The sequence below is a fragment of the Halanaerobium sp. ST460_2HS_T2 genome (assembly GCF_003337665.1).
GTDB lineage: Bacteria > Bacillota > Halanaerobiia > Halanaerobiales > Halanaerobiaceae > Halanaerobium > Halanaerobium kushneri.
On sequence record NZ_QPJF01000009.1, the window covers coordinates 57511 to 104628 of the forward strand.

The 47118-nt window shown below is 32.8% G+C and carries 34 protein-coding genes and 1 riboswitch (1 of these 35 only partly in view); of the genes, 26 read left to right on the forward strand and 8 right to left on the reverse strand.

What is annotated here, in order from left to right; all coding sequences use genetic code 11:
- Positions 1 to 889 carry the 5' portion of an RNA polymerase sigma factor RpoD gene (gene rpoD / locus DFR80_RS05940; protein WP_076543349.1) on the reverse strand. Its footprint begins 41 nt before the window's first position, so only the first 889 of its 930 coding nucleotides appear in the window; it begins with the start codon at positions 887 to 889; the stop codon falls past the left edge of the window.
- 83 nt (positions 890 to 972) lie between these two features.
- Positions 973 to 2247 (reverse strand): YihY/virulence factor BrkB family protein, encoded by a 1275-nt coding sequence (locus DFR80_RS05945; protein ID WP_076543350.1) that lies wholly within the window; start codon positions 2245 to 2247, stop codon positions 973 to 975.
- A gap of 166 nt (positions 2248 to 2413) precedes the next feature.
- On the opposite strand from DFR80_RS05945, the gene DFR80_RS05950 reads away from it, so the two are divergent.
- The 3 genes from DFR80_RS05950 (at position 2414) to DFR80_RS05960 (ending at position 7131) form a co-directional block, all read left to right on the forward strand.
- On the forward strand, positions 2414 to 2902 hold the full coding sequence (locus tag DFR80_RS05950; protein ID WP_076543351.1) for a hypothetical protein: 489 nt from the start codon (positions 2414 to 2416) through the stop codon (positions 2900 to 2902).
- A 219-nt stretch (positions 2903 to 3121) separates the two neighbouring features.
- Complete coding sequence (locus DFR80_RS05955) at positions 3122 to 6553, forward strand: pyruvate carboxylase (protein ID WP_076543352.1); 3432 nt, start codon at positions 3122 to 3124, stop codon at positions 6551 to 6553.
- Positions 6554 to 6771: 218 nt separating this feature from the next.
- Positions 6772 to 7131: a DUF4870 domain-containing protein gene (locus DFR80_RS05960; RefSeq protein ID WP_076543353.1), complete on the forward strand. Its 360-nt coding sequence runs from the start codon at positions 6772 to 6774 to the stop codon at positions 7129 to 7131.
- Positions 7132 to 7243: 112 nt separating this feature from the next.
- Here the strand turns inward: DFR80_RS05960 and DFR80_RS05965 are convergent, their stop codons facing one another.
- Complete coding sequence (locus DFR80_RS05965; RefSeq protein ID WP_076543354.1) at positions 7244 to 7489, reverse strand: hypothetical protein; 246 nt, start codon at positions 7487 to 7489, stop codon at positions 7244 to 7246.
- Between the two features lie 41 nt (positions 7490 to 7530).
- Positions 7531 to 7605, reverse strand: a riboswitch (cyclic di-GMP riboswitch).
- 163 nt (positions 7606 to 7768) lie between these two features.
- On the opposite strand from DFR80_RS05965, the gene DFR80_RS05970 reads away from it, so the two are divergent.
- The 3 genes from DFR80_RS05970 to DFR80_RS05980 are packed head-to-tail and all read left to right on the forward strand — an operon-like array spanning position 7769 to position 12211.
- On the forward strand, positions 7769 to 8236 hold the full coding sequence (locus tag DFR80_RS05970; RefSeq protein WP_076543355.1) for a hypothetical protein: 468 nt from the start codon (positions 7769 to 7771) through the stop codon (positions 8234 to 8236).
- A 15-nt stretch (positions 8237 to 8251) separates the two neighbouring features.
- Entirely contained in the window at positions 8252 to 9568 is a 1317-nt protein-coding gene (locus DFR80_RS05975; RefSeq protein WP_076543356.1) for a DNA repair exonuclease, read from the forward strand.
- A complete protein-coding gene (locus DFR80_RS05980; protein WP_076543357.1) occupies positions 9569 to 12211 on the forward strand; it encodes an AAA family ATPase in 2643 nt (880 codons plus the stop codon).
- A 48-nt stretch (positions 12212 to 12259) separates the two neighbouring features.
- Here DFR80_RS05980 and DFR80_RS05985 read toward each other — a convergent pair whose 3' ends face one another.
- Positions 12260 to 13444: a DUF2225 domain-containing protein gene (locus tag DFR80_RS05985; protein ID WP_076543358.1), complete on the reverse strand. Its 1185-nt coding sequence runs from the start codon at positions 13442 to 13444 to the stop codon at positions 12260 to 12262.
- Between the two features lie 246 nt (positions 13445 to 13690).
- Between DFR80_RS05985 and mgtE the strand changes: the two genes are divergently transcribed.
- From mgtE to DFR80_RS06005, 4 genes are all read left to right on the forward strand, one after another.
- On the forward strand, positions 13691 to 15040 hold the full coding sequence (gene mgtE / locus DFR80_RS05990) for a magnesium transporter (protein ID WP_076543359.1): 1350 nt from the start codon (positions 13691 to 13693) through the stop codon (positions 15038 to 15040).
- A gap of 158 nt (positions 15041 to 15198) precedes the next feature.
- Entirely contained in the window at positions 15199 to 16350 is a 1152-nt protein-coding gene (locus DFR80_RS05995) for a ribose-phosphate pyrophosphokinase (protein WP_114489459.1), read from the forward strand.
- Between the two features lie 68 nt (positions 16351 to 16418).
- Positions 16419 to 17366, forward strand: coding sequence for an ADP-ribosylglycohydrolase family protein (locus DFR80_RS06000; protein ID WP_084566028.1), 948 nt, complete (start codon positions 16419 to 16421; stop codon positions 17364 to 17366).
- Positions 17367 to 17587: 221 nt separating this feature from the next.
- Positions 17588 to 19597, forward strand: coding sequence for a diguanylate cyclase domain-containing protein (locus DFR80_RS06005; protein ID WP_114489460.1), 2010 nt, complete (start codon positions 17588 to 17590; stop codon positions 19595 to 19597).
- Here the strand turns inward: DFR80_RS06005 and DFR80_RS06010 are convergent.
- Together DFR80_RS06010 and DFR80_RS06015 are read right to left on the reverse strand one after the other, a co-directional pair.
- Entirely contained in the window at positions 19594 to 20019 is a 426-nt protein-coding gene (locus DFR80_RS06010; protein WP_076543360.1) for a hypothetical protein, read from the reverse strand. The two genes, DFR80_RS06005 and DFR80_RS06010, sit on opposite strands and share 4 nt — an antisense overlap.
- A gap of 75 nt (positions 20020 to 20094) precedes the next feature.
- On the reverse strand, positions 20095 to 21000 hold the full coding sequence (locus tag DFR80_RS06015; protein ID WP_076543361.1) for a transcriptional regulator: 906 nt from the start codon (positions 20998 to 21000) through the stop codon (positions 20095 to 20097).
- A gap of 465 nt (positions 21001 to 21465) precedes the next feature.
- On the opposite strand from DFR80_RS06015, the gene DFR80_RS06020 reads away from it, so the two are divergent.
- The 4 genes from DFR80_RS06020 to DFR80_RS06035 all read left to right on the forward strand — a co-directional run bounded on the left by DFR80_RS06020 (position 21466) and on the right by DFR80_RS06035 (position 26653).
- Complete coding sequence (locus tag DFR80_RS06020) at positions 21466 to 22974, forward strand: alpha-N-arabinofuranosidase (protein ID WP_114489465.1); 1509 nt, start codon at positions 21466 to 21468, stop codon at positions 22972 to 22974.
- A gap of 27 nt (positions 22975 to 23001) precedes the next feature.
- Complete coding sequence (locus DFR80_RS06025) at positions 23002 to 24486, forward strand: alpha-N-arabinofuranosidase (protein ID WP_114489461.1); 1485 nt, start codon at positions 23002 to 23004, stop codon at positions 24484 to 24486.
- A gap of 11 nt (positions 24487 to 24497) precedes the next feature.
- Entirely contained in the window at positions 24498 to 25670 is a 1173-nt protein-coding gene (locus DFR80_RS06030; RefSeq protein WP_114489462.1) for a family 43 glycosylhydrolase, read from the forward strand.
- 116 nt (positions 25671 to 25786) lie between these two features.
- Positions 25787 to 26653: an aldo/keto reductase gene (locus DFR80_RS06035; RefSeq protein ID WP_114489463.1), complete on the forward strand. Its 867-nt coding sequence runs from the start codon at positions 25787 to 25789 to the stop codon at positions 26651 to 26653.
- A 96-nt stretch (positions 26654 to 26749) separates the two neighbouring features.
- Here DFR80_RS06035 and DFR80_RS06040 read toward each other — a convergent pair whose 3' ends face one another.
- On the reverse strand, positions 26750 to 28027 hold the full coding sequence (locus DFR80_RS06040; protein ID WP_084566031.1) for an ATP-binding protein: 1278 nt from the start codon (positions 28025 to 28027) through the stop codon (positions 26750 to 26752).
- A gap of 224 nt (positions 28028 to 28251) precedes the next feature.
- Here DFR80_RS06040 and DFR80_RS06045 point away from each other — a divergent pair, with 224 nt between their 5' ends.
- From DFR80_RS06045 to DFR80_RS06080, 8 genes are all read left to right on the forward strand, one after another.
- Complete coding sequence (locus tag DFR80_RS06045; RefSeq protein WP_114489464.1) at positions 28252 to 30660, forward strand: glycoside hydrolase family 31 protein; 2409 nt, start codon at positions 28252 to 28254, stop codon at positions 30658 to 30660.
- A 25-nt stretch (positions 30661 to 30685) separates the two neighbouring features.
- The gene (locus tag DFR80_RS06050) at positions 30686 to 31960 is read left to right on the forward strand and encodes an extracellular solute-binding protein (RefSeq protein ID WP_076543365.1); all 1275 of its coding nucleotides are present in this window, start codon (positions 30686 to 30688) and stop codon (positions 31958 to 31960) included.
- Positions 31961 to 32031: 71 nt separating this feature from the next.
- Positions 32032 to 32973, forward strand: coding sequence for a carbohydrate ABC transporter permease (locus tag DFR80_RS06055; RefSeq protein WP_076543366.1), 942 nt, complete (start codon positions 32032 to 32034; stop codon positions 32971 to 32973).
- A 14-nt stretch (positions 32974 to 32987) separates the two neighbouring features.
- Positions 32988 to 33863 (forward strand): sugar ABC transporter permease, encoded by an 876-nt coding sequence (locus tag DFR80_RS06060; protein ID WP_076543367.1) that lies wholly within the window; start codon positions 32988 to 32990, stop codon positions 33861 to 33863.
- A 135-nt stretch (positions 33864 to 33998) separates the two neighbouring features.
- On the forward strand, positions 33999 to 35018 hold the full coding sequence (locus DFR80_RS06065) for a LacI family DNA-binding transcriptional regulator (RefSeq protein ID WP_076543368.1): 1020 nt from the start codon (positions 33999 to 34001) through the stop codon (positions 35016 to 35018).
- A 192-nt stretch (positions 35019 to 35210) separates the two neighbouring features.
- Positions 35211 to 36272 carry a lysylphosphatidylglycerol synthase transmembrane domain-containing protein gene (locus DFR80_RS06070; RefSeq protein WP_076543369.1) on the forward strand — a complete coding sequence of 354 codons (1062 nt, stop codon included), beginning with the start codon at positions 35211 to 35213 and terminating at the stop codon, positions 36270 to 36272.
- Positions 36259 to 38478 (forward strand): glycosyltransferase, encoded by a 2220-nt coding sequence (locus tag DFR80_RS06075; RefSeq protein WP_076543370.1) that lies wholly within the window; start codon positions 36259 to 36261, stop codon positions 38476 to 38478. Before DFR80_RS06070 ends, DFR80_RS06075 begins: the two co-directional genes overlap by 14 nt.
- A 62-nt stretch (positions 38479 to 38540) precedes the next feature.
- Positions 38541 to 40727 (forward strand): alpha-galactosidase, encoded by a 2187-nt coding sequence (locus tag DFR80_RS06080; RefSeq protein ID WP_076543371.1) that lies wholly within the window; start codon positions 38541 to 38543, stop codon positions 40725 to 40727.
- A 92-nt stretch (positions 40728 to 40819) separates the two neighbouring features.
- Here the strand turns inward: DFR80_RS06080 and DFR80_RS06085 are convergent, their stop codons facing one another.
- On the reverse strand, positions 40820 to 42409 hold the full coding sequence (locus DFR80_RS06085; RefSeq protein ID WP_076543372.1) for a DEAD/DEAH box helicase: 1590 nt from the start codon (positions 42407 to 42409) through the stop codon (positions 40820 to 40822).
- Between the two features lie 374 nt (positions 42410 to 42783).
- Here DFR80_RS06085 and DFR80_RS06090 point away from each other — a divergent pair, with 374 nt between their 5' ends.
- From DFR80_RS06090 to DFR80_RS06105, 4 genes are all read left to right on the forward strand, one after another.
- Positions 42784 to 43584 carry an alpha/beta hydrolase family protein gene (locus DFR80_RS06090; protein ID WP_076543373.1) on the forward strand — a complete coding sequence of 267 codons (801 nt, stop codon included), beginning with the start codon at positions 42784 to 42786 and terminating at the stop codon, positions 43582 to 43584.
- A 274-nt stretch (positions 43585 to 43858) separates the two neighbouring features.
- The gene (locus DFR80_RS06095) at positions 43859 to 45040 is read left to right on the forward strand and encodes a glycine betaine/L-proline ABC transporter ATP-binding protein (RefSeq protein ID WP_199505788.1); all 1182 of its coding nucleotides are present in this window, start codon (positions 43859 to 43861) and stop codon (positions 45038 to 45040) included.
- 76 nt (positions 45041 to 45116) lie between these two features.
- Entirely contained in the window at positions 45117 to 46055 is a 939-nt protein-coding gene (locus tag DFR80_RS06100; protein ID WP_076543375.1) for an ABC transporter substrate-binding protein, read from the forward strand.
- 76 nt (positions 46056 to 46131) lie between these two features.
- Positions 46132 to 46980: a proline/glycine betaine ABC transporter permease gene (locus tag DFR80_RS06105; protein ID WP_076543376.1), complete on the forward strand. Its 849-nt coding sequence runs from the start codon at positions 46132 to 46134 to the stop codon at positions 46978 to 46980.
- Positions 46981 to 47118: the final 138 nt, after the last annotated feature.

Sequence of the window (47118 nt, forward strand, 5' to 3'; positions counted from 1 at the left end):
GATGTCTTAACTTTCTTAAAGCTTTGGCCTGAATCTGTCTGATTCTTTCGCGGGTAACACCAAACTGACTTCCAACTTCTTTTAAAGTTCTCTGTCGCCCATCCTCAAGTCCAAATCTTAATTTAATAATTCTTTTTTCTCTATCAGTTAGAGTATCCAGAACTGTTTCCAGTTGATCCTTTAAAAGTTCAGAAGAGGCAAGCATTTCAGGAGCCGGAGCATCCTGATCTTCGATAAAATCCTTTAAATGGCTGTCTTTTTCTTCACCAATTGGAGTATCTAAAGAAGTAGGCTGCTGGTTCATGGCCAGTTTCTGAATTTCTAAGACCTTTTCTGGTTCCATATTCATTTCTTCACCAATTTCTTCCAGGGTTGGTTCTCTTTCTAAATCTTTTTTAAGTCTTTTTTCAATTCTTCGTAATTTGTTCATCGTCTCTACCATGTGTACCGGAATTCTAATAGTTCTTGCCTGATCAGCAAGAGCTCGGGTAATAGACTGCCTGATCCACCAGGTGGCATAAGTACTAAATTTATACCCCTTGGTATAATCAAATTTTTCAACTGCTTTCATTAAACCTTTATTACCTTCCTGAATTAAATCCAAAAAAGACATACCCTGTCCTATATATTTTTTAGCAATACTGACAACAAGTCTTAAATTAGCTTCAGTTAGTTTTTCACGAGCTTCCTGGTCACCCTGTTCAATTCTTTTGGCCAGTTCAACTTCTTCTTCCTTGTCAAGCAGATCTACTTTTCCCATTTCTTTTAAATAAACACGTACGGAATCATCAATACCTGCTCCATCAGGTATGGAAAGATCTAGATCATTTTCTTCTTCAGTACTATCATTCTGGTTATCATTATTTTCATTATTAGCTTTTTTAACCATTTAAATTCCTCCTCAATGCATAATGCCTGACACAATCATTAATTGTAGCATAAATTTGATTAGATTTAAAGCTATTGTTCAAATTAATTCAAAAAATCGACAAATTTCATTTTTTTAAAGCTGTTTTTTTCTAAATTCTTTATTTCTTTGTAAAGTTCCTGCATTTCCTCATCTTTAAAAATATTTTTTATTTCAAATTCTTCATCAAAAAAATTGGTCTGATAACTTTCCCAGATAGAAATTTTATCTGCTTCACTTAAAGGTAAATAACTGCCATTTTCAGTTTCAGCAATAATATTTTTTTCTTTCAAATTCTTAAGCTCAGTTTTGATATCCTCGGCTGGAAGATTAATTTTTTTAATCAACTCGGCAAAGGAGAGAGGCTGGTTGTTTTTGCTTTTATAATTTTTAAAAAGTGTCAATAAAATTGCTGTCGGAATTAAATCTCTTAAACCCTGGTTGATTTTTTGTCGGTTAAGCATATATTTAAGTCCTGATCGATGTTGAAAAACATAAGAAATCACAGCTCCTAAAAGTATAATTAGCCAGATTAAATAAAGCCAGAGTAAAAAAATAGGGATAATTGAAAGTGGACCATAAATCTGATTATAGGTTATTAAGTTAGCAGTATAAATATTGTAGAGGTTTTTGGATAAAATAAATAACAGTCCACTAAACAGCCCGGCAAAAACTGCTGCTGTAGGTTTTACCTCAGTATTGGGAACAAAATAATACGCAATAATAAAAATTAAAAAATTAAAAGAAAATAGAATATAGTTAAAAAAATTGCTTTCACTTATCTGTTCTCCGCTCAACCATAGCCCCAAATATTTTTGAGCAAATAAAAGGCTAAGAGTTAGAAATAAAGTGATAGAAAAAGTACCGAGAGTGATAAAAGTCCAGAAAGAAACAAATCTTTTAAACAAATCACGATGTTCTTTTAGATTCCAGATTTTGTTAAAGGTAATTTCGACTCGGGCCAGCATAAACACAATAATAAAAATTAAAGTTACAAAACTTATTATTCCCAGCTGTTCAATATCAACATTAAGAATATATACTTCCAGATAGTTAATTAAATTTTCTCCAGTACCGGCCGCCAGATTGTTTAAAATTAGAGTTTTAATTTCCTCTACAATGGTATCAATTTTGCCAAAAAAATTGAAAAGAGTCATAATATAAAATGAAAATATCAAAAAAGGTACAATAGAAAGAGTGGTGATATATACCATTCCCATTGCGTGCATAAAAATATCATTTTCCCTGGCTTTCTGGTAGACTCTTTTTATAAAAAGTATTATCAGGTCTAAAGAGATCAGCGTTTTAATTTCTTCTAGAAGTTTATTTTTATTATTCATCTGCGCCACCTCTTATGAAAAATTAATTTATCTCTTCTAATTAATATATTCTTTAAATAAAAAAATTCTCCTTCACCGAATTAAAAAATATCGACTTCTAAACTTTGCTGTTTATTTAAATTTTGTTATAATTAAAATATCAAATACATAAATGGGGGTTTTAATAATGGACAAAAGAAAACTTGGTATTTTATTGATAACAGTTGGACTGTTTATTCTGCTTAATACTTTAAATTTAATCAGCGATGATATTTTTCTTTATCTGCTGAGCGCAGGTTTTATTTTTACTTATTTTATGCTGGGGGCCAGAAAACATTATAGAAATATCGGTTTTTTAATTCCAGGTTCAATTTTGCTGGCCATTGCTCTTTTTTCTGATCTAGAGAGATTAGACTTTGTAGATAAACTTGGCGGAGGCTTTTTCTTTATTATGCTTGGATTGGCATTTTTAATTGTTCTAATTCATACCAGCGCTTTTAAAAAGTGGGACTGGCCGATTTATCCGGCAGCAGCTCTGATTGTTTTTGGATTATTTGTAATTTTTGTTGATAATAATGATTTTATTCAGAAAATGGAATATTTAAATTATATAACCCCCCTTGTTCTAATTGGTCTGGGAGTATTTTTTCTTTATCAAAATAAGCAAAATAAATGATAATTCAAAAAATTAATAATATATTCTGTGATTAGATATTATCCAGTAATTGTGGTATACTAAAAAAGAATATAAATAAATATGAGAGTTTTAACAGTTTTCGTGTAGTTTTTGGTGACTGAAAATACTTTATTAATAACTTCTACCTCATTTGGGGTAGAATTTTATTAAATATAAATACTTTAAACTATTAAAGAATTAAAGAAGGGAGATTTGAGAATGTCGAAAAATTTTAAAAGAGTTTTAGTGGCCAATCGGGGAGAAATAGCAATTAGAGTAATTAGAGCCTGTAAGGAGTTGGGCATTAGAACTGTAGCAATTTATTCCGAGGAGGATAGAACCGCCTTATTTAGGACTAAAGCAGATGAAGCTTATCAGATTGGCAATAACAAGGGGCCAATTGAAGCTTATCTTGCTATTGATGAAATTATTGATTTAGCAGTAAAAAAAGATGTGGATGCTATCCATCCTGGTTATGGTTTTTTATCAGAAAACCCAGAATTTGTCCGTCAGTGTGAGGAAGCCGGAATCAAGTTTATTGGACCTGATGCAGAAGTAATGGAGAAGTTAGGAGATAAGATTAAATCTAAAATTCTGGCTCAAAAATTTGATGTACCTACAATTCCGGGTTTGGAAAAACCTATCAAAAAAGAAGAAGAAATTAAGAACTTTGCCAAAAAACATGGTTATCCGCTGATGCTTAAGGCGGCAGCTGGTGGTGGTGGCCGGGGAATGAGAATAGTTCGTTCTGATGAAGAATTGATCTCTCAATTTAGAGATGCAAAAGAAGAAGCTCGTAAAGCTTTTGGTGTAGACGATATTTTTGTAGAACGTTATTTAGAAGATCCAAAACATATTGAGGTACAAATTTTAGGTGATGAACATGGTAATCTTGTACACTTATTTGAAAGAGATTGCTCAATTCAGCGACGTCATCAAAAAATTGTAGAATTTACCCCTGCAGTTGCCCTCAGTGATCAGAAAAGAGAAGAGATTCTGCAGGATGCCCTTAAATTATGTAAGGGAGCAGGTTATAAAAATGCAGGTACAGTAGAATTTTTGGTTGATAAGTACAATAATCACTATTTTATTGAAGTTAATCCAAGAATTCAGGTTGAACATACAGTTAGTGAAATGGTAACTGGAATCGACATTGTTCAGAGTCAGGTTTTAGTTGCTGAGGGATACAGACTTGATTCAGAAGAGATTAATATTCCCTCTCAGGAATCAATTAAGATGAATGGATATTCTATCCAGTGTAGGGTGACAACAGAGGATCCGGCAAATAATTTTATCCCTGATACCGGTCGCCTTGACCATTATCGTACTGGTTCTGGTTATGGTATTAGACTTGATGGGGGTAATGGATATACTGGTGCAGTAATTAATCCTTACTATGATAGTCTGCTGGTTAAAACTATTTCCTGGTCAAGAACCTTTTCGGATGCGATTAGAAAAGCCATGCGTTCAGTTGAAGAAATGAAGGTGCGAGGAGTTAAAACCAATGCTTCCTTTTTAATTAATGTTTTAAATCACGAAGAGTTTAAAAAGGGAACCTGTGATACAGGTTTTATTGCCAATAATCCAGAACTTCTAGATATTAAACCAGGTTCAGATCAGGAACAGAAGATTTTAAGTTATCTGGGTGAAAAAATTGTCAATGAAACTCGGGGAAATAAACCTGATTTTGATGTACCAAAGGTGCCTAAGTTTGAAAAAATAGAGAGCCTTGAGGGTACAAAACAGATTTTAGATCAGGGTGGTCCAGATGCTGTAGTCGAATGGATTAAAGATAAGGAAGAGATTCTTTTAACTGATACAACATATAGAGATGCCCATCAGTCGCTGATGGCGACCAGAATGAGAACTGTGGATATGGAAAAAATTGCAGAAGCAACTTCTCATCTGGCCAAGGATTTATTCTCACTTGAGATGTGGGGAGGCGCAACCTTTGATGTTTCCTACAGATTCTTAAAGGAATCACCCTGGGAGAGAATTGAGCGCCTGCGTGATAAAATACCCAATATTTTATTCCAGATGCTTTTAAGAGGATCCAATGGGGTAGGATATAAAAATTATCCTGACAATGTAATTCGCAGTCTGGTTGCAGAAGCAGCTGAAGCTGGAATTGATGTCTTCAGAATCTTTGACTCTCTAAACTGGCTGCCGGGAATGGAAGTTTCAGTAGATGAGGTTGTCAAACAGGGTAAAATTGCTGAGGTATCGATGTGCTATACAGGTGATATCTTAGACGATAAACGTGAAAAATATGATTTAGATTATTACGTGGAATTAGCAAAGGGAATTGAAGAAATGGGAGCTCATATCCTGGGAATTAAGGATATGGCCGGTTTATTAAAACCTTATGCTGCCTATGAGCTGGTCAAGGCTCTTAAAGCTGAAATCTCAATTCCAATTCATCTGCATACTCACGATACAAGCGGAAATGGTGCGGCTACTTTATTGATGGCTGCTGAGGCTGGTGTTGATATTGTGGATACTGCCTTTAATACTATGGCAGGTTTAACAAGTCAGCCACCTTTAAACTCAATTGTAGCAGCACTTACAAATACCTATCGTGATCCAGAAATGGATATTGAAAATATTCAGAAGATCTCAAATTACTGGGGAGCAGTTAGACCTGTCTATTCCCAGTTTGAATCTGAACTTAAATCTGGAACAGCAGAAATCTATAAATATGAAATTCCTGGAGGTCAGTATTCTAACTTAAAACCACAGGTAGAAAGTGTTGGTCTCGGCCACCGCTTTAAAGAGTTTAAGGAAATGTATCGCAAGGTTAACTTTATGCTCGGTGATATTCCAAAAGTTACACCCTCCTCCAAAGTAGTAGGAGATCTGGCAATATTTATGGTGAAAAATGATCTGACACCTGATAATATCTGTCAGGAAGCTAAAAACATGGCTTTCCCGGATTCAGTCGAAGCTTACTTTAAAGGTATGCTCGGTCAGCCTCCTGGAGGTTTTCCTAAAGAACTCCAACAGCTGGTCTTAAAAGGTGAAGAGTCCATAACTGTTAGACCTGGAACTCTGCTGGAAGATTATGATTTTGAAAAAGCTGAAGCAGAGTTAAAAGAGAAATATGATTTTGAACCGACTCAAAAGGATCTCTTAGCTTATGCTCTTTATCCTAAAGTTTATACAGACTACCTTGACTATCTGGCAGAGTATGGTGATTTAAGCCATATGGGAAGTGATGTTTATTTTCATGCTTTACGTGAGGGAGAAACCAGTGAAATAAAAGTTGAGGAAGGTAAAACTCTGGTGGTTAAACTATTAGAGATTGGAAAGGTGGATGATCAGGGTTACCGCAGATTGGCCTTTGAGGTTAATGGTTTCAGAAGAGAAATTAAAGTTTATGATGAGGCAAGTACTGCTGCCTCTGATGTAAGCTCCAAGCAGATGGCTGATCCTAAAAATGAATTGGAAATTGGAGCCAGTCTTCCCGGTAATATTGTTGAAATCTTAGTTGAAGAAGGGGAAGAAGTTGAGAAAAATCAGAGTCTTGTAATTATGGAAGCCATGAAGATGGAGACTAATATTACTGCTCCAACTAATGGTACTGTGGCTGCAATCCATGCTGCAGCGGGACAGCAGCTTGAATCTGGAGAATTAATTCTGGAATTAGAGTAAACTAAAAGTTATCATCTAAATGGAATATAAAATTAGCGGCCGCCTCTTTTAAGAAATTTGAGGCGGTTTTTTAACCTGCTAAACTGCTTTTTAATTTTTATATTTTGTGTTAAAATATAAATATAAGAAATAATTAAATTTTCTGAATAAAAATTATAGAAAAAAGGGGGATAGAGATTTTATCTAGTATTTTTTGAAAGATAATAATCTCAAATATTATGTATCATAAAAAAACCAGTCTCGGTCTTGATGAAAATGTAGAAGCCATTCTGGCTTATGCCGGTATCTGGGTAACAGGTTTAATCTTTCTATTTATAGAAAAAGACAATAATCATGTTCGTTTTCATGCAATGCAGTCACTGATTACCTTTTTTTCTTTATTTATTGCTTCATCACTGGTGCTTGTAATTCCATTAATTGGAATTCTGATTTCTTCATTAATAACATTTGTGGGTACAATTCTCTGGCTTTTATTAATGTATAAGGCTTATAATGGAGAAATATTTAAACTTCCTTATGTCGGTGATCTGGCTGAGGAATTAACCTTTGGTGAAAGTTTTGAGGACAAGAGTAAATAATTAAGAGAATTATTTACTGATTATAGTATTTATTGATTATAATTTATTAAGTTTAAATAGCCTGCTTCTAAAAAGAGCCTGTAGAATTAAAACTCTACAGGCTAATTAAATTTTATTTAATTTTTTTTAACTGACCTGGAGGTAAATTACTTTCATCTGTATCATTTTCTTTGGGATCTCCAGGTGGTTGAGGATCAATACCATTTCCAATTCCATTATTCCCTTTGTCTTTGGAAGGTGGTTCTGGTTCTTCAGGATCATCAGGAGGATTGACAACAACAGCCAGAGCGGTTAAAGTGATACTAAAGATTAGAACTAAAATCAAAAAAACTGCCAGCACACGATTCCAATTTTTCATGAGCTTACCTCCTTTTAAAAGACCTTACTCCAGGGAGGAGATCTGGCAGCCTGGCGGCCCTGAATGGGTCCATGGCTTTGCGCCGCATTTTTACAAATGCTTAGCTATTTTTGCTTCTCCTTAATTATAAACTAATTATATTCCTAAAATTTGGACAAGTCAATGTAACTGCTTTACATATAAAATAATTTACAGGATTTAATTCTTTTATATAGAATTAATATTAAGAGACTAGTTTTTCTATTATATTCAAAAATATTTAAGAAAAAGGGGAATAAGATGTTAAAACCTTCTAAGAGATTTGTATATTTTACAATTCGTTTTATACTGGTCCATGTTATAACATATGTTTTTATCAGTGTAGTATTTAAAAATCTTCAGAATTATGCCAGTGCTTTTATTACGATGGATGCATTTTCTAATTTTCGTTCACCCGATTCCACAATTGTCAGGCTGGCACCTGTTTTTCAAATTTTTAGAGGAGCTTTTTTTGCTTTTATTTTATACCCTTTTTATAATACTTTAATTAAAAGTGATTATGCCTGGGTGAAAATGTTTTTTTTGATCTGGGGATTTTCTCTAATTGGCTCAGTAGCGCCAATCCCGGGTTCAATAGAAGGAATGATTTATACAAAGATGTCTCTGGTCGAACATTTAATTGGACTGCCGGAAATTACAGTACAGATTTTTGTTTTTAGTTGGTTTTTTGTAAAATGGGAAAACAGAACTGAAAGAGACTACAGCTAAGACTGGAGGAGTGTAATGCCGAAACCAATTAAATTTATACATACAGCAGATGTTCATCTTGGAAAAGAATTAAGCTGTAATGGAATAAATAATTCTAATCATAAAAATTTATTTTCTAATGCCGGCAAAATAGCTTTTGAGAACTTAGTTGAATTGGCCGTTAATGAAGAAGTTGATTTTATTGTAGTTGCTGGTGATCTCTATGATCGGGAGGCACGTTCAGTTAAGGCCAGCCGATTTTTTTTAAATCAGACTCAGTTTTTAAAAGAAAAAGGAATAGATATTTACTTGATTTCTGGTAATCATGATCCCGCTGGTATGGAAAACGAGGTTTTTGAACTTCCAGAAAATGTACATTATTTTTCTAGCGAAGAAGTAGAAGTAAAAGAATATCAAAAAGAAGGAATAACAGCTGCCAGAATTATAGGTCAATCATACAGACAAAAATTTGAGTCAAGAACAATGTACAATTTTTATACTGCTCCTGATAGTTCTATTTTTAATATTGGGCTACTGCACACAGCACTGAGCAAGGATAATAACCACTATGTTCCAGTTAATAAAGGTGAACTACTTACAAAAGATGATATTGATTACTGGGCTCTCGGACATTTACATCAGTATCAAAAAATAAATCAGCAACCTGCCATTTATTTTTCGGGAACTCTGCAGGCTCATAACATCAGCGAGGAAGGTAATAAAGGAGTAATTCTGGTTGAGGTTGATAAAAATTTAAATAGTAAAGAAAAGTTTATTTCGCTGGCGCCTGTTATCTATCTAAAACTTAAAATTAATTTAGAAAAAGAAGGATTAAAAAATATAAGTCAACTTCAAAATTTAATTACTGATGAAATTAACAAAATGAGAGATAAAATAACAAACCAAAACAGAAATAAAAATTTTCAGATTAAAGCAGTTATTATTCGTCTGCTGATTGAAGGGCGGACAGAACTGCATCAGCATGTTGAAAATAACAGAGAAGAGCTCGAAGCAAGTTTAGTCAATTATTTTCGTCAGCAAAATTACAGACATTATCCTGTTGTTTGGATCCATTCTCTTATTTTTAGAACTGCTAAAACATTACCTGATCTGAAAAGTTTAAAAAATAATAACCCACTTTACCAAAATATAAAAGAATTAATTGAGGAAAGCCTTACTGATGCAGAACTTAATCAGGAACTGCTAGCAGAATGGGGACAGATCTGGCAGGGAAATCAGGATAATGAAGATAGAGAAAACTATAAATTTTATCCAGAGAAAAAGCTGCAGCGTGAAATTTTATCCGAAGTAGAAAGAATTATAATTTCAGAGTTAATTGAGGATGGCGATTAAATGTATTATAAGAAAATATATATTAGAGATTTTGGTATTTTTAATAACCAGAATTTAGAGGGGATTTCAAAAAATTTAGTGGTAATTGGCGGTAAAAATAGAGCCGGGAAAAGTACTTTTTTAAAATTACTTCGCTACTTACCTTTTGGTCTGCCAAAAGATAATTCTATTCCTCCAGCAGTAGATAATTATTATATAGAAGCAGAACTAAAAAAAGCAGATAAAAAATTTAGCCTTTTTATAGATGGATATGCAGCTCCGAAAGTTATAGATGATGATCAGCAGGAAAAGAGTGCTTCGGAATTATTTAATAATCTTGATCAGTTGAGTTATCAACATCTTTTTAGTATCAGTTTGAATGAATTACAGGATTTAGCTAAAATTGCCAAAGGAAAAAAGAAAGAAAAACGTCTTTATTCAATTTTGCTTGGAGCAGGATTTTCAGAATTGGTAAAAGTTCCAGAAATTGCGGATAAATATTTTAATTATGCTAAAAGTATAGGCGGTAAATTAGGAGATCCTACTGTAGCATCTTTTAAACCTTATTATAATCAGATTAGAGAAGCAGAAGAAAAAAGGGATCAGGCTCTATTAGAAGTTGATGAGTTTAGACAAAAAAATAAAGATTTAAGTCAGTTTCAGAATAAGTTAAATAGTAAAAGGCGGGAAATAGAAAAACTGGAAAACCATTATATTTTAATAGACTTATTAAAAAATAATTACTCTGAATTGAAAGAAATAGTTAATTTGAGTCAAAAATTGAATAAAGTCATAAACAAAAATTCTCTCCAAACTTCTTCTCAGTTAAATAATTCAGAAATTAATGCAGAAAATACCGGTCTGCAAACAAATCTGGATCAATTTTTAATTTTTATGGAGCATGAAAGTAAAAAAATAAGAAAATTTCAGCAAAAAGAGGAGAGTCTTAAAGAAAGAATAAAAAATTATCTTCTGCAGGAGGATAAAATAGAAAAATCAAAACAGCAATTGCTGTCAGAATTAGAAAATTTAGATACCAGCTGGAATAATGGCCTGCAGCAGCTGGAGAATATTAAAGTTGATTTAATTAAAGAAAAAGATATAAATCAGAAACTCAAAAAATACCGAGATCTTAATTACGATATTGAAAAAATTGAATCAGAACTTAAAAATTTAAGCTATAAACTCGAAGAAAACAGACAGGAACTGGAAGAAATAGATTTCAAAAAACCTTCTTTGATTTTAAAACAGAGCTATTTTGTTCTGGCCCTGTCTTTTTTGACTCTGGGGTCTTCTTTTTGGATAAATATTGAGCAATTAAAATATTTTTCTTTAGTGCTGGCTCTGACAGCCTTTATTTACTACAGCTCAAATTATAGAAGTTCTAAACTGGAAAAACAGAGATTATCGAAGTTAGAAAAAGAAGAACAGTTAAATAAAAACCAGCTGCAGAATAAAGAGCTCGAATTAAAGAAAAAAACTTCTTATTTAGAGCAGGTTAGAGCTGATTTAAATAAATATGCAAAAATTTTAGGGATTTCAGAAGCTGATTATCTGTCTTTTATAGATTCATATTTAAGAGAAGTTCGTGATAAAAAAAGAAGATATAGAGAACTTAAAATAAAAAAAGAAGAAAACCAAACTGAAAAACAGAAATTAAAAATGAATTTGACCGGAATAAAAAATTTAATCAAAGAAAGCTCATCCTACTGCAGTCTGGATTTTAATACTTTTGCTGGAATAGATTTAATAGAAAATTATCAGATTTTATTTAGTGAGTTTGATAAAATTAAGGAATTAAAGGATCTGACTGAAGAATATAGGAAAATTAAATCTCAGCTAAAACATACTCTAAATGCCTCTGATACAGTAAAAACAGCTCTTTTTGAATTAAAACAGGATAGAGATTATTATCAGACATTTATTGGCTTTTATCATAAATTTACATCTCAATCTGCTGTAGAAAAAAAGAAAGAATCATTATCTGTTCAAATAAATAATTTAAAGCAGGAGAAAGAATCACTGGAAGAAAAAATAACTACTGTAAAAAATAGAATTAATGCTTTATCTACTTCCACAAAATTAGAATCGGCTCAGCAAAAAATTGATCTGGCTCAGACCGGGCTGGAAAAACAGGCTCAAAGTTATGCGGTAAATAAAAGTGTTAGTTTTATTCTTAAAAAGTTACGTTCCCGAATGATTGAAAAAGCTGAAACAGAATTGTTAAAGCCTGCTTCTGACATTTTAAGCAGAATTACCAGTCATCATTACTGTGATCTCAAAACAGCTGCGGAGCTTGATCAACAGGATTTCAGGGTTGTTACAGAAAATGGCAGGCAGTTTAATAGTACAAAAGAGTTAAGTCGCGGCAGTCTTGAGCAGCTATTCCTGGCAGTAAGGTTGAGCAGAATAAAAGAAATTAAACCGCCCTTACCACTGGTGCTGGATGATTCCCTTGTTAATTTTGATCAGAATCATTTATATAATACTGCTAAATTACTTGTTGAACTCGCCAGCAGACATCAGATATTTATTTTGACCTGTCATCCACAGTTAATTTCTTTTATTAGTCAACTATCTAATGCTGCTCAATACTGGAAATTAGATTCGGGACAATTCGAAACAGCTTCTCCCAAAAAATTAGCAGCTTATTTAAAAGAGTAATTTTAAGTCGAAAAAACCTGTGGGTAAAATTCTCTTTGTCTTTGATAGTTAATTATTTACTTCTCTAATTTTTAAAAATAGATCTTTGGCTTTGTTTCGGTGTCTGATATTAACTTTATTATCTCTAATCAGTTCATCCAGCAGTGGTAATGCTTTGTGATTCTGGTTGTGCTTGTAGTATAAAACCGAAAGTAATAAACTTAATTTATTAGTTTCTTTTTTAGGATGATTATCTGTTGCTTTAAAATAAAATTCTTCCAGATTATTTAAAGCTTTTAATGATGCTTTTTCTGAAAGTTGATTTTCACCAAGGTCTTCGTAGATCCAGCTTAATTCACGCCAGAGAAAGGCTTTTCTGTCTGCATTAAGGTCTATATAATTATAAAGTTTTAAAGCAAGATAATGGGCATCGAGGACCTGGTTGATACTCCTGGGTTCGGAAAATTCTATTTTAAAATCATTACTTAATGTATTTTTTATCAAATCCTTAAAATTTTCTTTTATAATTTGTTTTTTGCTTTTAGAAATGTTATTAAAATCTTTCCTTCTGGCTGTAAATAAACAATTAGAACAGGAGAGGATACTGTAATTATAAAGATTGAAATCTTTATATAAGGGGCGTAAATCTTCTCGGATTTTTTTAATACGAAGTCGAGAGTTTCTGATTTTCTTAACGGACATTTTCTTAGAACAGACCGGACATTCAATTTCTTTATCATAAAGGTAATATTCATCTTTAGAATCTGTTTTTTTCTCATAAGTTTTGTGTCCCTCTAAATAAAAACCAGATCTATCTTTTATCTCTTTTTTAATTTCCTTTTTTTTATTAATTTTATTTATTGGAGGCAGATTAATTTTATTTTTGTTTTCTAATTTTTCAATATAACTGGAGAGGTTATTGATCATTTTACTGGCAAAAGAAACATTTTTCTGCATAATAAATTTTAAATCAGAAACCTTAAACTCCAGTATTTTTGTATTCAAATATGCTTCTGCTCGAGAACTGTAGTGATCTGCAGTAAAAGCACTTTCACCAACAAAACTGCCGTTTTTTTGACGCTGGATTTCTAATTCCTGATCATTATCCCTGATAAATACTCGAACTAAACCATTTAAAATAAAATAAATTTTATCTGCATTTTGACCATAACTGTAAATATTTTTGCCTGATTTAATCTCAATCATAGTGCTGTGATTTGCTAATAAATCTTTTAGGCTGGTTTTTTCTAACACTGATAAACAATCCTTTCTAAAGTTTAATTATTTGAAAGTCAAAGCAATTATATTATAACACAGATTCCATTATTTTCATAATAACAGTTTAAGATTATGTTTTAAGCTTCTGTTGGAAGATGTTAACTGTTTAAAAATATTTTATTTTCAATTACTTTTATCTATCCATAATTACTGTTATAATTAAAAATAGAATTAAAATTACTGGTTAGAGCTTAATATTATTTTTTTAATAGGGGTGATTTAATGGTAGAAAAAATTGATCACATCAAAGATGAAATTAATAACTATCTAAACAAAGAGGAAAATGTAAAAGAAGATTGGATAGAAGATAATCATCCTATTGATATTGCAGAAGCTCTTTCTGAACTTGAGGCTTCTAAAATAAATAGTTTTACAAAATTGCTGGAAACAGAAGACCTTGCAGATATCTTTGAAGAATCGGAAAAAGATTTGCAGATTGATATTTTGAAATGTAAAAACTCAGAAGAAATTATTGAGATTTTCTCTCATATGGCAGCGGATGATATTACTGATATTTTAGGTTTACTGCCAATACAAAAAAGAAAAGAACTGCTGAGACATATGAAGCAGGATGATGCTCTAGTAGTAAAAAATCTGCTGGGATATGATAGAGAATCTGCTGGTGGTATTATGACCACCGAATATCTTTTACTAAATAAGAATTTAAAAACTATAGAAGCTCTGCAAAAATTAAAGAAAATTGCTCCTGATACAGAAATAATTGATACTATTTTTGTTTCTGATGATAACAAAAAGCTGGTGGGAAGTGTTGATTTAAGAGATATATTGAGTTCCGATGATGAAAAAAAACTGGAAGATTTAATGGATGATAATATCATTAAAGTTTCTGCTGATGTAGACCAGGAAATTGTTGCTCAGCAGGTAGCAAAATATGATCTAACAGTAATCCCTGTAATCAATAAAAGTGGAATCTTAATTGGAATAATTACAGTTGATGATATTATTGATGTAATTGAGGCTGAAAACACTGAGGATTTATATAAAATGCATGGAGTGGATGAAGAGGAAAGCTCAGATGCAACTCTGTTTCAGTCTGTTAAAAGTAGATTGCCCTGGATGTTTATAAATCTGGCAACAGCTTTTTTAGCAACCTTTACAGTTGCTATATTTGAAGATGTTATTTCTCAGGTTGTTGCTCTGGCAGCTGCGATGCCAATAGTTGCAGGTATGGGTGGAAATGCAGGAACTCAGACACTTTCTATAGTTATTAGAGGAATTGCTCTGGGAGAAATTGATTTTAAAGATAACTGGAAACTCTTGCTTAAGGAAGCGATGGTTGGAATTATCAATGGGGCTGCTACCGGTCTGGTTACAGGTTTGATTCTGTATTTAATGTATGGAAATTATTATCTGGGAATAATTATCTTTATGGCTATGATTCTTAATTTATTGATTGCAGGTATGTTTGGTTTCTTAATTCCCCTTTCATTACAGTCACTGGGAATTGATCCGGCACTGGCCTCAGCAATATTCTTGACAACTGTTACTGATGTCTTTGGTTTCTTTGTTTTTCTTGGCCTGGCCAGAACATTTTTAATCTATTTAGTTTAAGTAAAAATTTAAAAAAATGGCAGAATATATCATTGTGAGAATATAATTAATATATAGACTTTCATTAATTAAGAAAGAGAAAAAGGATATTCAAATTAAATCTTGAAATATTATTAGGGGATAAGAAAATAATATATAAATGAGGTGCTAAAACAAAAGTGGAAGAACAAAAAATCACAAAGATACCATTTGGGCAACTGGGAATTATTGTACATGATAGCTGTAAGGGGCTGGGTAAAAAAGTAGATGATTATATTGTTAACCGAAGAAGAGAAGAATTTGCCAGCAGCTGTAGCGAATATCATGTAGATGAAATTAAAGATTCCTACATTATTGATAGTAAAATTGTTCGATTTGCTAATGGAGAAGCAAAAGCACAGCTTAAAGAATCAATTAGAGGAAAAGATATTTATATTTTAGCTGACATTGGCAACTATAATGTGACGTATAATATGTTTGGGATTGAAAATAGGATGAGTCCTGATGATCATTTTCAGGATATTAAGCGACTTATTTCTGCAATTGCAGGTAAAGCCAGAAGAATCCATGTTATTATGCCGCTTTTATATGAAGGGAGACAGGACAAAAGAAATAGTAGAGAGTCTTTAGACTGTGCGATGGCCCTACAGGAGCTAGAAAATTTGGGTGTTGAAAACATTTTCACCTTTGATGCTCATGAGACCAGAGTCCAGAATGCTATTCCTCAGACTGGTTTTGAAAGTTTACATTCTACCTATCAGATTATTAAAGCAATGCATAGGGTTGATGACCAAATTTGTTTTGATAAAGATGAAATGATGGTTATTTCTCCCGATACTGGAGCAATGGATAGAGCAATCTACTATGCAAGTGTACTTGGACTTGATGTAGGTTTATTTTATAAGCGAAGAGATTACAAAAAAATTGTTGATGGTAGAAATCCGATTATTCAACACGAATATATGGGAGCAGAAGTAGCAGGTAAGGATATATTGATTGTAGATGATATGATTGCTTCTGGGGGTTCTGTTTTTGAAATTGCCAGGGAGCTCAAAAAGAAAAATGCACGTAATATATATGTTGCAGTTTCTTTTACTTTCTTTACCAATGGTATAGAAAAAATGAATGAATACTATGAGAAAGGTTATATAACCAAGTTATTTTCAACTAATATGACCTATATTCCACAGAAATTTAAAGATGCAGATTGGTTTGAAGAGGTTGACATGTCTAAATTAATTTCACTGCTAATTGACACAGTAAATTATGATGATTCGGTCAGTCCATTATTAGATGCTACCAATAAAATCAAAAAAATTGTAGGTAAATAAGATTTAAAGAGAATAATCAGCTGATTATTCTCTTTTTTTGAAGGAAAATTAATGGAAGGGTGATTTTAGTGGCTCAGACTCCATCTGATAATCAGAAACTGATGCAAAAAATAGAAATGAAAAGAAAAAATAATGCTGCTGGAGCTTTTTTTGGTCTTATAGTCGGTGATGCCCTGGGAGCTGCAGTAGAATTTAAAAAAAGAGATAGTTTTAAAAAAATTACTGATATGAGGTCTGATGGTCCCCACGGACTTGAGGCAGGATATTGGACAGATGATAGTTCTATGGCTCTCTGTCTGGCAGAAAGTTTGAGTAAAAAAGGGTTTAACCAACAAGATCAGCTGTTGAGGTATTTAGACTGGTATAGAAATGGTTATTTAAGTTCTACCGGAAGTTGTTTTGATATTGGAGCCAATACAGCACATTCTCTGGAATTTTTTGAAGAAAATGAAAAGCTGCCCCCGGTAAAAGATAGAGCGGCAGGTAATGGTTCTTTAATGAGATTAGCTCCTGTTCCAATTTTTTTTCGGGATGATTTTATGGATGCTGTAAAATATTCAGGTGAAAGTTCATTAACAACCCATAATAATCAAATGGCGATTGATAGCTGTCGTTATTTTGGTGGTTTATTACAGCAGTTTATCAATGCTCGAATTGAGATGGATGCATTTAAGGTAAAAGTAATTAAAGATACAGCTGTAGATCTTAATTTAAATGACAGAGTAATTCTGGCAGTTAAGGGAGCTTTCCAAAAAAATAGAAGTGAGATTAAATCTGATGGTTTTGTAATCAATACTCTGGAAGCAAGTATCTGGTCTTTTTTAAAAACTGATTCATTTAAAGAGGCTCTTATTTTGGCTGCTAATTTAGGTGATGATGCAGATACAGTGGCAGCTGTAACCGGTCAGCTGGCTGGAGCTTATTATGGTTATGACTCAATTCCTAAAAAATGGACTGCTAAACTTGCTAAACCTGATTTATTAGAAAAAATTTTTAAAAATTTATATAACCACTAAACTTAAGATTTTAATTTAAAATCAGGAGGCCCCCCTTTTTACGGTTTTAAGCAGATAAGATTATCAATTCTGCTTTATCGGAAAGGGGTTTTTAAATATAAAAGATATTATTTTGATAAAAGAAGGGCAGAGCAAATTTTTGGCGAATATTATAAATATAACAATTTTTATAATAAATATGTAGTATAATTTGATCATAATTTTTATTGAGGTGTTTATAATTGAATTTTTTGAGTCTTTTAGAACTTGGTTTTACATATATTTATTCAGCCGGGTTTATCATCTTTGCCCTGGGAATTTTTTTATTGTATCAGAGAAACCAAAATAGATATTTGTTGTATTTTACAGTCTTTGCGATTTTGAGTTTTCTGGCCAATGCTGTAGATATACTATATTATTATTTTGATTTTGAAATTTTATATACTTTCTATGCAGTTTTTATAATTTTTGAAGCCTATTACCTGTTAAAAGCTGTTCATAGGTATTTTCAGCTGGAGTTAAATTCAGTTTATCTTAAAATTTTAAAATTATTGGTTTTAGTTGTGGTTTTTAGTTCTTTTACTTTTAATCGTTTTATTATTTTTGCACCTGCCCTGATTTATCTAGCTGCTGCTTTTTTTAAAAGTGCAGATGTTTTTTTTAATCAGGCATTTAATAACTATTTTAATTTTTTGGGTTTTAATAGTGTGGCTCTGGGGTTAACTGTGCTTTTTTTGCCCTATCTTCGTTTTAACTCTTATTTTGAAAAATACGGTATTTTTTTCAAGGGACTTTTTTCGCTATTGTTTATGCTGGGAATATTTGCGATCTATTATGAAGATTTGCATTACCGCTTAAAAATTAGAGAAGAGCAGTATCAAAAATTATTCAATCAATCCCCGGCTGGAATGCTTTTACTTAATAAGGACGGAAAAATAATTACTGTTAATGATGCAATCTGCCAGTATACAGGTTACAGCAGAGAAGAATTAGAAGGAGAAATGATGTTTAAGAATTTAGTTCCGATTGAGTATAAAATAAGAGCACAGGAAAATATTCGTGATATATTAAATGGAGAAGACAAAGAGTATATCATGAAAACATATAATAAAAACGGTAGTTTAAGATATTTTTTGATGAAAGAAACTAAATTTGTACAGGCAGATTTTAGTACAGCAATTTTGAGTATGAGAATTGATTATACTGATTATAAAACTAAAGAAGAAGAAATCAAATATTTAAGTTATCACGATAATCTAACAGATTTGTATAATAGGACTTTTCTGGAAGAAGAAATGACAAGATTAAATTCGTCCAGAAAACTACCTGTCTCAATAATTATGATTGATGTCAATGGACTTAAACTCTTTAATGATACTTTCGGTCATCAAAAAGGAGATCAGCTTTTAATTAAAACTGCCAGAATTCTTAAAGAATCAACAAGATCTTCTGATTTAGTTGGGCGCTGGGCCGGAGATGAATTTGTTATTATATTACCGGATACGAGTGAAGCAGATATGAAAAAAATAGTTCAAAGAATCAAGGAAAAATGTAATAAAACAAATAAAGAAGAAATTATGATTTCACTTGCTGTCGGTTCAGCAGTTAAAAATAAAGAGAGTGAAGATTTATTTGAGATCTTTAATCAGGCTGATAAGAAGATGTATCAGGAAAAGATCAGCCAGAGCAAAGAAGCTAAAAAGAAGTTGATTTCTAATATTTTAAGCTCACTTGAAGCAAAAAGTTATGAAGACAGCTTACATCTTCAGCGGATGAAAAAAATAGCAGCTGGTTTTGCAGATTATCTGGAACTAGAAAACACAGAAAAAAGTAAGTTGATTGAACTGGCTGAACTGCATGATATCGGCAAAATTTCAATACCAGAACAAATATTAACTAAAAAAGATAAGTTGAATTCTAAAGAGTGGGAGAAAATAAAAGAACATTCAGAAGTTGGTTATAAAATTGCTGCAGCTTCGAAAGAATTTGCATCACTGGCAAAAGCAATTTTATATCACCATGAAAGATGGGATGGAAATGGCTATCCTGAGGGCTTAGCAAAAGAGGAGATTCCATATTTATCAAGAATAATTTTGATTATAGATGCTTATGATGCTATGTTAAATAAAAATTATTATTCTAGAAAAATGAATAAAAAAGAAGTGATGACAGAGCTGGAAAGAAAAGCAGGCAGTCAGTTTGATCCAACTTTAACTGCCAGATTTATTGAATTTATTACTGCTAAAAATTAAATATTATAGTTTATTTTATCTGCATAAATCTTCCCCAGATAAGGTAAAAGTATAATCTGAGCTCCAATTAATCCGGTGCCCTTTTTGTGTTGATCCATTGCCAGGAGTAAAAGGAAATGTTCTATAAAACCATAACCTATTAAACCTACAATAACTCCTCCTAAATATACAAAAATATTTAAAAAATACCAGAGGTATTCAGGCATGCGATAACGATATTTATTGAACCACATTTTTAAATTATGTATTCCCCAGAAAGCGGAAGTAAAAAAGAAAGAGAAAATAATAGCAGTAAAAGCTATTGCTATTATAGAAAAAGAAAGTAAAAAAGCAGCAATAAGTCCGCAAAGAAATCCAATTAAACCACTTATTGTTGCTTTTCTGCCAAGTTTTATTATAAATTGATCCTGATTATACATCATTATTGAACTACACCCCGTAATATACAATTTTAATATTTGAAGTATGTTTAACTTAATTGTTAGATAGATTTTAATTTAACTGTAAATAAGTCTGACATAAATGCTTTGATTATAATTTCCAAAATTCTCTCCAAAAATGGTTAAACCACCTTTATTTTCAGCTTTTTCCGGTACAGCCAGTTTAAATTTAAAATTACTTTTATGATCAAGCTCAAGGTCATCAATTGTAACTTCCGAAATTTTAGAGCCATCAATAAAAGTTCCATATTTACTTACAGATAGTAATTTTAAAAGGCCGTACTGATTCCAATTAGGATACCACCAGGAAGGTGTAAAAATCCCCTTAGTTTCACCAAAATCTCCCGGACTTGTCCAGCTGCCAAGTTCATGATCATTTAAATAAAAGAATATATCAGAAGGCCAGTCATTACAGACACCTGGCGCCTCAGAACTTATTTCCATTGAAATTTGTATTTCGGTAAGTTTTTGTCCTGGTTTTAAATAATTAGGCAATCGATATTCTATAAAACCTTTAGTAAACCATAAAATTTGACTATTTATTCTTTCTGGATCGGCAAAAAAGCTGGGATCATCAACTTCTCCAATGATGTGGTCTTTATTAGCAAGACCACAGGTAGGATAGACATCATAGTCAGAAAAATGACCAACTGCAATTTCAGACTCATAAAATTTTTCTTTTCTTTTCTTTTTTAAATCAAAAATAAGTTTATCTTCATGTAAATAACAAAGCTTTTGATTACCTCTGGCGGCGGATTCTGTTGAAACCTTGATCAATCCACATTCTTCAAGTTTTTTGACATGAGAGGTAATGGCACCATTTGTTAACTCAAGCTTTTCAGCAAGCTCATTCATATTAAGCCTGTTGTATTCAGACAGCAGTTCTAAAATTTTAATTCTAGATTCAGAACTCAAGGCTTTAAAAGTATTTAACCCGTCTCTTAAATTATCTATTAAAATCAAATTCTTCCCTCCAAACTTTATTTATTTTAGTCAATTATAAAACACTTTTAATGAAAAATCAAATTTAAGTTATTTTTTAAAATTAACAAGGCAAATTATTTTGATTTAAATTTAATTAAAACAAAATATAGTTTAATATTAAACTTTTAAATACTGATATAGCAGTTATTTTGAAGCAATTATAAAAATTATTTGATTATTTAGCAAAAGTGATTTGACATCAATCTAAAGCATATGCTATACTTTTAATGAAAACTAAATAACTAAACTAATCATTCAACTTTTAAACCAATTTTAGAAGCTCATAAAATCTTTATTTGCTTATAATAAGCCGTTTTTTAGAAATGTTCTTTAGTTAATACTAAAACAAAAGCAATTAAGTTAACAATTGGATAGTGAGGGTAATTAATTTTGTAGGAGATGGAGTTTTTGAAAATATATTATTATAAAGAAGGGAAGAAAATTATGACAAAAAAGAAAGCCAATGTTTATTTAGATCGTAACTTTACAGTTAGTGAGGTAGATGAGAGAATTTTTGGTTCCTTTATTGAACATCTGGGTCGTGCAGTTTATACAGGGATTTATCAGCCCGATCATCAAACAGCAGATGAAAATGGTTTTAGAGAAGATGTATTAGAATTAATTAAAGAAATAGATCCTCCAATTATTCGCTATCCTGGTGGGAATTTTGTTTCTGGTTATAACTGGGAGGATGGAGTTGGTCCTGTAGAAGATAGGCCGAATCGGCTTGAACTAGCCTGGAGAACTGTTGAGACAAATGAAGTTGGCACCAATGAGTTTATGCAGTGGGCTGAAAAAGCAGGAACTGATGTTATGATGGCTGTTAACTTAGGAACTAGAGGAATTGATGCTGCCCGCAATTATTTAGAGTACTGTAATCATCCTGGTGGAAGTTATTACAGTGATTTACGCAAAGAACACGGCAGAGAGGAGCCCTATAATATCAAAACCTGGTGTCTTGGAAATGAGATGGATGGTCCCTGGCAGATTGGACATAAAACAGCTGACGAATATGGACGTCTGGCTTTAGAAACAGCAAAGGTTATGAAGGGACTTGATCCCGATATTGAACTTGTTGTTTCTGGAAGCTCAAACCGTCAGATGCCAACTTTTGCTGATTGGGAAGCAACTGTTTTAGAACATACTTATGAACATATTGATTATATTTCTTTACATCAGTATTTCCGTAATGATGAAGATGATATTAAAAACTTCCTGGCTCAGACAGAAAGTCTCGACGATTTTATCCATTCAGTTGTTTCAATATGTGACTATATTAAAGCTAAGAAAAATAGTGATAAAACTGTTAATTTATCATTTGATGAGTGGAATGTTTGGTATCACTCTGATGATGCTGACAAAAAGAGAGAGCCCTGGCAAGTTGCACCTCCACAGTTAGAAGACATTTATAATTTTGAAGATGCACTTGTGGTGGGATTGACCTTAATTACTTTATTAAAACATGCAGATCGGGTTAAAATTGCCAATCAGGCTCAACTTGTAAATGTTATTGCACCAATAATGACTAGTGAAGATGGAGGGAGCTGGAGACAGACTATTTTTTATCCTTATTATCATGCTTCTAAATTTGGTAGAGGTACTGTTTTAGACAGTCGAGTAACTTCTCCCACATATGATAGTAAAGATTTTAAAGATGTTGATCTTTTGGATCAGGTAACAATATTTGATGAAGATAAGGAAGAACTTACTATCTTTGCCGTTAATAGAGATACTGAATCTGCTCTGAAATTAGACACTCAACTAAATGGATTTGAAGATTATCAGGTTGTTGAACATATTGTCCTGGAAAATGAGGATCTTAAGGCTGTTAATACTGAAGAAAATCCAAATAATGTTAAACCTCATAGTAACGGCAGCTCAGAAGTAAAAGGAAACAAACTAACTGCTGAATTACCCAAACTATCCTGGAATGTTATTAGACTGACTAAATAAAAAATTGATGATGTTAGGAGTGTAGTTATGAATAAATTAAATATTAATTTAGATGAAAAGAAAGAAAAAATAAATAAAAATATTTATGGACATTTTGCCGAACATTTAGGCAGATGCATTTATGAGGGTTTCTGGGTTGGAGAAGATTCCGATATTCCCAATCAAAATGGGATTAGAACAGATGTAGTAGAAGCCCTGAAAAATATTGATATTCCTGTTTTAAGATGGCCGGGAGGCTGTTTTGCAGATGAATATCACTGGAAAGACGGTGTTGGCCCCAGAGAAGAAAGGGCAACAATTGTAAATACTCACTGGGGTAATGTAACTGAAAACAATCATTTTGGAACTCACGAATTTATGAAATTATGTGATCTGCTGGGAGCAGAGCCATATATTTCAGGCAATGTTGGCAGTGGAACTATTAGAGAAATGCAGGAATGGATTGATTATATTACTCATGACGGAGAATCTCCAATGTCTGACTGGAGAAAAGAAAATGGCCGCGAAGAGCCCTGGCATTTAAAATATTTTGGAGTTGGAAATGAAAATTGGGGCTGTGGTGGTAATATGAGACCTGAATATTATGCAGATCAGTATCGTAATTATCAGACTTATGTCCGCGACCATGGTGATAATGAAATTTTTAAGATTGCCTGTGGTGCTAATATAGATGATTATAACTGGACGGAAGTCTTAATGGAAAATGCAGCCAGCCAGATGGATGGCTTAAGTCTTCATTATTACACAATTCCTGGTGATTTCTGGGAAGGTAAAGGGTCTGCAACTGACTTTAAAGAAGATGAGTGGTTTATAACTTTAAAGAAAGCTCTCAAAATGGATGAATTGATTTCCAAACATGGTGCAATTATGGATCGTTATGATCCAGAAAAAAGAATCGCAATGATTGTTGATGAGTGGGGAGCCTGGTATGATGTTAAGCCAGGAACAAATCCTGGGTTTTTGTATCAGCAGAATACTTTAAGAGATGCACTGATTGCTGGAGTAACTTTAAATATCTTTAATCAGCATGCTGATCGAGTTAGAATGGCTAATATAGCTCAGACTAATAATGTACTCCAGGCTATGATATTAACTGATAAAGAGGATATGATTTTAACCCCAAGTTATCATGTGTTTGAAATGTATAAAGTACATCAAAATGCAGAGCTTCTTCATTTTGATCTTGAGAGTGAAGCTTATAAATTTGATGATCAAGAAATTCCGGCATTAAATGCATCTGCTTCAGTAAATAAAGAGGGAGAAGTAAATATTACTGTTTGTAATTTAGATCCAAATAAAGAAATAGAATTAAAAACTAACTTATTAGCAGAAAACTTAAATTTGTCTGAAGTAAAGGCTAGAGTTCTAACAGCATCTCAGTTAAATGCTCATAATAGTTTTGATAATCCTGATAATCTTAAGCCTGTAGAATTTAATAAAATAGAATTCGCTGAGGCTCAGCTTAAAGCTAAGCTGCCTGCAGCTTCGGTAACTTTAATTACATTGAGTTAGGTGGGATAAAAATGAATAATTATACTGAAGAAATTACAAAAATTGAAGCAATAGAAATTGTCAGCTCTGATCCAGCTGCAATTGAACTACCAGAAAAGATTAAAATTTTTCTGGATGGTAAATATAGCTACAGGGGTGTTCAGTGGGAGAATATAGATCTGGATGAACTGAAAGCAAAAGGGGAATTGGTAGTTAAAGGTAAACTAAGCGAGATTAATTATCCTGAGCCGTTGGTAGAGAAGAGAGCTGATCCCTATATCTATAAACATAGTGATGGTTATTATTACTTTACAGGTTCTTATCCTGATTACGATCGGATTGTTCTAAGAAGAGCTAAAAATATAAGTGATTTAAAAAACGCAGAAGAATATGTGCTCTGGGAAAAATATGACCAGGGTGAAATGAGTAAACATATCTGGGCACCTGAAATTCATTATATTAATGGCAAATGGTATATTTATTTTGCTGCAGGTAAAAAAGATGATGTCTGGGCTATTCGCCCTTATGTTTTGGAATGTCAGGATGAAAATCCTCTTACTGGCGAATGGATTGAAAAAGGTGAAATTAATATTGAATTTGAAAGTTTCAGTCTTGATGCAACCACCTTTAAACATCAGGGTAAAAGGTATTTAATCTGGGCGCAAAAAGTAGCTGATAATACAATTTCAAATCTCTATATTGCAGAAATGGAAAACCCCTGGACAATTAAGAGCCAGCACTTACTTTCAGAACCAGAATATGACTGGGAAGTAATTGGTTTTGATGTAAATGAAGGTCCGGCTGTAATTAAACGAAATGGGGAAATATTTGTTACATTTTCTGCCAGTGAAACAGGAGCTCCTTATTGTATGGGGCTTTTGAGTGCTGATCAGAACAGTAATCTTCTGGACCGCAGTTCCTGGACTAAAAGTAAAAAGCCTGTTTTAAAAACCAGTGAGGTGACTTCACTTTATGGACCGGGTCATAATTCTTTTACAAAGTCCGAAGATGGGGTTACGGATTTATTGGTCTACCATGCCAGACCATATAAAGAGATTAAAGGAAATCCACTTTATGATCCCAACCGCCATGGAAGAATACAGGAGATTTTCTGGCAGGAGAATGGAAAACCATATTTTGCTTATCCAGGACTTAAAATTAATGATAGGATTGAAGTTGAAGCTAAAATAAAATTAAAAAAATAAGATCAAAATTCGAGGGAGTTTAGCTGTCTATCTGGTGAGCTCCCTTGCTATTTTTTATTAGATATATTATTATTGCATATAGAGAAAACTTCAAATAAATCGAGGAGGTACAAATAATGAAATATCGAAAACTCGGCAAAACTGATTTGAACGTATCAGAAATTACTTTTGGTGGAATAATGTTAATGAATACGCCCCAAAAAGAGGCCGATCAGATAGTTGAAGCTGCTGTTAAAAAAGGTATAAACTTCTTTGATGTAGGTCCAACCTATGGTAATGCACAGAATATTCTGGGTCCTGCCCTTAAACCTTATCGTGATAAAGTCTATCTGGCCAATAAAACAGAACCTGGTCAGACAAAAGAACAGGTAAAAAAAGATATAGAAAAATCGCTAAAATTATTGGAAACAGATTATTTTGACCTCTACCAGCTGCACGAGGTTACAGATGAAGATGCACTAAATAAAGCACTTGGTTCTGGTGGTGCCCTGGAAGCAATTATTGAGGCTAAAGAAGAGGGATTGATAAAACATATTGGATTTTCAGCTCATAAAGAATGGGCTGCTTTAAAATTAATTAAAAGTTTTGATTTTGATACCATAATGTTTCCTGTGAACTGGAACTATTGGTTTAACTTTAATCAGGGACCAGAAGTAATTAAGCAGGCTAGAAAAAAAGGAATGGGAATCATTGCAATTAAAGCTCTAGCTCAAAAACGCTGGCAGGATGGTCGTCAAAAAAATTATAATACCTGGTATAAACCAATTTATGATAATGATCGTCTGGCTGAACTGGCACTTAAGTTTACCCTATCTCAGGATGTAGATACAGCTGTTAGTCCTGGAGATAATCGAATGCTAGATCTGGCATTAAAAATATATCAGGAAAATAATCAGGACTTAAAAATATCTGGAACTGAATTGGAAGAATTAAAAGGATTTTTAGATAGTCACGGTGGTAAATTATATCCAATACCAAAATAAAAATAAGTTAAAATTATCAATACCGTTCTTTTAAAGTTAGATGGTTATAAATCAACTGTCTTAGCTTTAAAGAACGGTATTAAATTTAGATTATTATTATCTTGATTTTTGAAAATGATTTTCTTTTAACAGTTGATCTATAAACTGTCTGGCTGAACGTCCGGAACGACCATTATTCCATCTGCTCCACTGCAGTGCTCTTTTTTCTAATTCATCTTTTTTAAGATTAATATTCTCCTGAGCAGCCAGACCTTTGACTATTTTTAAATACTCATCCTGGGCTGGATTAGAAAACATTAAAGTCAGACCAAATCTTTCCGAAAGCGATAATTTTTCATTTAAAATATCATTTTCATGGATTTCCGATTCTCGATCCTGCCACTTTTCTCTAACCAGATGTCTGCGATTACTTGTGGCATAAAATAGAACATTATCTGGTCGGGATTCAATTCCGCCCTCCATAACTGCTTTTAAATATTTATAATCTGTTTCGAACTCTTCAAAAGAAAGATCATCCATAAAAATTATAAAATAAAGTCCTCGTTCATTTAAGTATTCAAGAATTGAAGGTAATTCTTTAATTTGAGAGCTATTTATTTCTATTAAACGAAGTCCCTGCTGATAAAATTTGTTAACCAGGGCCTTAACAGAAGATGATTTGCCTGTACCACTATCTCCATAGAGCAGTACATTATGAGCCTGAAATCCATTTAAAAAACTTTTAGTGTTTTCTATTAATTTTTGCTGTGTTTTTTGATAAGAAATTAGATTCGCAAAAGTAATTGGATCAGAATTATTGACTCGAGTTAATTTGTTATCCTGCCAGAAAAAAGCTCGGCTTTCATTTAAAATAGAAGCACCATGATTATAATAAAAATTTATTAACGCTTTTAAATTATCATCAATAGAAGCAGAGACAAAGAGTTTTTTAAATAAATTTTCTTTCTCAAGATTTCGATCTGTTTCAGCTAGTTTAAAATTACCTAGATGTTCAAAATCCTCAAAATCAAGGTTAATAAGCAGATCATTAAAAGAAAATGAAAATAAAGTGGTGATAATTTTAATATCATTTTTTGCCAGCAGGTAGAGGCTGGAATCTTGATCTATTGTACCTTTTTCAGCTTTTAAAGAAAAGATATTTTCAGAATCAGTGACAATTTTTTTGAGATAGTTATGCCAGATATCCCCCTGCAGACCTTCTTTGATATTTAACTCAATAAGCTCATAAATTAAATTAGTTAGAGTTTGATCAGAATTATCTAATTGATCTGCAATTTCTTTTAAACTACTAATAATTTTATTTTCTTTAACTTCTCTAAATAGAATTATTTTTTCAGTAGATTTTAAAATATTTAGTAATTGATTATCATGCAAGCTATTTCCCCCCTGTATTATCTTAATATTATTAGTTATTATAACAGATTTGACCTAATTTTTACATGAGAGATAAAAAATTTCTAAAAAATCCTTGCAAAATTTTTTGATATATATTAATATATAAATTGAGAAAAGCACTAAATAATATTTTTTTGTCGAATTGTGCAAACGATTGCGCAATTAATTTATTGTTTGATTTGAAGTTTGAAAGGAGTTTTTTAATGGATAATAGTGAAGCTCTACTGCAGGGTAAAAGCAGAGATGACAGCAGTGATTATAATAAACTGCAGGGTATTTTAAATTATAGGATAAGGAATAACAAAATTATATTTGAGTTTAAACATGCAGAGGCTGTTATAAAATTTTTAAGTGCTGACAGTTTTAGGCTGATTATGGCTCATTCCAATCAATCTATAAATTACCGGAGTACCCCAGCAGTAATTAAACATAATTTAAGCTATGATAATTTTGATATTAAAGAAAAGGATAATCAAATTATTATTGAAACTGAAAAACTTTTGCTTAAAGTAAAAAAAGATAAGTTTTTACTTAAAGTTTATGATAAAAAAGGCAATTTAATCCATCAAGATTATTCTAATCATGCTCTGGGCTGGAAAAAGCAGAAAGTAAGAGCCTGGAAATCTTTTAAAAATAACGAAAGGTTTTATGGTCTGGGTGAGAAAACAGGCTGGCTTGATAAAAAGGGCAGACGTTATGAAATGTGGAATCATGATACTTTTGTGCCCCATGTTGATGATACTGATCCCTTATATCAATCGATTCCCTTTTTGATTTCTTACAGCCCTGAAAATAGTTATGGTATTTATTTTGATAATTCCTATAGAAGCTTTTTTGATCTTGGAAGTGAGGGGCAGGATTATTATTCTTTCTGGGCTGAAGGTGGAGATCTGGATTACTATTTTTTAAATGGTCCCTCCATAAAAGAAGTAATTCAGAAATACTCAAATATAACCGGCAGAATGCCTTTGCCACCCAAATGGTCACTTGGCTATCACCAGTCACGCTATAGCTATTATCCTCAGGCTGAGGTTGAACAGCTGGTAAAGACCTTTAGAGACAAAGAAATTCCCTGTGATGCTTTTCATTTTGATATCCATTATATGGACGAATATAAGATTTACACCTGGGATGAAGATCGTTTTCCTGACCCAGAGGCTATGTTTACTAATATGGCTGACAATGGAATCAAAGGAGTTACAATAATAGACCCGGGGGTAAAAAGAGATCCTGAATATAATCTTTATCAGGAAGGTATGGAAAATGACTATTTCTGTAAATATCTTGATGGTAAGGTTTTTATAGATAAGGTCTGGCCGGGAAAATGTGCTTTTCCAGATTTTACTCAGTCAGAGGTAAGAGACTGGTGGGCCGGTCTGCAGAAAGATTATGTGGAATTAGGAATTAAGGGTATCTGGAATGACATGAATGAGCCAGCTGTCTTTAATAAAACTGATACTATGGATGTAAATGTAATGCATCAGAATGATGGAGATCCTGGAACTCACCGCAGGTTTCATAATCTTTATGGCTTTTTAGAGGATAAGGCTACTTTTGAAGGTTTAAAAGAAAGCCTTGAAAATGAAAGACCATTTGTGCTAACCAGGTCAGGTTTTGCTGGTATTCAGCGTTATTCAGCTGTCTGGACTGGAGATAACCGAAGTTTCTGGGATCATATAAAAATTGCGATGCCAATGCTGATGAATCTGGGCATGTCAGGGGTAAGTTTTTGTGGAACAGATGTTGGAGGTTTTACAGGCAACAGTAATGGGGAACTCTTAACCCGCTGGACTCAGATGGGAGCTTTTGTTCCTTTCTTTAGAAATCATTGTGAGGTTAGAGCAATTTCTCAGGAGCCCTGGTCTTTTGGAGCGAAGCATGAAAAAATAATTAAAAAATATATTGAGCTGAGATATAAATTAATTACTCATCTTTATAATCTTTTCTATCAGGCTTCTCAAACTGGTGTTCCTGTTATGAGACCTCTAATAATGGAATTTCCAGAAGATCAAAAATGTGAAAATTTATCTGATCAGTTTATGATTGGAGAGAGTTTATTGGTAGCTCCAGTATATCAGCCGGATCAGAAAAAAAGAATGCTTTATCTGCCGGAAGGAAAATGGATTGATTTCTGGACAAAGGAAATTTATCAGGGTGGAGACCATATTATAGTTGATGCACCATTAGATACTCTACCACTTTTTGTTAGAGCAGGAAGTATTATTCCGCTTAATAAAAAATTAAACTATGTTGAAGAAGAAAAAATTGAATCACTGAAATTAAATATTTTCTTAACTGAAGATAATAATTTAGGTAATTACAGTCTATACGATGATGATGGTATCTCATATAACTATCAGGATGGTATCTATAATTTGACAGATTTTAATTATCAATATACTGATAATCAGATAATTTTTAATATAGAAAGAACAGAAGAAAACTATCAGCAGGAATTTAAAGATTATAAGTTGATTTTCAATAATTTAAATAAGGATCCTCAAAATATCTATGTTGATGGTAATAATTTAAATGAGTTTATTTACTCTGATAACACACTGGAATTTAAAGTTCCAGTTGTTATAAATAAAATTACCATAGAATTAAGTTAAAACAAATTAAAAGGAGGAATTATTAATGAGAAAGTCAATTATCAAAGTTTCAATTTTAGTTTTAGCTTTAGCACTTATTTTTTCTGGAGGTGTTGCTGCTCAGCAGAATCTAGATAAAAAGGAAATTACTGATCAGGTAACACTAAAATTATGGGAAGCCGATGAAGAAAGAATTGATAATGAAATTTTAGATCCCTTAATCAAAAAATTTGAAAACAAATATCCAAATGTTACTGTAGAGAGAACTCATGCAGGTAGTGTTGAGGATCTCAGACAGAACACCCAAACTGCTTATATGGGTGGACAGGGACCAGATCTTGTATTAAGCCCTTTTGATCATATTGGTCCATTTTCAATTATGGGACTTGCTCAGCCATTAGATAAACTGATGAGTCAGGATATGAAAGATAAGTATATTGATGCTGCTCTGCCAGGTATGAGTTTACATGGTAAAACTTATGGTGTTCCTGTAACTATGGGAAATCATTTAATGTTAATGTATAATAAAAAGATTGTAGATCAAGCCCCAGAAACCTGGTCTGAGTTAATTAAAGTTGCAAAAGCAAATACAGTTGATGAAGATGGTGATGGTCTAGTTGATAAATATGGCTTAGCATATAATTTAAATGAGCCCTTCTGGTGGGCTGCTTTCCACGGTGGCTTTGGCGGCTGGGTTTTTGACGAAGATTATAAGCCAACATTAAATACAGAAGCTACTGTAGATTCTCTGCAGTTTGTTCACGACCTGAAGTTTGAATATGAAATTGTACCTAAAGAATCTGATTATGATCTGATGGATAGTCTCTTTAAAAAAGGCGATGTTGCCTTTATTATTAATGGAGACTGGTCAATTGAGGGTTATAAAAATGCCGATAATATTGATTTAGGTGTAGCACCAATACCTAAATTCGATAAAACAGGTAAATATGGCCAGCCGATGACCAGTGGTAAAGGCTTTATTATGCTGTCAGATCTACCTGAACAAAAACAGATTGCTGCAATTAAGTTTATTGATTTTATGACAAGTACTGCAGCTCAGGAGCTTTATGTTGATAATAATTTCCTACCAAGTAATGATCATGCTTATGGATTACCACAGATTCAGAATGATCCAATTATGAAAGGTTCTGCAGAACAGTTAAGAAAAGGAAAGGCGATGCCAGTAGTACCGGAGATGAGAGGTATCTGGGATGCTGTAAGACCAGCTCTGCAGAGTGTTATGAGTGGAGATTTATCTCCAGAAGCAGCTGCTGAACAAATGCAGAAAGAAGCAGAAGAAAATATTAAGAGCATGCAGTAAAAAAGTCATTTTACAACTAAAAAGGGGGGACTAATCCCCTCTTTTTCTTTATGAAAAAGGGAGGTAATTAAATGAGCCAATCTGATGAAAACTTAAGGTTTACATCAGCCTTATCAAATTTTTCTATCAAAGATTTCTGGAGAGAACACAAATTTTCTTATATGATGTTGCTGCCGGCTTTTATAGTGGTTTTATTTGTTGTGATTTACCCATTTTTTTATAACTTTAGGCTTGCTTTTTCTAATCTCAATATGTATAACATGAGACAGTTTATTCAAAGTGATCAGCTTAGCTATATTGGGATTGACAATTTTATTCAGATTATAACTGAAAGTTCATTCTGGATTATTTTACTGAGAACTGTTGCCTGGACAGTTATTAATGTTGTAGCTCATGTAGGTTTTGGAATATTTTATGCCATTATACTTGATCGTGATTTAATGTTTAAATCAATTTATAGAACTTTATTAGTAATTCCCTGGGCTATTCCTCAGTATATAGTAGTTTTAATCTGGAAGGGTATGTTTAATTTTCGTTATGGAGCAGTAAATTTACTTTTAAGGAAAATTGGTGTACCGGGGGTGGCCTGGCTAAGTCAGGCAAGTACAGGTTTTTCGGCAGCCTTAATTGTTAATATCTGGCTTGGAATTCCATTTATGATGATGATTGCTCTTGGTGGTCTGCAGAGTATTGATCCTAATTTTTATGAGGCAGCAGAAATTGATGGAGCCAGTAACTGGCAGCAGATTAAACATATCACTCTACCTCTATTAAAACCAGTTATGTTACCTGCTGTAATTTTGGGAGTTGTCTGGACTTTTAATAATTTAAGAGTTATTTATCTTTTAACTCAAAACACCTTAACAAATAAAATAGATATTCTGGTTACCCATGTTTATCGTTCTGCTTTTGAGTTTTATCGATATGGATATGCAGCAGCATTTTCATTAATTATTTTTGTTATTTTATTAGTCTGGGCAATTAGTTTTATTGACTATATAAATGAAGACTAAAGGGAGGTAATTAAATGTCAGTAAAAAAAGATAGCAAATGGAAGCGAATAGTATTCCATATAATATTACTTATTTCTGTGGTAATCGCAGTTTATCCGGCCTTAAGAGTTTTTGGTACTTCCTTAAGACCGGGAGATTCACTACATTCTACAAGCCTGGCTATTATTCCTGATGATGCAACCTTTGATGCCTATAAAACTTTGATTTTTGATAAAGGTTTTTTAATCTGGTTGAGAAACTCACTGCTGGTGACTTTCTTTACAGTGGTTATAGGAGTTTCTTTAGCATCAACAGCTGGCTATGTTTTTTCTCGCAAGAGATTTCCGGGGCGCAAATCCGGTCTAACATTTTTTCTGCTCACTCAGATGTTTCCTGCTACAATGCTTTTGCTGCCGATGTACATTCTGCTGGCCCAGTTTGGTTTAACTGATCAAACAGTTGTAGTTCCATTTTTGGGAATGGCTAAAGCTCACATAGGTTTAATTATCATGTATTCTTCGACAGCTCTACCTTTATGTGTCTGGCAGATGAAGGGATATTATGATACAATTCCGGAAAGTCTTGAAGAAGCAGCACTGGTTGATGGCTTAAATCAGTTCCAGGCATTTTATAAGATAATTTTGCCCCTGGCAAAACCGGCACTGGTAATTACAGCCTTATTTTCTTTTATGACAGCCTGGAATGAATATATGGTGGCCCGAGTGGTAATGACAGACAATAGTTTATATACTCTGCCAGTAGGGTTAACCAATCTGGCCGGTCAGTTTAACACTGCCTGGGCAGAATTTGCAGCTGCTTCTGTACTAATTATGCTACCTGTTATGGCAGTTTTCTTACTGTTATCCAGATTTTTAGTTGGTGGTCTGACTCTGGGTGGTGTAAAAGGTTAATTTTAAGTTTAAAAACCATTGATGAGCTTAAATTAGAATAATTGCCATATTATATTTAAATCTGAGTAAAATTGTTATATAATATTGACAGAGATTTATTATCTATCTTAACTAAATTATAAGGATTGATCAAATATGCCTACTTTAAAAGATGTGGCAAAAAGAGCTGGTGTAGCGCCATCCACAGTATCTCGAGTCATTAATGACAGTTCTCGGATTAGTGAAGAAACTAAATTTAAGGTTAGAAAAATTATGGATGAAATAGGCTATCATCCCAATATAAATGCCCGTAATCTGGTCAAACAGCGATCACATAATCTGGGACTTGTGATCCCTTATTCAACAGAAGAAGCTTTTGCTGACCCTTTTTATTCAGAAATTTTACGCGGAATAGGTGTTCTGGCACATTCAAAGGGGTTTAATTTACTGTTACTAACCAGCAATGGAGAAGATGAAGAAAAAAAGACTGTTCTAAATGCTGTTAGGGGCAAACAGATTGATGGAGTTTTACTTCTGCGTGCCAAGAAAGAGGATGGTTTAATTGATGAGCTAACTAAAATAAATTTTCCTTTTGTAATTGTTGGTCGCCCGGAAGAACAGGATAAATATTACTGGGTTAATAATGATAATATAGCTGCCAGTGAAAGAGTTGTGGATTATTTAATTGCAAATGGTCATCGAAATATTGCCATGATCGTTGGCGACGAAAATTATATAATGAATGAGGACCGTCTTCAGGGATATAAAAACTCTTTGCGTAAAAACAATTTAAAAATTAAGGATGAATTAATTGTTCAGTCCGAAAAAATTGATTATCAGAGTATTTATATGCTTTCTCAAAAAATGATCAAAGAATATCCAGAAATCACAGCTTTTTATGGGATGAGCGATACCATGGCTTATACAATTATGCAGGCTATGAATGATCTACAGATGAGTATACCAGAAGATATATCAATAGTTGGTTTTAATAATAATCCAATGTCAAAAATTGTCTCTCCACCTTTAACAACAGTAGATATTAATATTTATTTACTCGGTAATAAAGCAACTGAGTTATTAATCGGAGTTATTAATGGTCAGATTGACAAGTATCAGCATACAATTGTACCGGCTAAGATTATAGAAAGAAGCTCCTGTAAAAAATTAAATTAATTTACATTTTAGATTCCGACAGATTATTTCTGTCGGATTTTTTCTTAAAAAATTTAACGAAATTTGTCAGATATCTTTTTTTACTTTCAGCTTTTCTTATAATATAATTGTTTTAGAGAAATTATATTAGGTATTTATATTTGAATTATTATGATTTAGTTAGATTATTAATTAATAGAAGGGAGAAATCAAATGTCAGATAAAAAGAATTTTGTAGATAAATATTTTAATATCAAAAATTCTCTTCTATATTTTGCTCTCTTTTTACTAATTTCAGCAGTTTCGCTGTATTATGTTAATAAAATATATTCTCAGGGGAGTAATTTAGATGTCTTATTTTCTTTTTCAACCAAGATTTTAATTTCCTTATTTACTCTGTTATTTTTCTATTTTATTTTTGATGGTTTAAGACTATATTTTGTCTTAAAAACTTTGAATGCCGGCATTTCATTCTGGAATGTTTATAAATTAGTTTTTATAAATATCTTTATTTCGAATATTACCCCACTTGCAACCGGAGGAGGTTTTGCTCAGGTTTATTTTCTGCAAAAGAAAGGAATTCCTCTAGGTAAATCTTCAGCAGCTGTTTTAATCAGAACTTTATTGTCAGCGACAATGTTATTTTTAAGTGTGCCACTGATTGTGTTTCGTAATCGCTCAATGCTCAATTTACTTCCAGGAGATTATATCTTTGTTTATCTGGGATTATTTCTGGCTTTATACATTCTGGTTTTTTATCTTTTGATTTTCAAACTAAGAACGATTATGAAAATAATTTATAAGTTTTTTTATTTTTTAAAGTCTAAACATCTGCTGACCAAAAAGCGTTTTAGAAAAATTACCAGATATATTTTTAAAAATCTGGAACTCTTTTCTGAAGATCTGGCATTTTTTATTCAGGGGAAGAAAATATATGTTTTTCTGTCTTTTTTATTTACAGTTATTTTTCTGCTGGCAGAGTTTTCTTTTTCTTATCTTATTTTGAAGGGTCTTGGATATGAAATTCATTTTTTTAGAATTTTAACTCTCCAGGTATTGGTTGTTTTTATTATGTACTTTGCTCCTACTCCAGGGGCAGCAGGAATTGCAGAAGGGGGTTATTCACTTCTGTTTTCCAAATTCGTTAATCAGAGTGATCTCTTTCCTCTATTATTTTATTGGAGATTTTTTAGCAAATATGTTGGTATTTTAATTGGAGTTTTTGTTTTTTTTCATTTAATTATTAGAGGGGGGATAGAAGTTGAAGAAGAGTAAAGTCTATATATTTATTTTGATAATAATTATCTTAATTTTATTTTCTTATAAAATCTATGTCCCTTATACAATTCAGGATTTTAATGCTGTAAATGTTAAGAATATGGATTTAATTAAAGATAATGTTGATCAAAAAAATTATTCTTTTGCTGTAGTTGGTAATATAGAAAATTCTATTTCTATTTTTGATAATCGAATTTTAGAAAAAATAAAGAAAGACAATGTGGATTTTATACTGTCAACTGGAAATAATTTGCGTGATGGAGATGAAACAAAATATAGAGTTTTTTATCGTACTCTGGGAAAAACAAATATTCCTTTTTTAACTGCAATTGGGAGCAGGGAAATGAGAGATGATGGGAATGAAAACTTTTATAAGTATTTTGGTCCCTTTTATTTTTCTTTTCAAATTGATAATTCTTATTTTATCTTTTTAGATACAACGGAAAATACAAATTTAAGCTGGCAGCAGCAGTGGCTGCAGAGTCAACTTGAGCGAGCAGTAAGTTATGATAAAAAGTTTGTTATAATGAATAAAACTCCGGTTAAAATTGATAATGAAATTCTTAAAGATGATGATGACTTTAAATATATTGAATCAGAAGATTTAAGGAATTTTTATCAGGATTTATTTAGTCGTTATAATGTGGACTCCGTTTTTTCCTCTAATATTGAAATATATCATCAGGAAGAAATTAAGGGGGTTGATTATTATATTAGTGGTGGTGCTGGTGGTGAGTTAATTTTTGATAATGATAATAGTTTTTATCACTACCTTTTAGTAAATGTATCAGATTCAGGAGTGGAAGTAAGTGTTGAGCGACTCGAAAATAACCCCAGTACTTTTTCGAAACTGCTTGTGAATATCTGGGTTGCACTGCAGTCGTTTTTTTATGCTAATTATATTAATATTTTAATTGTATTATTTATTGCTTTGACTGTTTTTTATATTCTGCATCGGGAGATTAATAAAGAGGTAGATTATTATCGTGATTTTGCCTATTCTAATAAAAAAATTAAGGAACAGAAACTGAAAATTGCGATGTTTACCAATAATTATTTTCCGGTCATTGGCGGTGTTCCAATTTCAATACAGAGACTGGCAAAAGCTCTGAGAAATAGAGGCCATCAGGTTAAAATTTTTGCTCCAGAGTATAAGGAACAGACTGAGGATGAAACCGATATAATTCGCTGTAATTCTATTTATTATTATGAAGAATCTGGGCTGGCTTTTCCAGTAACCAATATTTATTCACCGCAGATAAAAAAAGATTTTAAAGCGGGAAATTTTGATCTTGTTCACGCTCATCATCCCTTCTGGTTGGGAAATAAAGGGCGCAAACTTGCCGAAAAATTTAATCTTCCGCTTGCCTTTACCTATCACACTCGACTGGAAAAATACTCACATTATGTACCAAATATTTTATTCATGCGTAAGTTTTTTAAAAACAGACTTTCGCATTTTCTGATCAGAAATTTTGCCAATAATACAGATGCTGTTTTTGCTCCAACAGAATCAACTAAGGAATATCTGCGTAATGTTGGGGTTAGCAGATTTATTAAAGTGATGCCAACTGGAATAGATTTTGATCATTATAATTGCCCGGATGAAGTGATTAATAAATTGAGAAAAAAATTAATTGGTGACGCGGAGCAGCTTTTAATTTCAGTTTCCAGACTATCTAAAGAAAAGAATCTATATTTTCTTTTAAATGGTATTAAAACCTTAAAAGAAAAAAGTAATCTTAATTTTAAATTAATTATTATTGGCAGTGGTTCAGAAAAAGATAATATAGAAAGTTTTATTGAGGAGAATCAGCTGGAAAATGAGATTGAGCTTATTGGAGCTGTTGACTTTAGAGAAATGGCTAAATATTATTTGGCTGCAGATTTATTTGTTTTTGCTTCGACTACGGAAACTCAGGGTATGGTTTTACTAGAAGCAATGGCCGGTTATAATCCTGTAGTTGCTGTTAAATCGAGTGGAATAGATGATGTTATTAAAAATGATTATAATGGCTATAAAACGGAGGAAGACACAGATCAGTGGAGCAGTCGAATTATAGATATATTAAATAGTAATGATGATTTTGAAAAAACAGCTCAAAATGCAAGAGAAATGGCCGAAAGCTATTCTATTGATCAGATGGCTGAGACAGCAGAAGAACTTTATTGCAGAATCTTACAGCTAAAAAAATATCAGTGATTGTTACAATGAACTATACTAATTTAATCAAGCAGATTTAATCAAACAGGAGGTAATATGTGATGATTGATTTTTTTAAAGATAAAAATATTTTTCATTTACAGAATAAAGAAATCAGTTATGTAATAAAAATATTAAAAAATGGTCAGCTGGGCCATCTTTACTGGGGTAAAAAAATAAAAAAAGCAGAAAGACTGGAAAGATATAGTATCTCTCAACATCGTCCCTATGAGGCTTATGCAGTTAAAGAGGATACCGGTTTTATTCTGGAAAATATTGCACGGGAATATCCTTCTTTTGGTCAGTCAGATTTTAGAGAGCCTGCTTATCAAATTGAATCCGAATCTGGATCAATTATTGCTGATTTAAAATATAAAGATCATCGGATTTATGCAGGGAAGAAAAAATTAACCGGTTTACCTGCAACTTATGTAGAAAATGATGCAGAAGCAGAGAGCCTGGAAATAACTCTTTATGATCAAGTTTTGGATTTAGAAGTTATTTTAACTTATACAATTTTTAGGGATTATCCAGTTATTACTCGTTCAGCTCGCTTTATAAATAAAGGTAAGCAAAAAATTAATCTCAAAAGAGCTCTCTCGATGAGTATTGATTTTGAGAATAAAGATTTTGAGTTATTACAGCTATCCGGTGCCTGGGGCAGAGAAAGAGATATTATCCGCCGTCCACTAGAACAGGGGATAACCAGAGTTGACAGTAAAAGAGGAGGCAGCAGCCACCAGCAAAATCCTTTTGCTGCTTTAGTAGAACCAGCTGCTGATGAATACCAGGGTCAGGTTTATGGATTTAGTCTTGTATATTCTGCCAACTTTATTGCTCAGGCTGAAAGAAACCATTATGGAAAAACAAGATTTAATATGGGGATAAATCCCTTTAATTTTAATTGGCTGCTGGAAAGTGGTCAGAGTTTCCAGACTCCTGAGGTTGTAATGAATTATTCCGATCAGGGTTTAAATAAAATGTCACAGAATTATCATCAGCTTTTTAGGAGTCGCCTGGCCAGAGGTAAACACAGAGATAAAGAAAGGCCTGTATTAATCAATAACTGGGAGGGGACCTATTTTGATTTTGATGCTGCTAAAATCCTAGAAATGGCAGCAGCTGCTGCAGAAGTTGATATTGAACTTTTTGTGCTTGATGATGGCTGGTTTGGTAAGCGTAATGATGATACTTCTTCTCTGGGAGACTGGTATGTAAACAAAGAAAAGCTATCCGGTGGTCTCAAATATTTGGCAGCTGAAATCAATAAATTAGGAATGGATTTTGGTCTCTGGTTTGAACCGGAAATGATTTCTCCTGACAGTGATTTGTATCGTGAACATCCTGAATGGGCAATTCAGGTTGAAAATAGAGAATCCTCACTTTCGAGACAGCAGTTAATCCTGGATTTAAGTAGACAAGATGTTCAGAACTATATAATAAAAAGAGTATCTGCCGTTTTAAATAAAGCAAATATCAGCTATGTTAAATGGGATATGAATAGACCAATGACCGAATATGGATCCTTAGAGCTTGCTGCTGAGCGTCAACGCGAGTTAAATCACCGCTATATTCTGGGTTTATACAGAGTTTTAGAGGAGCTTAGAGCTGAATTCCCTGAAATTTTATTTGAAAGCTGTGCCGGTGGTGGAGGTCGTTTTGACCCGGGAATGCTCTATTATATGCCTCAAACCTGGACCAGTGATGATACAGATGCAGTAGAAAGATTAAAGATCCAGTATGGGACTTCAATCGTTTATCCAGCATCAGCAATGGGAGCTCATGTTTCTGCAGTACCCAACCATCAGGTGGAACGCAGCACCTCACTTAAGATGCGATATGATGTAGCAAGTTTTGGGAACTTAGGCTATGAGCTTGATATTACAAAATTAAACAAAGAGGAAATGGAAGCAGTAAAAAAACAGGTCAATCATTATAAAGATATCAGACGGCTGGTCCAGTTCGGTGATTTTTATCGTTTGAAAAGTCCTTTTGAGGGTAATTTTACTGCCTGGTCTTATGTTGGGCAGGAGAAAAAAGAGGTTTTAGCTGGATTTTATCAGGTGCTTGCTGCTCCGAACCCAAAAGAACAGTTTATAAAATTGAAAGGATTAAATGCTGATCAGGATTATAAAGATTTAGATAGTGGTAAGGTGTATGGTGGCGATGAATTAATGAATTATGGTCTTAAAATTCCATTTTTAAAATCGGATTTCACTTCTAAAATATGGAGATTTAAAGCTGTTTGAAAATTTACTTTATAGTAAAAAAAAGAGATACTTTGATTGCACAATCAAAGTATCTCTTTAAATAGTAAATGGTAATTAAATTATTTTTATAATTATTTAGATCTTGCAGCCTCAATATTGATTTTTGTTCCCTTGATATAATTGTCTTTCATAATTTGTAATACTTCATGTCCTTTTTCTCTGGGAACTTCAACAAAGGTAAAATTGTCATAAATATCAATTGCTCCAATTAGACCACCTGGCATTCCTGTTTCTCCAGCGATAGCACCTACAATATGGCGGGGTGATACTTTATCTTTTTTACCAATATTAATAAACAATCTAACCATCCCCGGTTCCGCTCCTGTATCACCAAAGCTCTGACCTGAATTTTCATTCTGGTCTTCTTCGTCTTCTCTTTCCATCGATTTTTTCATCAGGGCAGCAGCAATTTCTAGAGCAGAATACTGCTCGTCAATTAAGTCTTCAATTAATTCAATATATTTCCCTAAATCAGTTGAATCCATATAAGTACCCAATTCATCACTAAATTGCTCAAATTGAGCTGCTTCAATATCAGATTGAGAAGGAATTTCAGATCTTTTAATTTTTGATTGGGTGAATTTTTGAATATCTCTTAGTTTATAAATATCTTTTCCAACTACAAAGTTGTGAGCTTCACCACTTTTACCGGCTCTACCTGTACGACCAATTCTGTGGACATAATAATCAGTATCCTGTGGTAGATCATAATTAAATACTGCTTCCACATCATCTACATCGATTCCCCGGGCTGCGACATCAGTAGCTACCAGTATTTCAATAATTCCATTTCTAAATTTACCCATTACTCGATCACGCTGATTTTGATTTAAGCCACCATGAATAGCATCTGCAAGATATCCACGGGCCTGTAGTTTAATGTTTAATTCATCCACCATTTTTCTGGTATTACAGAAGACAATGGCCAGCTCAGGATTGCTTAAATCGAGAATTCTGGTTAAAGCTTTTAGTTTATCATGTCTTCTTATTTCATAATAATACTGGTCAATAGAAGGCACAGTTAATTTTTCGTGAGCAACTCTTAAAAATTCCGATTTTTTTTGATATTTTTTACTTAATCTCTTTATAGATTTTGGAATAGTTGCAGAAAAGAAGAGAGTCTGTCTCTCTTCGGGAATATCCCTTAATATAGTCTCAATATCATCAATAAAGCCCATATCAAGCATTACATCAGCCTCATCAAGGACAAAATAATCTATGTTATCAAGTTTTAAAGTTCCCCGACGAATGTGATCCATTACTCTTCCAGGTGTACCAATTACAATCTGAACCCCCTTATTTAAGGCTTTAATCTGACGGCCAATGGACTGCCCACCATAAACAGGGAGAGTATAAATTCTGTTTTTGTATTTTGCCAGTCTTTTTAATTCTTCCGATACCTGTATAGCCAGTTCTCTTGTTGGACAGAGAATAATTGCCTGAGGATTTTTATTTTCAGCATCCATTTCCTCCAGGAGGGGAATACCAAAGGCAGCTGTTTTACCAGTCCCTGTCTGAGCCTGTCCTACAATATCTTTACCATCAAGAACAGCTGGAATAGCATTTGTCTGAATAGGAGTTGTTTCTTCAAAACCCATTTCTTCAACTGCTTTTAAAATCTCGTCTGATACATTCAATTCATTAAATTTAATCTTTTGCAAATTTACTTCCACTTCCTTTTTTAATTATATTCTTATACTAAACCTACCAACTATGCCATTTTCTTAACAAATAATACTGCATCCGGTTGATAAATTTATTCTTATAGGTAGATACTAAAAAACCCCGACTACAAACATATAGTCAGGGCTTAGTTGCTATATTATCTATTAAGTTGTAAAACACTAATTTTTTAGTCAGCTTTCTTAGTATAACCCAGTCTGAAGCTAAAGTCAAATTTTAAGTGATAGTATAAATTTTTTTCTGCTGCAGCCGGGATTAAAAATAATTCATATCAAATATAAAAATTTATAAGCAGGATTATTTAAAGTTTAGAATAATTATATTAATAAATAGTCTGAATAGGAGGATTTATATGGCACTTTTAGAAATGAACTTGTTTAGCGATAGTCTAGGTATGGCTTCTTCGGTTAATATAATTTTACCTGAGATCCTAAAAAAATCTATTAAATCAGAGCAAGATGAGAGAAGAGATTTTAAGACAGAATATCCTGTATTGTATTTATTACACGGGCTTTCAGATGATCATACGAGCTGGATACGCAGAAGTTCTATTGAACGTTATGCAGAAAATGCCGGGCTGGCAGTTATTATGCCTGCGGTTCACAGAAGCTTTTATACCGATATGGCACAGGGACAAGATTACTTTACTTATGTTAGTCAGGAACTTCCCAGAAAGTTAGAAAAAATATTTCCGCTGACAACTAAAAGAGAAGAGACTTTTATAGCAGGCCTCTCCATGGGGGGATATGGTGCTTTTAAACTGGCTTTGAATTTTCCAGAGAAATTTGCTGCTGCTGCCAGTTTATCTGGTGCTTTAAATATCGGCGAACATGTTACCAGTAAAACTGAGGCAGGAGAACTTTACGAAGAATTCAAGTGGATTTTTGGAGATTTAGAGAAAGTTAAAAATTCAAAACACGATTTATTTTATCTTCTTAAAAGATTAAAAGGCAGACAGGCTGAGATTCCCGAATTATATCAGTGCTGTGGTACTGAAGATTTTTTATATCAGGATAATCTAAAATTCAAAAAATTCTGCAGTAAAAATAATATAAAATTAAAATATGAAGAAGAGAAAGCTGACCATGAATGGTGGTACTGGGATAAAAAAATTAAATCGGTAATTGACTGGCTGCCTGTAAAAAGTAAATAGTAAATTAAACTAAGTAGTAAATAAAGTATAAATTTAATGACAATTTTTAATTTAGATATCAGTTTGACAGACTGGAGTTAGTTTGTTATTCTTGTTAAGGAGTTGAGCAAGCGGGTTGAATTTATCCCGCCTTATTATCAGAGTTATTAGCTTGCTGATAATAATAAATTAACATTAATTTAATTATATGGTTTAGGATTTGTTCCCTGAGAACACTTTCTAAACCTTTTTTAATGCCAGTAAATTTATGGCAAAAACAAATAAAGAGGTGAAAATATTGAAGATAAAAGCGGAAAATCTCTATAAAATATTTGACGGTAAAGGTCAAAAAGAGATCGAAATGCTGAAATCGGGTAAAAGCAAAGATGATATTTTAGAAAAAACTGGGGCTACTGTTGGAATCAATAATGCCAGTTTTGAAGTAGAAGAAGGCGAAATATTTGTGATTATGGGACTTTCCGGTAGTGGTAAATCGACTCTATTGAGAACCTTAAACCGCCTGGTGGAGCCTACTGCCGGTAGTGTAGAAATTGATAATACAAATATTATGGATTTAAATAAAGATCAATTACGTGAATTTAGAAAAGAAAAGTTTGGTATGGTTTTTCAAAACTTTGCTCTTTTTCCCTACCGTACTGTTTTAGAAAATGCAGAATTCGGTTTAGAAATACAGGGAATGGATAAAGATAAAAGAAGAGAGAAAGCAATGACTGCTCTTAAACAGGTCGGTCTGGAAGGGTACGAAGATCAAAAACCTGATCAGCTAAGTGGTGGAATGCAGCAAAGAGTTGGGCTTGCAAGAGCTCTAGCTGTTGATACAGATATTTTACTAATGGATGAGCCATTTAGTGCTTTAGATCCGCTGATCAAAAAAGATATGCAGGATAAACTTTTAGATTTATATGAACATATAGATAAAACCATTATTTTTATTACTCATGATCTTGATGAAGCATTAAAATTGGGAGATAGAATTGCGATTATGAAGGATGGAGAAATTGTTCAGGTTGGTAATCATGAAGAAATTTTAACCAATGCTGAAAATGATTATGTAGCAGAATTTGTTCAGGATGTTAATCGTTCTCGAGTTCTGACAGCAGAAGATATTATGGACAAGCCAGAAGCTGTTCTCTATCAACAGGATGGCTTAAGGACTGCACTCCATAAAATGAGACATAACGAACTGGGTAGTATTTTTGTGCTTGGTAAAAATAGAAGATATAGAGGGATTGTTACGATAGAGGATGTTGTCGAGTCTTTAAATAAAGATAAAGAAAATCTTACGGAAATAATTAAAGAAGTTCCAATAGCACAACCTGAGGAAAGTGTTAATGACTTATTTTCAAAAATTGCTGATATAAATACACCTTTACCGGTCCTTGATGAAAATAAAAAGTTAAAAGGTATAATTGTAAAAACACATGTTGTAGCAAATCTAGCTGCAGAAAATGTTTAAATTTAATTAAGTAAATTTTTATTATATAATTTTCTTTAAGTTAAATTAATTAAATAATATCTCTGGAGGGATATAAATGTACAAGACAAAATTAATTTCAACTTTACTAATCGTTCTACTAGGATTTGGAGTATTTGCTGCAGTACCACAGGTTCAGGCAGCTGAGGATACAATCGATTTTGGTTATGTTCAGTGGCCTGGAGTTACAGTAAAAACCCATGTCGCAGCAAAAGTTGCTGAGTACTTAGGTTATGATACTAAAATGACAGCAGCTCCAGAAACAGTTATCTTTAAGAGTTTAGAAAATAAAGATCTTGATGTGTTTTTAGGTAACTGGCTGCCCACAATGGAAAAAACTTATAGTGAATATCAGAAAAAAGGTGTAGTTCATAATGTTCGAGTTAATCTAGAGGATGTTGTCTATAGAACTGCTGTACCGGAATATGTTTATGAAGCAGGAGTTAAATCGTTAGCAGATTTAAAAGAGTATGCTGATAAATTTGACAGTAAGATTTATGGTCTTGAACCAGGTAATGCCGGAAATATTGTAATTCAGGATGCCATTAAAAATAATAAATATGGTTTAAAAGACTGGACTTTACAATCCAGTTCTACAGCTGGCATGCTTTCTGCAGTTCAGAGAGCAGTTAACAGTAAAGAGTGGATTGCTTTTAACGGTTGGAAACCTCATTATATGAATTTGATGTTTGATATTAAATATCTCGAAGATCCCGAAGGTATCTGGGGAGAAAGTGACAGTGTTTATACTGTAGCACGAGAGGGATATCAGGATGAAAATCCGAATTTCTATAAGTTCTTAAAACAATTTACCGTAACAGCACCTATTCAAAATAAGTGGATTGACGAATATCAAAATAAAGACCGAGATCCTGAAGCTGTAGCTGAAGACTGGATTGCCAATAATTTAGATATTGTCAATCAGTGGGTATTTGGAGTTAAGAGTACTGATGGAAGAATGGGCAGAAAAGCAATAGCTGAAATAGTAAATAATTAAATTAAATAAAAATGATTCTAATCTAAAAAACTGGTGGTGTCATAATATGATGCCGCCAGTAAAAATTTAATAAAGGATGGTGATTATTATTAACAGTATTATTGAACTCTTTACAACAAAAATTCCTCTGGGGAACTGGGTAGAAAATTTGGTTAATTTTTTAATAAATAATTTTAGTGGTCCTTTAAATACATTTTCATCATTAATTGAATCAATAGTAGGTGGAGTGGAAGTAGTGCTTGCTTTTCCTCATCCACTGGTTTTAATTGCAATTTTTGCTGCAGCAGCCTGGAAGCTTAAAGGGAAAAGACTGGCAGTGTTTGTAGCTTTAGGATTGGGTCTTGTATTGAATATAGAAATGTGGGATCCGCTGGTTATTACTTTGGCTTCAATAATTACTTCTGTCTTGGTGGCTCTTGTAATTGGAATTCCAGTTGGAATAATTAAAGCTCATAATAAATGGGTGGATTTAATAACTCGCCCTATACTGGACTTTATGCAGACAATTCCACCTTTTGTTTATTTAATTCCTGCTCTAATGTTTTTTGGTCTTGGTAATGTATCAGGAGTAATTGCTACTGTAGTTTTTGCAATTGCACCTCCTATAAGATTAACCTATCTCGGGATAAAACAGGTAGATGAAGAATTAGAAGAAGCCGGTCATGCATTTGGGGCAAACTGGTGGCAGATTTTATTTAAAATTGAACTACCGGGGGCAATGCCATCAATAATGATGGGGATTAATCAGTGTATTATGCTCTCACTTTCAATGGTAGTTATTGCAGCCATGATTGGAGCCGGTGGTCTGGGAAAACCAGTGTTAAGATCTCTTAATGTTGTTGATATTGGACTTGGTTTTGAAGCAGGTCTCGGAGTAGTAATTATTGCTATGGTTCTGGATAGAATGTTTGGTAGGGACTCATAATCGAAGATAAGAAATGTTATTATAATTAAAATTATTACTTAGATAAGCGAATTTCATAAAAATAAGCCTTGATATAACAAAGATTTTAATGATATAGAAAGGGCTTCACCCCATTCTTGTCGAATTAAATAGTAGCAC

Coding starts and splice junctions, on each gene's coding strand:
- DFR80_RS05945 (WP_076543350.1), bottom strand. CDS start 2,247: ATGAATAATAAAAATAAACTTCTAGAAGAAATTAAAACGCTGATCTCT.
- DFR80_RS05950 (WP_076543351.1), top strand. CDS start 2,414: ATGGACAAAAGAAAACTTGGTATTTTATTGATAACAGTTGGACTGTTT.
- DFR80_RS05955 (WP_076543352.1), top strand. CDS start 3,122: ATGTCGAAAAATTTTAAAAGAGTTTTAGTGGCCAATCGGGGAGAAATA.
- DFR80_RS05960 (WP_076543353.1), top strand. CDS start 6,772: ATGTATCATAAAAAAACCAGTCTCGGTCTTGATGAAAATGTAGAAGCC.
- DFR80_RS05965 (WP_076543354.1), bottom strand. CDS start 7,489: ATGAAAAATTGGAATCGTGTGCTGGCAGTTTTTTTGATTTTAGTTCTA.
- DFR80_RS05970 (WP_076543355.1), top strand. CDS start 7,769: ATGTTAAAACCTTCTAAGAGATTTGTATATTTTACAATTCGTTTTATA.
- DFR80_RS05975 (WP_076543356.1), top strand. CDS start 8,252: ATGCCGAAACCAATTAAATTTATACATACAGCAGATGTTCATCTTGGA.
- DFR80_RS05980 (WP_076543357.1), top strand. CDS start 9,569: ATGTATTATAAGAAAATATATATTAGAGATTTTGGTATTTTTAATAAC.
- mgtE (WP_076543359.1), top strand. CDS start 13,691: ATGGTAGAAAAAATTGATCACATCAAAGATGAAATTAATAACTATCTA.
- DFR80_RS06010 (WP_076543360.1), bottom strand. CDS start 20,019: ATGATGTATAATCAGGATCAATTTATAATAAAACTTGGCAGAAAAGCA.
- DFR80_RS06020 (WP_114489465.1), top strand. CDS start 21,466: ATGACAAAAAAGAAAGCCAATGTTTATTTAGATCGTAACTTTACAGTT.
- DFR80_RS06025 (WP_114489461.1), top strand. CDS start 23,002: ATGAATAAATTAAATATTAATTTAGATGAAAAGAAAGAAAAAATAAAT.
- DFR80_RS06030 (WP_114489462.1), top strand. CDS start 24,498: ATGAATAATTATACTGAAGAAATTACAAAAATTGAAGCAATAGAAATT.
- DFR80_RS06035 (WP_114489463.1), top strand. CDS start 25,787: ATGAAATATCGAAAACTCGGCAAAACTGATTTGAACGTATCAGAAATT.
- DFR80_RS06045 (WP_114489464.1), top strand. CDS start 28,252: ATGGATAATAGTGAAGCTCTACTGCAGGGTAAAAGCAGAGATGACAGC.
- DFR80_RS06050 (WP_076543365.1), top strand. CDS start 30,686: ATGAGAAAGTCAATTATCAAAGTTTCAATTTTAGTTTTAGCTTTAGCA.
- DFR80_RS06055 (WP_076543366.1), top strand. CDS start 32,032: ATGAGCCAATCTGATGAAAACTTAAGGTTTACATCAGCCTTATCAAAT.
- DFR80_RS06060 (WP_076543367.1), top strand. CDS start 32,988: ATGTCAGTAAAAAAAGATAGCAAATGGAAGCGAATAGTATTCCATATA.
- DFR80_RS06065 (WP_076543368.1), top strand. CDS start 33,999: ATGCCTACTTTAAAAGATGTGGCAAAAAGAGCTGGTGTAGCGCCATCC.
- DFR80_RS06070 (WP_076543369.1), top strand. CDS start 35,211: ATGTCAGATAAAAAGAATTTTGTAGATAAATATTTTAATATCAAAAAT.
- DFR80_RS06080 (WP_076543371.1), top strand. CDS start 38,541: ATGATTGATTTTTTTAAAGATAAAAATATTTTTCATTTACAGAATAAA.
- DFR80_RS06090 (WP_076543373.1), top strand. CDS start 42,784: ATGGCACTTTTAGAAATGAACTTGTTTAGCGATAGTCTAGGTATGGCT.
- DFR80_RS06100 (WP_076543375.1), top strand. CDS start 45,117: ATGTACAAGACAAAATTAATTTCAACTTTACTAATCGTTCTACTAGGA.
- DFR80_RS06105 (WP_076543376.1), top strand. CDS start 46,132: ATGGTGATTATTATTAACAGTATTATTGAACTCTTTACAACAAAAATT.